The sequence below is a fragment of the Salinactinospora qingdaonensis genome, from assembly GCF_039539445.1.
Lineage (GTDB): Bacteria > Actinomycetota > Actinomycetes > Streptosporangiales > Streptosporangiaceae > Salinactinospora > Salinactinospora qingdaonensis.
Window position 1 is genome coordinate 1 of sequence record NZ_BAABDD010000023.1, and the last position, 57,671, is coordinate 57,671.

Consider the following 57,671-nt stretch of genomic DNA (forward strand, 5'->3'; position numbering starts at 1 on the left):
TATCTACCGCTGGTCATGGACCCCATCTACGGCTACCAGGCCCTCAACGTCGAAGCCCAACGCGACAACCCCGGCTCGTTGCTGAACTGGATGCGCAAGATGATCCAGATCCGCAAACGCCACCCGGCGTTCGGCACCGGCGACTTCCGGGAGCTAGAGGCATCCAACCCGAGCGTGCTGGCCTACGTCCGCCGCCACACTGACGTGACCGGCGCCAGAGACACCGTTGTCTGCGTACACAACTTCTCCCGTTTTCCGCAGCCCGTAGACGTACGAATCCCGGCCCGGCCAGAGGACGCCCTCATCGAGCTTACGGGCGGCGTCCCGTTCCCGTCAGTTGAGCAGGAACAGCAGCCTTACCGGCTGACCCTTCCCGGTCACGGCTTCTATTGGATCGCGGTACACCCCGAGGAGGGACGGTCATGACGTCGACATCAGTTTCCGCCCTCTTGCCTCCCCGGCTGGAGACCGCCCTGGCCATGTGGCTACCGTGGCAGCGCTGGTTCGCTAGCAAAGGGCGGGCTGTATCAGGGGTCACCGTCGCACAGCAGAGCCTCATAGCCGATCATTCGCTAGAGGAGGGCCCTGTTGGCTTGCTTCTTGTCGTGCGCGTAGATTTCGTTGACGGTGGCGAACGCGAGTATTACCAGGTTCCCATCGGCATCCGCACTGCGGTGCCCAGGGAGCTGGAACCCGCGGTCATCGCTGGGCTGAACGGGGCCATCCTCTACGACGCTCTGAGCGACCATGAGTTGGTTGCTGCCCTGGTGCGGCGCGTCACAGACGACGCCGAACAGGAGCCGTTGCCCGACGCCACGGATTCCGCTTCGGTCGTCAGTAGGATGCTGGGCGGCGAGCAGAGCAACAGCTCTGTGGTCGTCGACGAGCGGCTGCTGCTGAAGGTCTTTCGTCGGTTGCGCAGCGGTATCAATCCTGACGTGGAGTTGCAGGAATCCCTCACACGTGTCGGAAGTCTCCGGGTGCCGCGTGTGCTAGGCAGCATGACGGGCCATCTGCAAGGCGAGGCGACCACTTACGCCATGCTCCAGGAATTCCTGCCGGCCGCTGCGGATGGGTGGCGAATGGCTCTCGCCAGCGTCCGGGACCTGCTAGCTAACGGCTGGTCGCCGGCGGCTGCGGGCGGGGATTTCGCCTCGGAGTCATGGCGGCTCGGGGTCGCGGTGGCCGAGGTACATGCCCAACTCGTCGAGGCGCTCGGTCACCGCAGCCTTACCCGGGAAGACATGCGCCGTCTCTCTGCTGAGATGAGTGCGCAATTCGATCGGGCCCTTCGTGTTGTCCCCGCGTTGTCCCGTACCGAAGAGGCAACCCGCAGTGTTTTCGCCGCCGTCGCTGAACTGCCGGGTGGGGGAACAGCCCAGCGGATCCACGGCGATCTCCATCTTGGCCAGGCCGTGCGGACGCCAGATAGGTGGGTACTGATCGACTTCGAAGGGGAGCCGGCAGCCCCTCTTCAGCAGCGCCGGGCACTGCAATCCCCACTGCGTGACGTCGCTGGAATGATGCGTTCCTTCGATTACGCCGCACACCATCAGTTTCTCCAGCCCGAACAGAATATCCACTTTGGCTCGACAGTTGAGATTCAGGCAAAGGAATGGGCACAGCGTAACCAGCGTGCCTTCTGCGAGGGGTACGCCTCTGTAGAAGGAACCGATCCCCGTGAACATACCGTCCTGCTTCGGGCATTGACGCTTCACAAAGCTGCATACGAGACAGTCTATGAAGCTTACCACCGGCCGAGTTGGTCAGTGATTCCCCAGCGTGCGTTCCGTGATCTTTCCATGGGGTCATCCCTCTGGTGAACAGATGTACCGCAGATAGCGGAAAATTGGAACATTCATCGATGGCCACTTTCGGACACGGCCTCCGGAGGCTTTGCTGGGCTCCTCATATAGCCAGACACGAAACTATTACAAATAAATTTATATATATTACGTTAAGTATGCACTGTATTAGGTGAGTACCTTTCGGGCAAAATGCGTCATGAGTCCAGGGATGGATGAGATACAGGGGGCCGAGATGTCTACGTATGCTCCGGATAGAGCCGTGGGCTATCCTACGCCAGCCGTGAAAGGGGTAGATGAATTTACCAAAGAGATTTTCGGTAAACTTTTACGTGCAGACCAAAGGCGCTGGGCAGAGGTGTACCTGAAAGGGTTGCTTTCTGTTAGGGGAAAGAAGAGCGTTCGTAATATCGCCAGGTGCGTATGCCAGTCGGATCAGTCCGCAGCGACTCAGTCCATCCAGCAGTTTATCAATCAGAGTCCGTGGGATTGGACTCCAGTTCGAGGGCTTCTCGCGCGATACATAAGCGAGCGTAGTCAGGTGAAAGCCTGGGTAGTGAAGAACGTTATCATCCCCAAGCGAGGTAGGCACTCGGTAGGTGTGGCGAAAAGGTTTATTCCGGAGATTGGCAGAACCATCAACTGCCAGGTCGGGATAGGGATGTTCCTGGCCACCGAGGTAGGAACGCTACCGGTGGATTGGCGCCTTCTGATGTCTGATGCCTGGCTACAAGACAGCGAGCGGCAAAAGCGAGCCAGAATTCCCTCGGATGAGACCGGAAAGACTGTCTGGCAACACATCGTCGATATGGCGGGTACGCTGTCTGAACGCTGGGATGTTCCTCCGGCGCCTGTACTCACCGATCTGTATACAACCTCGGATGTGCTTCCGATCGTCCGTAATCTCGCTCACGACGGTGGGGAATTTTTTGTCGAGGTCAACGGATCGATGAAGGTTGTCGATACCCCTCATTTGACCCCTGTGCGCCCGGGAGGCGATATAAACAAGGTCTCTGTCGCTTCGACAGGCGGAACCACGGTGCGGGATTGTGTCCGCCGTGAGATGTTTAGAGGGCCAAGTGTAACCATGGGAAAGCGCACGCCGACCTTACCAGGTTCTCACCAAATACTGAGTACTCTAGTGCGGCTTCCTACCGGCGGTGGTGATTTCCGGGGACGTGCTTCACAGCTCCACCGCTTGTTCGCATTATGGCCCAGTGACAGGGAGCATGAGCCCCAGTACTGGATAACAAACATAACACAGTATAAAACTGACAAGATACTTCCGCTGGCCGGCATCAGCGCTGAGAGCAGGAGTCATCTCCGTGCCTTGCAGTCGGATTTCGGGCTACAGGACTTCGAGGGGCGGTCTTTCCCCGGCTGGCACCACCATATGACGTTGATCTCCGCCGCCTACGCCTATGACCGGCTCAAAGGACTTTAGGTGGTTTGGTGATCATTGCCGCTGGTCGGGGGGCATGTGTCCCGAAGGGACACATGCCCCCCGACCAGGCGCAAGGCCGGCACGCCGTTCAGAGGGTCTTCAGTTCAGGCTTCGAGAGTTGGGGGGTCGGTGTCACTGGTCAAGCGGTTGTTGCGTCCGCGCGAAGCTTGGCCAAGGCGCTTCGTCAACGTCGCCTCGGCCTACGCCAGGCCCCTAGTCGAAAAGGCCGCAGTCAGCCGCTTTAGCGCGGCAGAACCAGCCGGATGCCGCACGTAACCGCAAAGGCCAGTAACCATTCGCAACAGCGCGGCGGTATCAGGCGTGCTCTGAAGGGACCCCGATAGGCCCACCGTTGCGTTCCACCACATAAGCCGTTGTCTGGGCGAGCGCTGTGATGCGAGCTGTCTCGCCTTGGGCGCGCCATACCAAGGCGACCTCTGTGTGCGGGGCATCGGGTAGCGGGATGAAAGTGATCTCAGGGCGCCCGTAGTAGCGGGGGACGGACGCGGCTACCGGTGAGATGCCCTGGCCGGCCGCGATCAGTGCGAGGAGTTCCTGGAAAGTCGCAACAGCCGGACCCCGCTTGATGGGCCGCCCGCTGGGCGTGGTTGGAGGAACGTGGAAGTCCCACCAGTATCCAGGTGCGGGAGAGGCCACGGCGAACACGGTGTCGCGAGCAAGATCTTCCAGAGACACCTCGCTGCGTCGACTGAAGGGGTGGCCGGCAGGCACTGCGAGGACACGCGGCTCGCGGACCACGATAGGGCCGACAACCAGATCTGGTTCCTCTACGGGCAGGCGAGTGAACAGGACGTCAACTTCACCACGCCGCAGCGGCCCGATCGGATCAGCGAAATGCGTTTCGATCATCGAAATCTCACAGTCCGGATGGCGCTTCCGGAATGTGCTGAAGATCTGCGGAGTGAGTTCGTTGGCAGCGGCTCCCAGAAACCCCACGCGCAGCGTGCCGTCGATACCGCGAGCGGCGTGCTTTGCTTTATCGATCCCCTCGTGTAGTTGATGGTAGGCCGGCTCGATATCGGCTCGCAACTGTTCACCCAGGGGGGTCAAGTCCACCTGGCGGCTCGATCGGACGAACAATGGCGCACCAATACGGCGCTCTAACAGCTTGACGATCTGGCTAGTGCGTGGCTGGGAGATCTGCAAGCGCTCGGCAGCACGACCGAAGTGCAACTCGTCAGCGACCGCGAGAAACGCCTCGATCTCTCGCAGATCCAGCATCTTACCCCCATGTATTGCTCAGGCTTATTGATGATGTCGCGACTCATCATTGTTCCGCATGTTCGGCTGGTTCAAGGTTAGGGGCCCAGGTTGTATGTATACGTACCGCTGTCAGGAGGTTACTCTCGTGGGATATGCGCGTCTGGATTGTGCCGTTTTCTCCGTTTTTGGGGAAGATGCTGAGGGCTCTTGGCGGCAGGAGTCAACAGAGACCAAAGAGCTCCGAAACGCTGCTTGCCTTACTGAGGACACCGCATACCTGGCATTAGAAGGGAAGGGCCGTGTGGAGACCTCGGAAATGAGTGCCGACCCCACCTGTGTGTCGCATTGCACAGCCGTCATCCGTCTTTCCGAAGCCGAATATGCTTTCGTCGCCGAGCTTCCCGACATGGAAATGTGGTGGGCCGATCTCCCCGACATCACATGCTGTGACCAGGACGAGCCGAAGTCCAGCCCTTCGGAGTGCGCGAAAGCCCTGGACGTGCGGACGGTGAGTTGCTGCCTCCAGCAGGGGCACCAGGGTGAGCACGCCGCTCTGGTTGGCCGTACCCCTTGCGACGGTGATCAGGACGCCTATGTCTTCTGGAGCGAAGACGCTCCGGAAGCGCGAGAAATCCGACAGCCTCAGGGATGCGAAAAAACTGAGAACAGTGATGCTTCTCACTATCTCGAAGTGCGTTGCCTCCTATTCAAGAACCATCCTGGCCCCTGTCGGTTTTGATGTAGCTACCCAGGCATGCCGCGCGCCGTCGCACTGCCTTCCCTCATGCTAAGCGAAATATGTTCGCTGCGCGTCGGTGTCTCCCCCAGGCTTATTGACTTGGCTTATCGAGCGTTTCGGGATTTGTCGTTGTTCCTTCTGTCATTACATCCGAGGGTGGAGGTGATCCCAACGCTTCCTGTCCAAAGGAGAGGTTTGCCGTGACAGAATCCGATCCGGCGGCGACGACGGTGGCACCACCGTCTGAGGCCAAGGCTGAAGACCGCCGCTCAGCCGACACGGGTAAGCTCGATTCGCGTCAGCGATGGATGCTGTTGGTGGCCATGGTCGGCACCTTCATCGCGATCATGGACTCTTTCATCGTCAACGTGGCTGTGCCCTCCATTCGTGAGGACCTGAACGCGAGCTTTGCCCAAGCCGAACTCACCATCAGCGGCTATGTCCTGGTCTACGGGCTGCTGCTGATCACCGGTGGCCGTCTCGGCGACATCCACGGGTACAAGAAACTCTTTCTCGTGGGGGTCGGGCTCTTCACACTGGCATCACTGCTGTGTGGAATCGCCCCCACTCCCGCGACCCTGATCGGCTTCCGCGTCCTACAGGCCGTCGGCGCTGCCCTGTTCTACCCCCAGGTCCTGTCGATCCTACAGACTGCCTTCACGGGTAAGGCCCAGGCTCGCGCCTTCGCACTGTTCGGCGTCACCATCGGTTTGGCTTCTATCGCCGGTCAGTTGTTCGGCGGCCTGCTCACATCCTGGGACGTGTTCGGTCTTTCCTGGCGACTGATCTTCCTGGTGAACATACCTATCGGCCTGCTGACCATGATCGGTGCCGCGAGGACGCTGCCCACTCTCCGTGGCACCCAGCGCCCAACCTTGGACATGCGCGGCGTGCTGCTGCTCAGTGTCGCGTTGCTGCTGCTCTCGATTCCGCTCGTTGAGGGCCAAAACGCCGGGTGGCCACCCTGGATTCTGGGTATGCTGCTCCTTTTCGTGCCAGCTTTCATCGCTTTCACGTTCTGGGAGCGGCGTCTGGCGGTACAAGGAGGGGACCCGCTGGTCAACCCGGTGCTGTTTCGGCGCCCGACTTTCGCGGGTGGCAACACCCTCGCCTTGGCTTTCTTCGCGGGCAATACAGGACTGTTTTTCATCCTGACTCTTCAGCTTCAGGAGGGGCTCGGCTACTCTCCGCTGGCTGCCGGGTTGACCTTCACCCCGCTGGCTGTCACCTTTGTCGCTGCTTCGCTTGTCGCTCCCCGACTGCAACCGCGCCTAGGTATGCACGTGCTGACCCTCGGCTACGGGATCAACGCAGCGGGCACGCTCGCGCTGCTGATGACTGCGTTCGTGACAGGGACAGAGATGAACGCATGGGTGCTGGTTCCCGCGCTGGCCGTCATCGGATTCGGCGAAGGGCTCGGTGTCAGCCCATTGTTCGGAGCGGTCCTCAACCGCATCCCCGAGAAGGAGTCCGGTTCTGCCTCGGGCGTTCTGGAGACGATGACACAGTTCGGCAACTCCTTTGGCGTGATGATTCTGGGCCTGGTCTTCTTCGCCGTAGTCGGGACGGGCGGGACTGTCGCCGACTACTCCGGAGCCTTCATCGCCGGACTGGTCGTGAACCTGGCACTTGCCCTGCTGACGCTATTGCTGCTGCCGCTGCTGCTGCGCAAACCCAAGTTTGAGGACGCCTAGGTGTCCTGAGCACAGATGGTCGGGAATAGCTTGGCGGTGATTTGCCAGTATTCGCCCGTGGTGTTTGGGGGCCCGCCAAACACCACGGCGGCGGCCGGCACCCGCAGCGGGCGCCGGCCGCCAAGCCGGTCAGCTCGCGCTGTGGGCGATGTCGATGACCACCTCGCGCACACTGCCGTCGAGGTGGCTGAAGGCGCGGAACGGCAGTTCTTCGCGGGCTCCAAGAGCGAAGGTGGTCTGGCCTTCGAACGAGCCGGCGTTGCGCACCGAGCGCAGCGCGCCCCAGCCGGACAGGTCGCTTTCCGGGATGAAGTGTTCCCCTTGGGTGGCCAGCGGCTCCGTGGTGCCGGTGCCGGGGTAGCCCTGGGCGGGGGAGCGCACGATCACCCGTAGCGCCGCGGCGCCGGCCACCGGCACCGGGGTGCCCGAGCCCGGCGCCAGCACCTGGCTCTGGTACGCCACGTCGAACCCGGTCTCGGCGGTGCCGTCGACCTCGATGACCACGCGGTCGAAGCAGTTGTGGCGGCCTGCCCGCACCTCCCGGATAGGATCGCCGGAGTTGCCGTCTTTGACATCGGGGTGCAGCGTCCAGCCTTCGGTCACCTGGCACGAGGCGGAACCGGCGTCGTCGCTGCCGCCACCTCCGCTGCCTCCGTTCCCGTCGTCACCGCTGTTTTCTCCGCTTCCCTCGGGCGTGGTGTCGGCAGGAGTCGTCGTAGTCTGCGTATCGGTGGCCGACGGCGAGCCTCCCGCGCCGCCGGCCGTATCGGTCCCTTCCCCCGCCCCCGGGGGGTCGGCATTAGAGCACGACGTCAACAGCAGCGCGCCTGCGGCGAGCCAGACAATGGCGGCCTTTCGCATCGGGGGTCACCTTTCGCTCTTGGGGCAGGGCCTTGCTCGGCGGGTACCCGGCGAGGCCGGGCCGCTTTCCCGTCAAGGCCGGATACACCGCGTATCGCGGAACCGGGCGGAAGCGCCGTCCGCAGGCCGGGGCACCTTCCGAGGGTGACACATGGCACCTGTCGTCGAGACAACGATCTGGTGAAAGAGATATCCGCGAGCAGGCTGTGGTGTCGCGCCGCTCGCGGTGCGTCTCGGCCTTTTCACAGGGCGCTTCGCCCCGGGAGTCCGGTCGGCCGGGAGGGGGCTCCTCAGTGTGACAGGTGGGGAATTAGATACCATCGCTATGACAGAGCCCACTTTTTGATAGGGGGTGAAGCATTGCGGAGCCTGCTGTTTTCTGGGTTCAGCGGTCTCTTTCAGTGAATCCCGACGGCAGTGAGGGTTTGGTGGGAAAACCGATGGGTATCCCGCTGTGACCGGGGATCACAGGGGGGCAGTGTTGACCAGCCTGATAGCTCCTCAGTATCCTATCGGGCGCAGGACGAGAGGCGCTGCAACGGGCTTAAGGCCCGCCACGCTCGTCCTGTGTTTTTCTGTAACAAGGGCGCCTCCCGGAAAAGTTGTTTTTATTTAGGGAGGTGTTCGTAAATGAACAGCCATACTGAAAATACAAAAGCGAACGGAAATGGTGGGAATAATTCCCCTTCCGTTCGTGGGGCGGATGACAAGAAAAAGGCCCTGGCAAGCCTTCTCGAAAACCGCATCGCGGTGCTCGACGGCGGGTGGGGAACGATGCTCCAAGGAGCCGACCTCACCCCGGAGGACTACCGCGGCGAGCGGTTCCAGGACCACCCCTGTGACGTCACCGGGGACCCCGACCTGCTGAACCTGACCCGTCCGGACGTCGTACGCGACATCCACCGCCAGTACCTGGCGGCCGGTGCGGACCTCACCACGACGAACACGTTCACCGCGACGAGCATCGGGCAAGCGGACTACCAGATGGAACCGCTGGTGCGGGAGATGAACCTGCGCGCCGCCGAACTCGCCCGCGAGGTGGCCGACGAGTTCGAGGGGCGCTTCGTCGCCGGTTCGATCGGCCCGCTCAACGTGACGCTCTCCCTGTCCCCCGACGTGGAAAACCCGGCCACGCGGGCTGTGACGTTCGACCAGGTGTATGACGCTTACGCCGAGCAGATTCAGGCCCTCGCCGAAGGCGGCGTCGACCTGCTCCTCATCGAGACGATCTTCGACACGCTCAACGCCAAGGCCGCGATCGCGGCGGCGCGGGAGGTCGCCCCCGAGCTGCCGCTGTGCATCTCGGTGACGATCGTCGACCTCAGCGGGCGTACTCTGTCGGGCCAGACCGTCGAGGCGTTCTGGAATTCCGTCGCGCACGCCGAGCCCTTGATCGTGGGCTTGAACTGCTCGCTGGGGGCCGAGGAGATCCGTCCGCACATCGCCGAGCTCTCCCGGATCTCCGACGCCTACACCTCCTGCTATCCCAACGCTGGTCTGCCCAACGCTTTCGGGGGCTACGACCAGACGCCGGAGGAGACCGCGCGGCTGCTCGGAGAGTTCGCCGAATCGGGCATCGTCAACCTCGTCGGCGGGTGCTGCGGGACCACCCCCGACCACATCGAGCACATCGCCTCGACCGTGGCCAACTACCAGCCGCGCACCGTCCCCGAGCTGCCTGAACGCACCCGGTACAGCGGTCTCGAGCCCTTCGAGATCGACGACGACACCGGCTTCGTCATGATCGGTGAGCGCACCAACGTCACCGGCTCCAAGCGCTTCCGGCGGATGATCGAGGCCGAGGACTATCAAAGCGCCGTCGACGTCGCGCTGGAGCAGGTGCGCGGGGGTGCCAACCTTCTCGACGTCAACATGGACGCCGACCTGCTCGACGGCGAGCAGGCGATGACCACGTTTTTGAACATGCTCGCGACCGAGCCGGAGGCGGCGCGGCTGCCCATCATGGTCGACAGCTCGCGCTGGAGCGTGCTCGAAGCCGGGCTCAAATGCGTGCAGGGCAAGGGGATCGTCAACTCGATCAGCCTCAAGGAGGGCGAGGAGGTATTCCTCGACCAGGCCCGCAAGATCCTCTCCTACGGCGCAGGGGTGGTCGTGATGGCCTTCGACGAGGAGGGCCAAGCCGACACCGCCGACCGCAAGGTGGAGATCTGCGCCCGCGCCTACGACCTCCTCACCCAGCGGATCGGCTTCCCCTCTGAAGACATCGTCTTCGACCCCAACGTGCTCGCTGTCGCCACCGGCATCGAGGAGCACAACGGCTACGCCAAGGCGTTCCTTGACGCGCTGCCGCGCATCAAGGAGCGATGCCCCGGAGTGCGCATCAGCGGCGGCATCTCCAACCTGTCCTTCTCCTTCCGGGGCAACGAGGTCGTGCGGGAGGCGATGCACTCGGCCTTCCTGTTCCACGCCATGCGCGCCGGTCTGGACATGGCCATCGTCAACGCCGGACAGCTCGCCGTGTACGAGGACATCCCCGCGGATCTGCTCGAACACGTGGAGGATGTGCTCTTCGACCGGCGCCCCGACGCCACCGACCGCCTTGTCACCTTCGCCGAAGGGGTGAACACGGGGGGCACCCGGCGCACGGTGGACCTTTCCTGGCGTGAGGCTTCCGTGGAGAAGCGGCTGGACCACGCGCTGGTCCACGGCATCGTGGACTTCGTCGAGGAGGACACCGAAGAGGCCCGCCAGAGCCTGGGCCGCCCCATCGACGTGATCGAGGGGCCGCTCATGGACGGTATGAAGACCGTGGGCGACCTGTTCGGGGCCGGCAAGATGTTCCTGCCGCAGGTGGTCAAGAGCGCCCGCGTGATGAAGCGCGCCGTGGCCTACCTTGAGCCCTACATGGACGCCGAGAAGGAGCGGGCGCGCCAGGCCGGGGGCGGCGAGGAGCAGCGCGGCAACGGCAAGGTCGTGCTGGCGACCGTCAAAGGCGACGTCCACGACATCGGCAAAAACATCGTGGGCGTGGTGCTGGGCTGCAACAACTACGAGGTCATCGACCTTGGGGTGATGGTTCCGGCCGCGAAGATCCTCGACACCGCGATCTCCGAAGGCGCCGACGTGGTGGGGCTGTCCGGGCTGATCACGCCCTCGCTGGACGAGATGGTCAACGTCGGCGAGGAGATGCAGCGCCGGGGGATGGAGCTGCCCCTGCTGATCGGTGGCGCCACGACGTCGCGGCAGCACACGGCGGTACGGATCGCCCCCGCCTACAACGGCCCCACGGTTCACGTGCTCGACGCCTCCCGGGTCGTCGGTGTGGTCTCCAACCTGCTCGACTCCGAGCGGGTCGGCGAGATGGTCGAGAGCAACGAAGCCGAGCAGGAGCGCCTGCGCGAGCAGCACGCCGACCGCAAGCAGCGCCCCTTGCTGTCGCTCGAAGCCGCCCGCGCCAACCGCGAGGAGGTCACCTTCGACGAGGTGCCGGTGCCCGAGTTCACGGGAACCCGCGTCATCCGTCCCGATCTGACCGCCCTACGCGAGATGATCGACTGGCAGTTCTTCTTCCTGGCCTGGGAGATGAAGGGCAAGTACCCCAAGATTCTCGAACAGCCGGCGGCCCGGGAACTCTTCGACGAGGGCAACGCCCTTCTCGACCAGATCATCGCCGATGGTCACTTCCAGGCCCACGGCGTCTACGGTTTCTGGCCCGCGCACGCGGAGGGCGACGACATCCTGCTCGGCGGCCCCGCCGCGGGGGCGGCCGATCTGCGCATGCCGATGCTACGCCAGCAGACCGCCAAACCCGAAGGGCAGCCCAACCGGTGCCTCTCGGACTACGTCCGCTCGGAAGGAGACCACCTGGGCGGGTTCGCCGTGGCCATCCACGGCGCGGAACGTCTCGCCGCCACGTTCGAAGAGCAAAACGACGACTACAAGTCCATCATGGTCAAGGCCCTGGCCGACCGCCTCGCCGAGGCGTTCGCCGAGTACATCCACCTTGAGGCGCGCCGTGCCTGGTTCGAGCCGGATGCGGCGCCGGCCCTGGAGGACCTGCACGCCGAACGGTTCCGCGGCATCCGCCCCGCCTTCGGCTACCCGGGCAGTCCGGACCACAGCCTGAAGCGGGAACTGTTCGACGTGCTCGGCGCCGACGAGGTCGGCATGGACCTCACCGAGTCGTTCGCCATGACCCCCGCGGCCAGTGTCAGCGGGCTGATGTTCGCCCACCCCGCCTCGCGGTACTTCACGGTGGGGCGACTGGGCAAGGATCAGGTCGAGGACTATGCGAAGCGGCGGGGCGTCAGCGTCTCCGAGGTTGAGCACTGGCTGCGTCCCAACCTTGACTACGACCCGCGGTGATCGGCTGACCGGCTTTCTAGCGGCGCGGCCCCTCGGCTTCAGCCGTGGGGGAGGAGGTCAATCGCTGGTATGCGCCCTCAGTGCTCGGCACCGCGGTGCCGAGCACTGGTGCGGTGGCCGACGCCCCGCGGGGCGTCGGCCACCGAAGTAGCTAGTTGATGCTGCTCTGGTTGTAGGCGATGTCGACGATCACCTTGTGGATACCGCTGTTTTGGTCGTGCCAGATGAAGGCGCGGAACGGCAGTTCTTCGCGCACCCCGATGGCGAAGGTGGTCTGGCCTTCGAACGAGCCGGCGTAGCGCACCGAGCGCAGCGCCCCCCAGTCGGCGAGTGCGCTTTCGGGGAAGAAGTGCTCTCCCTGGGTGGCTAGCGGCTCCGTGGTGCCGGTGCCGGGGTAGCCCTGGGCGGGGGAACGCACGATCACTCGGAGTGCGGCGTCGCCGGCCACCGGCACTGGGGTGCCCGAGCCCGGAGCCAGTACCTGCGACTGGTACGACACGTCGAATCCGGTGTCGGCACTGCCGTGGACGTCGAAGACCAGGCGGTCGAAGCAGTCGTGGCGGCCCGCGCGCACGTCCCGGATCGGATCACCGGAGCTGCCCGGGTCGGTGTCGGCGCCCACGGTCCAGTAATCGGTGAACACGCATGATGGGGTCGCGTTGGCTGTCCCGAGGCCGAGACTGAGGCCCGAGGTCAGCAGCATCGCGACCGTGGTCAGCCAGACCACGGCGACCTTGCGCATGGGGGAATCACCCTTTCGTTTTTGGTCTCGGGGGGTTTCCGAGGTATACCGCCACTGTTCCACAATCCCGACATGGCGGACATCGTGTGCTGGCGGCCATCTGTGGCCACGGTCTCCCGTACACCGCGGGGCCGGTTTACGCGTCATGACTGCTGTGAGTGGCGCGGTGGGGCGGTTTTCGTCACCGAGAATCGGCTGCCGAGAATTGCCGAAAATCGTCTGGTGACAATTCTCGTCGTGGTTACCTCGCCGTTGACGACCGGCATTTACACTCGGCTAGCCCCCCGTTTCGCAGCGGAGCGCGGCAGGTGGGCCTCGACGCCGCCGACGTTTCAGTCGCAGCCTGGCGGACAGACGCAGCCGTCGTGGTGGCGTTCCAGTAGGACGGTGTCGCGCCAGGTCCCGTGGTGGCAGGCGATGCGCTCGCGCACGCCCACCGTGCGAAAGCCCGCGCTGTGGTGCAGGGCGAGGCTGGGTTTGTTCTCGGGGAAGATCGACGCCTCCAGGGTCCACAGCCCGTCGGTGTCGGCCTCGGTGACCTGCCGGTGCAGTAGTGCCTTGCCGACCCCGCGTCCGCGGGCGGTCTCGGCGACGTAGACCGAGGTCTCGGCGACTCCGGCGTAGGCCGGACGCTCTGAGGCGGGGGTGAGCGCGGCCCAGCCCACCACCTCGCCATTGATCTCGGCCACCCAGCGGTGATCTCTGAGCCATTTCCCTTCCAGCACGGCTTCCTGGGGAACCTCAGTGTCGAAGGTGGCGTCGCCGGTGGCGATTCCCTCGGCGTAGACGCGGCGCACGTCGGCCATGTCCCCGGCGCGCATCGCTCGCACCACCACGTCCTCGGGCAGGTCGCTCGGGCAGCAGGGGCGGTTGGTGAGCAGGCCCATCACCGCGTCGGCGGCGTGGGGCAGCCCGGTGCAACAGGACTGGTTGATGGCCACACGCGTCGCGGTGCCCTGCTTGGTGAGGGTGACGAAACCGACTTCGGCGAGTTTGCGCAGGTGGTGGGAGACGGTGGGTTGGCCGATGCCCAGCGTGTCGGCGAGGTCGCCGACTTTGACGCTGCCGGCGTGGGTGGCGATGGCGTGCAGTAGGCGAACCCGAGTGGGGTCGCCGAGGCAGGCGAACCAGGAGGCGTAGGTGGCGGCCTCGGCCGTGGCGAGCTGCGGCGGAGCGGGAGCGGGTGGCGGCAGGGTCATGTCCCCATTATCGATCCCAGTCGATGGTTGCGTCTATCGATGGTTGTCGATAGATTCGCTTTAGATCGACAGACATCGATGAAAGGGTGTGGCATGGCAGACGAGCTTCCCGTCGTGGTCATCGGCGCCGGTCCGACCGGCTTGGCCGCGGCAGCGCAGTTGGAGCGGCGGCGGTTGCCGGTGGTGGTCCTGGAAAAGGGGACGGCCGCGGGCGCCACCGTCCGTGAGTGGGGCCACGTCCGGCTGTTCTCGATGTGGCGCGACCTGGTGGACCCGGCCGCGGAGAAGCTGCTCGTGGCCACCGGTTGGCAGCGCCCGGCCGACGACGTCTGCCCCACCGGACGCGAGTGGACGCTGTCCTACCTGGAGCCGCTGGCCGCCGCCCTGGGCGATCGGGTGCGGTTCGGCGCCGAGGTCACCGGGGTGAGCCGGCGCGGACGCGACCGCGTCGTCGACACCGGCCGCGACGAGCAGCCTTTCACCGTCGTCGTGCGCCACGCCGACGGCTCGCACGAGCGCCTGTTGGCACGTGCCGTCATCGACGCCTCGGGAACCTGGACCACCCCCAACCCGCTGGGCGGCGACGGCCTGCCCGCGCTGGGAGAGGACACCGTCGCCGACCGGATCTCCTACCGCATCCCCGACCTGGCCGCCGATGAGGACCGCGCGCGCTACGCGGGGCGGCGCACCGCCGTGGTGGGGCGCGGCCACTCGGCGCTGACGACCCTGGTCGCCCTGGCCCAGGTGGCCGAGGAGGAGCCCGCCACCCGCGCCGTGTGGGTGCTGCGGCGCGGCGAGGTTGGCGACACCTTCGGCGGTGGTGCCGCCGACCAGCTCGCGGCGCGCGGCGCCTTGGGCGAGCGCGCCCGCGCCGCCGTGGAGTCCGGCGCGATCGAGGTCGTCACCGGGTTCCGCACCGCCGAGGTCCGTGCCGGCGAGGCCGGACTCGTGCTCGTCGACGACGAGGGCCGCACGCTCGACCCGGTCGAGGAGATCGTCGCGCTGACCGGCTTCCGTCCCGACCTGTCACCGCTGTCGGAGGTGCGCCTGGGGCTGGACGCCACCCTGCAAGCGCCGGTGGAACTGGCGCCGCTGATCGACCCCAACGTGCACTCCTGCGGCACCGTCTACCCCCACGGCGAGCGGGAGCTGTCCCACCCCGAGCCGGGGTTCTACCTGGCCGGCATGAAGTCCTACGGCCGCGCCCCCACCTTCCTGGCGCTCACCGGCTTCGAGCAGGTCCGCAGCATCGCCGCGCACCTGGCCGGCGACCACGCCTCGGCCCGGCGCGTGGAGCTGACCCTGCCCGAGACCGGCGTGTGCGGCGGCTCGGGTCTCTTCGACGCCCCGCAGGCCCAAGACGAGGGCGGCTGCTGCGGCCCCGCCCCCGAACCGGTCGAGTTGACCCTGCCGAGCGCCTCGACCTGAGGCGCGCTCCGAGGCGCCTTCTGGGGGAGCGGCAGCGGCGTGTCCGAGTCCGGGGTCATGAGGCGTCACTGCGGCGAGGTGTGCCCGTTCGGCGATCCTGGCCGCGAGGCTCGCCGAGCGGGCATCCTCGCGGCGATCACGACGCCCAAACCACCTCGGCCACCGCCGGCCCTCACCCCCTTCCCAAAACAGCACGTAGGCACCCCGAGCGACGCCTCGCCCGGGGTGCCCATGGCGAGCCACCCCTCTCGCGAGCGCTCCGGGCGCTGGTGAGGCCGCCCGTGTCCCGTCTCCGGCGGCGGCACGCGATCGCCGGCAACGGCGCGTGCGGGCGGGTTCCCGGCGCGCCGGGCGCAGTCACCCTGGCGCCGGGCCGGTGGAGTCGCGGATGACCAGGTGGGAGGGGAGAACCACGCGGCGGGGGGAGTCCTGGACACCGGTAGGGGAGCCCTTGGTCAGCAGGATCTCCACGGCGGCGCGGCCGGCCTCCTCCTGCGGGCCCGCCAGCGTGGTCAGCGCGGGGGCGCAGAAGTCGGCGCCGAAGATGTCGTCATAGCCGACCACGCTGATCTCCCCGGGCACGTCCACGCCGCGTTCGGCCAGCCGTCGCAGGATGCCGATCGCCAGGAGGTCGTTGTGGGCGACGATGGCGCTGGCACCCGAGACCAGCGCGGCGTCGGCTGCCGCGCCCCCGCCGGCGACCTGCGGCGGGAACGGCCCCAGGCGCCGTGCCCCCATGCCGCGCTGGGCCGCCCCGGCGTGCAGCGCGCGCCAGCGTTGCCCCGCCAGCCACGAGTGGTGCGGCCCTGACAGGTACACCAGTGAGCGGTGGCCCAGGGAGGCGAGGTGGTCCACGATCTGGTGACTGCCCGAAGCGTTGTCGATGACGGCGCTGGGCAACCCGTCGATCTCCCGGTTGACCAGGGCGAGATTGTGCTCGCTGGCGAGATCGACGGTCGTGGCCTCGGGCATCCGGCTCGATGCCAGCACGAACCCGTCCACCGAGCGGGCCAGGCGCTCGATCTGGTTGCGTTCGGTGTCGGCCGATTCCTCGGTGAACCCGAGGATGAAGGTGATGCCCGCGGCGCTGGCCCGGCGCTCCGCGCCGCGGATCGTGCCGAAGAAGTGGGGGTTGGCGATGTCGGGGACGAGCATCGCCAGGGTCGCCGTGTGCCCCGACTGTAGCGCGCTCGCCAGTGGGTTGGGGCGGTAGCCGAGGCGTTCGGCCACCTCCAGGACGTGTTGGCGGGTAGTGGCGTTGACCCGGCGGGGGTTGCTGAAGGCGCGGGAGACCGTGGAGGCGGCAACGCCGGCCTCGCGGGCGACGTCGTAGACGGTCGTGCGTTTGGGGGTACTCATGATGGCTTCTGTTCTACGTGCGATGACAACATTTGGCAATCGCTTGCCATCATCTTTGGCGGAAACCTAGTGTTCACACAATCGTTCGTCAGGGCGGCCCCACACCGCCCTGAGCAGCCAATACCCCTTGTCCTCGTTGAGCGGAGCCTCGGATGACCGACACTCCCGAAACATCCGGCGGTGGGCCGCCGCGGCCCCGTCCGGCGGTGGTGCGCTGGCTGGAGACCGCGGAGCTGACCGCAGGCGCCGCGCTGCTGACCGTGATCTTCGCGCTGATGCTGACCCAGGCCCTCCAGCGCCACCTGCCCGTGGCCGGGTGGGTCTGGACCGGCGAACTCGCCCGGCTGGGCCTGGTGTGGCTGACGTTCTCGCTGGCCGGCTACCTGCTGGGCCGCGACGCACACATCACCCTCAAGCTGATCGATTTCGCGCCACAAGCCTGGATTCGGCGCACGGTATGGATCGTGGCCAACCTCGTCGTGGCCGCCGTGTGCCTCGCCTTCACCGCTGAGGCGGTCGAGCTGGTCTTCGGCGGCTCACCACAGTCCACACCCGCCCTCGGAATCCCCATGACCTGGGTTTATGTGATCCCGATGGTGGGGTTGGCGCTGGCTGTGCTGCGCGCCGCCACCAACGCCCTGCTGCCCGGCCCTGCCAACCCCGAGACGCGGCCCGCCGGGACCGACGCGCAGGAGGCCCACCGGTGAGCGCCGCACTGGTCGTGCTGGGAATCCTGCTGCTGCTGGCGCTGCGGGTCCCCATCGCCTTCGCGATCCTCGGCCCCTGCATCACCTACATGGCGGTCACCGACCAGTCCACCGGGCTGAGCCTGCGCACCGCCGCCCAAGAGGTCGACAGCTTCCCGCTGCTGGCGGTGCCGCTGTTCATCCTCGTCGGCGTCACCGCCAACCGCACCGGCATCGCCGACCGCATCTTCGCCTTCGCCCAAGTGATGTTCGGCCGGGTCCGCGCCGGCCTCGGCTACGTCAACATCGGCGTGAGCGTGGGCTTCTCCTGGATGAGCGGCGCCGCCCTGGCCGACGTCGCCGGACTAGGCAAGATGACGGTCCCCGCCATGACCTCCCGCGGCTACTCCCGCCGTTTCTCCCTGGGACTTTCAGCGGCCTCCAGCCTGATCGGCCCGGTCATGCCACCCAGCATCCCCGCGATCGTCTACGCCTCGGTGGCGGCGGTCTCCACCGCCGCGCTGTTCGCCGCCGCCGTGGTGCCGGCACTGCTCATCGCCGGCGGGCTCGCCCTGGCCGTCTACCTGTGGGGCCGCCGCCAACCCCACCTCGCCGGCCGGCGCGCCGAACCCGGCGAAGCCCGCAGCGCCACGCTGCGCGTGCTCGGGCCGCTGGGCGCCCCGATCCTACTGCTCGGCGGTATCCTCAGCGGGCTGTTCACCCCCACCGAGGCCGCCGCGGTCGGCGCCGCCTACGTCCTCGTCCTCGGGTTCTGCTACCGCGAACTCACGCCGCGCGGGCTGTGGCGGATCGTGGTGGAGACCGCGACGACCGCCGCCGCCATCGCGATCATCCTCGCCGCCTCCGGACTGCTCGGCTGGATTCTCGCCCGCGAGCAGGTGCCTCAGGACATCGCCTCGTTCCTGCTCGGCTTCACCGACAGCCCGGTGGTGTTCCTGCTGCTGGTCAACCTCGCGCTGATCCTCATCGGCACGATCCTGGAACCCATCGCCGCGCTGGTGATCACCGTGCCGGTTCTGCTGCCCATCGCGGTGCAGTTCGGCGTCGACCCGGTCCACTTCGGCGTCATCACGATCATCAACCTCATGATCGGCCTGCTCACACCGCCGATCGGCGGCGTCCTCTTCGTCCTCGGCTCGGCCACGAAGACACCGATGCACGAGGTCTTCCGCGGCACCGCACCGTTCCTCGTCCCGCTGCTGGCCGTCCTCGCGCTGCTGACCGTGGCGCCCGACCTCGTCCTGTTCCTGCCCACCTACCTGGGCCTCTAAGGACCGACCACCCATCCCGCACCGCCGCCCCACGCGGCAACCCCATCCCCGTAAGGAGAACACCCCATGCGCACCACCCTTCGCTGGGCGGCACTGCTGCCCCTGGCCGCCCTGACCCTCGCCGCCTGCGGAAACGACACCGGCAACGAGTCGGGAGGCGACTCCGGCGGCTCCGGCGAGGCCGGGCTCACCCTCTCCTTCGCCAACAGCTACACCGAGGACCACCCGCACACCCGCTGCGGCATCGACCTCGTCGCCGAGAAGGTCGCCGACGCCGACGCCGGCATGACCGTCGAAACCTTCCCCAACAGCCAACTGGGCGGCAACACCGAGACCTTCGCCTCGGTCATGTCGGGCGACATCGACATGGACGTCCAAGGCTCGGCCGCCCTGGGCTCGACCTACGAGCCCATCGGCGTCTTCGACGCCGCCTACGCCTTCGACGACGCCGACCACCTCTTCGGCTTCTTCGACTCCGACGCCTCCGACCCGCTCAAGGACGGCTTCGAGGAGGCCACCGACACCAAGATCCTGGACGTGTGGTACTTCGGCGACCGCCACTTCACCGCCAACCAGCCCATCCGCGAACCCGCCGACCTCGACGGCCTGCGGATGCGCTTCCCCGACTCCCCGATCTATCTGTCCAACGCCGAGGCCCTGGGCGCCGACGCGACCGCGGTCGCCTTCGAGGAGGTCTACCTCGCCCTACAGCAGGGCACCGTCGACGGCCAGGAGAACCCCATCCCCACCATCCACAGCGACAACTTCGACGAAGTGCAGAGCCACATCAGCCTCAGCAGCCACCAGATCGGTTCGCAGATGATCGTCGTCTCCGGCCAGACCTGGGACAAGCTCTCCACCGAACAGCAGGAGGTCCTCCAGCGGGCGGTCAGCGAGACCCGCGCGGAAAACCGCGCCTGCATCGAGGAGGCCGAAGCCGAGATCCTCGACGAGTGGGCGGCCGAGGGCACCATCGAGGTCGTCGACGACGTCGACGTCGAAGCATTCCGCACCCAGGCCCGCGCGTACTTCCGAGAGAACCTCGACGGCCGGTCCCTGGAGTTCTACGAGTCCTTCCAGCAGGCCCAGTAGACCGCCACACCACGACAGCTCACCACGGAGCGGAGCACTCCCATGCGGCGCAGTATCGCCACCGTATCGCTCAGCGGCACTCTGGAGGAGAAGCTGCACGCGGCAGCGGCAGCCGGATTCGACGGCGTCGAGATCTTCGAAAACGACCTCGTCGCCTCGCCCCTGCCACCGCGCGAGATCCGCGCGCTCGCCGACGACCTCGGCCTGGGCATCGACCTCTACCAGCCCTTCCGCGACTTCGAGGGCGTCGACGACGACCTCCTCGAAGCCAATCTGCGCCGCGCCGAGGCCAAGTTCGCGCTCATGCTCGAACTCGGCGTCGACACGCTGCTCGTGTGCTCCACCACCGCGCAGGCGGCCAGCGGCGACGACGCCCGCGCCGCGGCGCACCTGCACCGCCTCGCCGAGACGGCCGCCCCCTACGGCGTGCGCATCGCCTACGAGGCGCTCGCCTGGGGGCGCCACGTCAACGACTACCAACACTCCTGGCGCATCGTCGCCGACGCCGACCACCCCTCACTCGGAGTGTGCCTGGACAGTTTCCACATCCTGTCCCGGCGCAGCGACCCGGCCGGCATCGGCGACATCCCCGGCGAGAAGATCTTCTACCTGCAACTGGCCGACGCCCCCTACATGGCGATGGACCTGCTCCAGTGGAGCCGCCACTACCGGTGCTTCCCCGGCCAGGGCGGGTTCGACCTGACCGCGTTCACCCGCCACGTGCTCGCGGCCGGCTACACCGGCCCGCTGTCCCTGGAGGTCTTCAACGACGTCTTCCGCGCCGCCGACCCGCACCGCACCGCCGCCGACGCGCTGCGGTCGCTGTCGGTGCTGGAAGACGCGCTCAGCCGGGAACACCAACCGGGGGTGACCGCGGGGCCGCAGCGTCCCGCGGTCACCCTCACCCGCCTGCCCGAACCCGCCCACCCCGCCGGCTACGCCTTCGTCGAGGTCGCCGCCCGGCCCAGCACCGCCACGTGGGTGCGCACCGTCCTGGCCGGGCTCGGCTTCGCCCACACGCGCGACCACCGCTCCAAACCCGTCGAACTGTGGGCGCACGGCCACACCCGCATCCTGCTCAGCTCCACCGATCCGCGGCTGGGCCACACCTGGAGCGACGACACCGCCGTCACCGCGCTGGGCGTCGAGGTCGCCGACCCCGACCGCGCCGCCCAGCGCGCCGAGCATCTGCTGGCCCCCGCCTTACCGCGGCGCCGCGACCCCGCCGAGACCCGGCTGAACGCGGTCGCCGCCCCCGACGGCACCGCCCTGTTCTTCTGCCCCGCCCCCACCGACCGCGAAGAGACCTGGCTGGCCGACTTCACCGCCGCACCCGTGCACACCCCCACCCACGGCGGCGCCACCCCGCTGACCGGGATCGACCACGTGGGACTGTTCCAACCCTTCGACCACTTCGACGAGGCGGCGCTGTTCTACCGCTCCGTGCTCGGCCTCGCCCCCGCCGAAAGCCTCGAACTGGCCGCCCCCGACGGGCTCGTGCGCAGCCGAGCCCTCACCGGCCCAGGCGGGGGGCCACGCATCGCCCTCAGCGTCTCGGTGCTGGGGCGCGGCGCCCAGGCCGACGCCGCCGGCGGTGCGCAACACATCGCCCTGGCCTGCGACGACATCTTCGCCGCGGCCCAGGCGTTGCGCGAGGGCGGCCTCGCGCCGCTTACCATCCCCGACAACTACTACGCTGACCTTGCCGCGCGCACCGACCTGCCGCCGGCCCTGCGCGAACGCATGCGCGCCGACGGCGTCCTCTACGACCGCGCCGGCTCGGGGGAGTTCTTCCACTTCTACACCCCGCTGCTCGACAGCCGCCTCTTCTTCGAGGTGGTCCAGCGCACCGGCGGCTACGACGGCTACGGCGCCGCCAACACTCCCGTGCGCATGGCCGCCCACCGAGCGGAGCACACCCAGTGACCGGCACTATCGGCAACGGGGAAGCGGTGCCGGCAGCAACGGAAGGCGCGCGACGCGAAGCGGGCCGCTCCTTCCTGGTGGGCCTCATCGGCGCGGGTGTCGGGCCGTCGCTGACCCCGCCCATGCACGAGCGCGAGGCCGCCCAGGCGGGGCGACGGCTGCTCTACCGCACCATCGACATCACCGACCTCGGTCTACCGCCGGAGTCCGTGGGCGACCTGGTACAGGCGGCGCGCCACCTCGGGTTCGACGGCCTCAACATCACCCACCCCTGCAAGCAGCTCGTCCTGCCCGCCCTCGACGGGCTCAGCCCCGAGGCCGCCGCCATCGGCGCCGTCAACACCGTGGTCTTCGACGGCGGGGCCGCCGTCGGCCACAACACCGACTGGTCGGGCTTTGCCGGGTCGCTGCGGCGCGGGCTGCCCGACGCGGCCCGCGACCGCGTGGTCCTGCTGGGCGCCGGCGGCGCCGGAGCCGCCGTCGCCCACGCCCTCATGACCTGCGGCGTGCGCGAGCTGGTCATCGCCGACCTGTCCGTGGAGCGCGCCGCGACCCTGGCCGAACGACTCCAGGCGCGTTTCCCCGAGGCACGGTGCCGACCCGCCGACACCGCGAGGCCCGAACGCCTCCTCGCCGACGCCGACGGCCTGGTGCACGCCACCCCGGTCGGCATGGCCCACCATCCGGGTGTCCCGGTGCCGCCCGAGCTGCTGCGCCCCCCGCTGTGGGTGGCTGACGTGGTCTACCGCCCGCTGCGCACCGAACTCCTCCACCACGCCGAACAGCGCGGCTGCGCCACCCTCGACGGCGGCGGCATGGCCGTCTTCCAAGCCGGCGACGCCTTCGAACTCATCACCGGCCTCACCCCCGACCGCGACCGCATGCTCACCCACTTCACCCAGCTACTCCAACACGAGTGACCCGGCCGCGCCGGCGCTAAGGCCGGTGCGGAGCGGCGGTCACAGCTCGCCGACGCGGGCAGCGGTGAGGAAGGCGTCCCACTCCGCGGCGGGAAAGGCGAGGTGCCCGGCGTCGGGATGCTTCGAGTCCCGCACAGCAGCCCCAGAACGGAGATCGGCGACCTCGACGCAGTCCACTCCTTGGCCGCTGTAGCTGCTCTTGCGGAAGGAGGAGGGGAGGTAGGCGATATCCACGCAATCTTGATGCTGTCCGCTGTAGCTGCTCTTGTAGAAGAAGGGGATGTGGGCGACTTGGACACAGTCACCGTTGACACCGCTGTAGCTGCTGGCTCGCCACATCAACTGGAGGGACACGGGGCTCACTCTTCTAGCTCTTCGAGGACATCGCGTATGAATGTGACGGACTGCGCTGGTGACAGTGAGCAACCTTGAGCGCTGCCGAACATGTCGTTGAAGATCCTGATTTGGTGTTCTTCTTCCAAGTACAGGCTACTCACGGGTGTTTCTAGATAGGCAATGCTGGGGTCCCGAGGGTCGGGAAAATCCATGACAACGAAGCTTCCCTCGGTCGCGGGGTGTGCTCCGGCGTCGAAGGGTAAGACGTAGATGTTGATGTTGTGGCGGGCGGCCATGTGTGTGAGGTGGAGCAGTTGTTCTTGCATCACCTTTAGAGAGCCGACGTTACGTCGCAAGGCTCCCTCATCGATGATGGCCGCGTAGGAGGGCGGGTTTACGCGGTTAAGGATTTCCTGGCGTTTCATCCTGCTCGCAACACGCTGCGCGATCTCGTCGTCTTCCCTGACCTGGTTGGCGCGAAATACCGCATCGGCGTACCCGGGTGTCTGTAGCAGCCCAGGTATGACCTGTGCCTGGTAAGTCCGGAAGGCGCAGGCTTCGGCCTCGAAGTCGGCGAGCATTTCGGGCATCAGGTCTTTGTACTGCGACCACCAGCCTCGCTCACCGGCCAGCCGGGACAGTTCGTGCAACGCTGCCCGAACCTCTGGGTCCTCCACCTGGTACAGATCCAGCAGCCCATCCAGCGTCTTCGCCGGGACGTGCTTCGACTCCGCCTGCTCGATCTTGCTCAGGTTCGACTTGCCGGTCCCGGACTGCTTCGCGGCCTCCACCAGCGTCAGACCCGCTTCGGTGCGCAGACGCTTGAGCTCGGTGGACAGGCGACGTCGGCGGATGCTGGGACTGTAAGGAGCGGGCATACGAGGAGTCTAGAGAGAGGCGCAAGAAAAAGTAAAGTGGAATCCATCATAAGGCTGTTGGCTATGGTGGAATCCATTGCAAGTCTTGGTGTGGTCGGTCACCACCGCATCACCCTGAGTGGTTGGTGGTCACGCTACTGAACGCCCGCCGCTGTGTCCGGTGAACGGGCCGAAACCACGGGCGTCACTGACCCTCTCGGCTGCAACGTCCTCCCACGCACTCGCTGGCTCGCATATAAGGAGTCTTCATGTCCGTTCAGGCTGCTCTTGATCAACTACCCCCGGTGGCGATTCCGCTCGGTTTGGTCATCCCCTGGCAGAAAAAGTACTACTTCGCCCCCGATGGCGAGCCGGTGCCCTTCAAGTGCCGGGCATTTACCTTCCGGGGTGACGTGGCCCTGTTCCCGCTGGTCCACGCCTTCCTGCAGGGCTGTGCCGCCCACAAGGGCGGCGAGTACCGTTACCTGTTCGACCTGCTGGGCAGCGAACTGGCCGGCAACGCCATCCGCCACACCCGCTCCGGCGCGCCCGGCGGCAGCTACACCCTGCGTGTGGACCGCTGGGCAACGGGGCTGACCCTGACCTGCCGCGACGACGAACCGTGGAGCCCGGTAGGGGAGCCGTCCGCAGCGAGCGCGTCTACCTGGACCCCGATCCGGACGGGCTGGACCCCTCGCCGATGCCGGGCGCGGCCTGGCCCTCGTGGATGCCTTGGCCACCGCGTGGGGCGACAACGGCTTCCCCGACCACCGCCACGTGTGGTTCCACCTGGCCTACGACCTCATCGACAGCGCCTGGAACACCGCCTGACCAGACGCGAACAACCTTCTCCGGGGCCGAACGGCCCTTCACACGCTCGGGGCGGTGTTGGCGCACCGCCCCGAGCCCAGATTCCGCCCCTCGTAAGCCATAGAACGGAAGGGAATCCAATGCCCGAGACTACCCTGACCACCACCGCCACACCGGCACCCACCGACACCGCGACCCGCGTCGCCCTCCAGAACGCCGTGTCCCCCACACGGCCAGACCACCGCCCCCGCCCCGCTGCCGCACAGCCGCACCAGTGCCCCCAGACAGCACCGGTGGGGGAGCGGCCTGTCGCCTGTCGCGCCTGCGCCCACCCGCCGTGCCGCGCCCAGCGTGCCGCCGGCCAGTCGCGTCAGCGTGGCCGCACCGCCGAGTTCGCCGTCGAGCACCATACGGTCGCCACTCTCCAGGCCCGCTATCCCCATCTGGTGATCTGGTTCGGCGAAGCCACCCAGTCCTACTGGGCCGCCACCTCCACCGGCCTCGTCGAAGCCGCCAACCCCGACGCCCTCCTACTGACCCTCTGGCCCTCCGCCTCGCATTCACGCCATGGTGAACTTGGCGGGCTTGGTCAGGAGTAGCCGGCCGAACCGTCAGAGGAGAGACAACCGAGCATTTTCTTCTTCCTCACAGCAAACATCGACCTCCATACGAAAGAGACAAGGCCCATGGCAAGCTGAACAGGAAGGAGACGCTTTTGTGGTTCAGTCGTTCCAGCCGCGCCAGAACGGTGTACTGTTTTCGCCGGCGTCCACCAAGGCATTTTTCAGCGCACCAGGTCGTACCTCGGCGTCGGCGAGCTGGTCAAGCGGCAGCCAGTGAAACTCCAGGTGGTCTTCCTGGCTTGTCGGCTCGGCGGTATCGATGGAGACCTCGAAGATGAGATTGAGTTCGTGGTGGGTGTTGCCATCTTCGACGTAGCCGTGCTCGACAGCACCGAGGAAACCCGCGATCGTGGCCTTCGTGCCGAGTTCTTCGGCGAGTTCGCGAACGAGGGCGGACTCTACTCGTTCGCCCGGTTCGACATGGCCGCCGGGCAGGAACGACCACGACTTGGTGCGCTGACGCACCAGCAGAAGCCGCCCCTCGCGGCGGACGACAGCCCTGGCGATGATCTCGGTGGTAGCGGCGCTCATGCGGGAACCGTGGGAGGCGGCAGGGGCGCGATCTCGCGCTGGAAGAAGTCCAGCAGCGGCTCGCCGGCCGCGAACAGCTCCGACAGTTCGGCGCAGCACTGCGCGATCGCGTCGCGGTCGTCTGCCCGCCACGCGCCGCAGGCGTTGCCGGCGGCGTCGTAACGGACCAGGTACGCTATCCGCCCACCGAGGATCACGATCTCCGGCAGTGGTCGTTCCCGTTCCAGGTGCGCCACCTGAGGTGCCGTAAGCACCCGCAACGACTGGCCCGCTTCCGCCAGGAGACGCAGGAACTGCATCTCCCACTGCACGTAGGGGCTGACCGGCCATTCCACGACGCGGATACGCCGAGTCTCGATACCGACGTCCCGGTCCTTCGCCGCCATGGCCTCGGCATCGGAGCGGTCGGCCTCGTTCAGCTCCAGTGCTCGGTCCCAGTCCCCGGCCGCGAACGCCTCCCAACTGGCATCGCCCGGCTCCTGAAACGTCTGGCCGCGTTCCAACTTCCAGAACACCCCGCCCTGCTCGTATGCGCGCCAATACTCGGCGAGGTAATCCTCCCGTTCGAGGGGCGTGACCGCGAGGTCGTCGATGCGTTCAAGCATCGGGGATCTCCCGCTTGGCCGCGGTCAACGTGCCGCGAGGGATCATTACGAGCCGTTCCTGGCTTCGGACGGAGGAGGATCGGTGCTGAGGAGATCGAGCGCCGAGTCCAGGCTGGCGGTCGCATCGTCCTTGAGCGGCATCCACCGCCGCAGGACGTCGGCGATATCTTCCAGAGCTTCGCTGGGCAGACCGGCGTCGGCGAGAGCCCGCGCGGTGTCGTCGAGTTCTGGGTGCCACCGCCAAGCGCGCGCGGCTACGCTCGGCAGCTGCTGCGGATTCGCAGCTGGATGCGGCGAGGCGGCGGCGAGTGCCGTCAGGTGTTCGTCGACGTCGTGCTTGGTGGCGAAGGCGTGAGCGAGTGCTCCCAGCGTGCGTGTCGCCTTCTGCGCGACGGTGTGCGACAGCTTCAGTGCCGAGGCGCCCCCTGGTACATCGTCGAGCTCGGTGATCTCCACGGCGTTCCCGAGGATCTCGGCCGCCGTGTGGCGGGAGTTCGGTGCACCGGACAGGAACATGTGGGGGCGGGCGTCGTCGCGGGGTGGCGGGCCGATGATGCAGGCGTCGATCGTTTCGATCCCGACGCCAGCTAAGTCATCGGCCAAGGTCTGTGCCCGCTCGGGGCGGATCGCGTTGGCGTCGATGTACAGCCCGTCGCGGAAACCCGCGGCTGTAACTGCGGCGGCGACGTCCTCGGCGGCGGAAGGAGCCACGACGGACAGGATGACGTCGCACTTGGCCAGATCGGCCATCGGCGCCGCGCGTAGCGCGGCCAGGTCGGCGCGCTCGTGGGTGCTCTCGCTGCGCCCCTCGGGGCACCAGAGCACGTCGGCGTTCAGGCGAGCGGCAATGGCCGCACCCATCTGGCCGGGGTGGAGGAGTCCGATGCGGGTACGCATCACTGCTCGCCTGCGGCTACAGTCGCCGGAAGGGAGACCAGCGTGTCGTGAACCTGCTCGCGCACTGCGCTTACCAGCGGCTGAGTGCGCAGCTGGGGCCGCTCCAGCAGCGCTTCGAACAACCTGAGCCGTCGCATCACGCTTTCGATGCGGCGTCGGTGCATGCTGTCCAGGACAGGCGAGACCTGCTCGGCTATTCCGTCGAGGGCGCCGGTCAGAAGTCGGGAGGTCACGAGGTCCAGCCGAGCGTGGCAGAGTTCTCCGAAGCGTCGGGCCGGTTCCGGTGCCTGAGTGTAGAGTCCGACGGCGGCTTCGGCAGCTTCCGCGGCTGCGGCCGCCCGCTCCGCCTCTCCAGTGCCGACGAGGGCGCTGGCCTGCCAGTAATGCTGCTTGGCCACCGGGAAGGCCAGCAGCCCCGGCATCGTCTCGTCGCCTGCGCGGTCCCGTAGCTCGTCGGTCAAATGCAGGGCTTCCTCCATTTCCCGGGTGCGTCCCATCAGGGCCAGACCGCGGGCCTTCATACTGGCGGCGCGGATGCGTGCTGTGCCTCGCCGTTCGGGAAAGTCCAGCGCCCGTTGAGCGTAGTCGACGCAGTCGACGGGGCGTGCGTCCCAATAGGTGATGAGCGCTTGCAGGCCTGCGACCCAGCACCGCAGCTCGTGGTCGTCATTCAAGTCGCCGTGCAGGTCCGCGACACGCGCGTGGGTCTGGGCGGCCCAGAGGTCCCCAAGGTCGAAGCTGGCGTTGGCCAGAACGGCGCACAGCCAGCCGGCGATGCGCTGCAATTCGGCCAACTGGGTGGTGCGCTTGCATCGATCGCGCAGTTCCCAGGCCCGGTTGCGGAGCTCGCGGGCGCGCAGGGTCGATTGGATGACGGGGGTGTGTGGGTAGGCACGGGCGAGGTCGAGCAGTCCGCTTTCCAACTCCTCTACTGTGTAGGCGCCGATTGGTGTGTCCAGATGTGCACCGTACTGACTGGCCTCCTGGGCGCAGACGGTCAGCAGTTCCTCGGGTGAAAGGCAAGGGACAGTCATGGCTGGCTCCGTTGCCGACTCCGGACGGGGGAGGGCGGGAGAGTAGTCGGCGACGAATCCCAACCGCACCACATTGGTGGAGAAAAAACGCGATAGCAGGTCCGCGTAGTGTGCGCCGGGACGACCTCCCGCCTCCCAGTTCTGCCAACTGCGGGGGTCCATACCCGACCGTGAGAATCCCTGGTCGGAAGTCCATCTGTGGAATGCCGCGACCGCGTCCTCGGCTCGACGATAGCCGGCCGCGATCCGATACGCCTTGAACTGCGTGTGTCCGCAGTGGGCACGAATGTGCTCGGCCAGAGCGTGCAGGTCCATACTCTCGCCCTGCTCCGCGCGCCACTCCTCGCGCTGCTCCAGGCCACACCGCACCTCATGGGGCTCAGCCATCGTCTTTCACCTTCTCAACTCGCGCTACGACCACGGTAGTCGTTTTCCCTTCCAAGCGTCGCCCGCTGCTTCTGAAGAAACGTTTCTTCGCCTCACCGAAGCCTCTTTTCAGTGCAATCGGAGACCGGCGGCGAATTCATGAAAGCAACTCCCACTAGAAAAACCGCGTTGGCGTCGCTCATTCTGGTCTCCGGCGCTCGTGCCCTTGGAAGTGGGCGCCGGAATTTGGAGGTTGCTATGACGTAACGACCCGCGTACCACGACGGTCGCGCTCGACTTCGGCCGCCGGCGGCTCAACTCGGATCTGCTGCTGGCGCTGTTCGGTACGCCGGGACAGTCACAGCTCGGCTTCCTGTGGGTCGACCTGCCGCGTGGCGCGATCGTCCTCGTCCACCCCCGCGACATCGCGGGCGCCGAGCACGCCCTCAGTGCGATCGAGGTGGCCGGTGTTCCGTTTGTGGTCACGCTCAACGACGTCGTCGCGGTAGAGATCCCGAGCGCAGAGCAGGTATGCGAGGAGCTGTGTGTGGCACCCTGCGGCGCCGCCGAATCGAGTCAGATCCGTCAACAGTCCCGGCAATGGCCCTTCCTCGTAGAACGCGACACCACCGTGGCCGCACCCGATCGTGCCGACACCGGTCGACTTCAGTGGCCCCTGGGCTTTGGCGGCTCCGCCCAGGTTGTCGACGACTTGGCGCCGGGACTGCACACGCCACTGGACATCCGGTTCGACGGCGACGAGGAGATCTCCTGCGGGCAGCGTCAACGCATCGCCGCCGCCCGCGACCTCTACCTTCAAATCGCCCTCGTCATCGCCGAGGAACCCGCTGAACTGGACACCTGCGCTGAAGAACGCCCGTTCGTCACCTTCCAGACCGCCTTTGAGAGGGCCGCGGTGCTGCTGATCACCCATTCGGCCGGTCGGCGCCCGCAGAGCCGACCGGATCTACACGCTCGACTACGGCCGCGTCGTCGAGCAGGGCACCCACATCGACCTGATGAATCAGGGCGGCCTCCACGCCGAGCTGTACGGCATCTGAGCCCCGAGGAAGCGTCGTGACCAGCACCCGGTAAGAGTTCGGCGCCGACCCGACCGATACATCCAGTTCCAGAAAGGGGGCAGACATGCGCTACGACCATTGATACCGAACCGGCGGCCAGGCTCAACCCGATGCGTGCCCGGCCGCCGCCCTACCTTTCCCTCCCGGACAGCGCAAAGGTCAGGTTCCTCATGCCACCCCCCGACTACGACCCCCTGGCCCCGGTTAACCTCCGCGATCCATATCCGACCTATGCGCTCATGCGTGAACACGCCCCGGTGCTCTGGCATGACCGCATGCAGTGCTGGGTGGTCTCCCGCTATGCCGACTGCGTCGCTGTTCTGCGGGATCACGACACATTCGCGCGCGATCCGCGGCGCGTAGGCGAGGCGCTCTCCGAGCCCAGTCTCAGTGTGCAGTCCCTCGATCCCCCCGAACTGGGGCCGCTGCGTCGCCTTCTGATGAACGCCGTACATGCCCACGACCTGGACGGCTTCGCCCAACGCGGCCGTGAGCGAGCCGCCGACCTGCTATCGGTTCTCGCCGAGAAAGAAACCTTCGACGTCGTGGCGGACTTCGCCTCACCTTTCTCGCTGGAGAGTGTCTGCGACCTGCTGGGGGTGGATCGGCCGGAGCCGGGCTCCTTCGTCGCAGCCTCCGACGCGATCATGCGCAGCATGGACGCCGGCCTGCGCCCGGAGACCGCAGAACCGGGGCGCCTCGCCCGCCACCAACTCAGTGCGCTTGTGGCTTCCTGGTTCGCGGATTCGGGAAAGCCCGGTCTGTTGGCGGATATGCGGCGCGGTGCCCCAACGGTCGGAGTCCCCGAGACGTATGTGCGCAACACTGCGCGAGTGCTGTTCCAAGGGGGCTACAGCACCATGGTCGCCGCCATCGGAAACGTGGTCGCCCTACTCATGGAACGCCCAGGACTCCTGGAGCGACTGGGCGCTTCCGAATTCCGCCACTGCGGTATCGACGAGATGATCCGCTACGACGGGCCCGTGCAGGGCACCAGTCGTACCGCGACCTGCGCGGCGACCATCGGCAGTACCCGAATCGCGGCCGGGCAGACGGTCCTGGTGCTGTATGCGGCCGCCAACCACGACCCCGAACAGTTCGCCCGGCCCGACGAACTCCTCCTCGACCGATCCCCCAATCCCCACCTCGGGTTCGGCTGGGGCCCCCATGCCTGCGCGGGCACGATCCTGGCCCAAACCGTCCTACACGCCGTGGTCGACGCCCTGGCCGAGCACCCCGATCGCCTCTGCCCATCCGGATCCTTCGCGCGGCGTCGCACCGCGACCATGCGCGGTTGGGAACGCCTGCCCGCCGCCTTCGCCCCTGTTACCCGCACTACTTCGACAGAGGAGAGCCCGTGAGACTCCTCATCGGCAACCACATCGACGACTCGATCCGGCTGCGGCCGGAGACACGCGCCTGGACCCAGCGCATCCTCTGGTTCGCCCGCGACGGCGACCTGATCGTGCTTCCTGACCAACCCGACACCAGGTTCGTGAACTATGTGACCGCCCTTACCGGCGTCAACCCTGCCACACTGCGCTTCCACACCCCCTCGGGCGGCCGCTACGGTCACCACAGCCTGGATCCGCTCAGCCTCACGTCCCCCGAGTTCGTCGCAGCTTTGGCCGGCGATCTCGGTGACGTCGAGGAGGTATTCGCCCTGTGGCCCTCAGCGCAGGTCTCCCGCTTGAGCGAAGCGCTTGGTGTCGCCGACCGCTTCCCCGGATCGAACTTCTTCGCCCAAGGCGGCGGAGAAGTGGCCAACAACAAGGCGGTCTTCCGAGCGCTGGCCGCCGGCTGCGGCGTCGCCGTCGCGCCCGGAGCAGTGTGTCGCAGCAGGGCCGAGGCGGCAGCGGCGACGCGGACGCTACTGGAGACAGCGGACGCAGTGATGGTCAAGCAAGCCCACAACGGCGCCGGTGTGGGAAACCAGATCGTCGTGCGCGACCCTGCAATGGCGACCGGCCATGCCGGGGCTCGACACCACCACGAATTACCACCCGGCCCCGGATCCGTGGACGCCTTCTGGGAACAGCGTTGGTCGTGGGCCTCAGTCGAGGGCCACTTCCCCGTCGTCGTTGAGGAGTTCCAACCCAGCGCCACCTCGATCTATGCCGAGTTCCACGTCAGCGGCACCGGAGTCCACCCGACCGAAGCCGGAACGCTCCACTACGCCGATGGGCGACTGAGCCACCAGATCGTCCCCCTGCGTTCCGGAAACCGCCGACAGTTGGTGGGGGACGCGACGCGACTCGCGCAGGCTTATCAAGCACTGGGCTACCGGGGCTACCTCAGCACCGATGCGCTCCTGCAGAACGACGGACGCATCATTTTCACCGAGGTGAATGCGCAAGTCTCCGGATCGCTACACATCTACCAGGTGATCGCCCACAGCATCGTATGGGCCGACGCCGCACCGCAGCGTCTTGTCGTGGAGTACCACGTACCGCCGCACTGGAGTGTTCCGAGCTTCGACGTGTTCCTGCAGGCCATCGACGACCTGGGTGTGGCCTATGACCCGCGCTCCCGCAGGGGAGTGATCGTATCGATGCCAATCATCGCGTTGGAGCCGGATCGGGCCCGGTTCGTGTTCTGCATCGCCTACGACACTGATGAACACCGCCGACACGTCTATGCGCTCTTGGACGAGCGTTTCACCACCAACCCCGCGTCGCAGACGATCGCGCCCGTACACGTGACGGCGCCCTCGTCATCGAGGGCGTGGCTTGGAAGGAGCGTCGATGCCCCCTCCGTCTCGACATGGCCGGCGCCGGCGACACGGCTGCGTCCCACGTTCGAGCCCGCCCTGCTTGCTGGTGATCTGTCCCGGCTAACCGGCCATGACTGGGCCAAGCAACGCATCCACAGCACTTCCGGGGTTGGTGCTGAGGCGCAAGTCGACTGGCGGGTGCTCCCACTGCGTAGCACGGGCGGCGACCCGGAACGCACCGATCCCGGCGGTCCCGGGGCGGAACCTTTCGCGCCAACCCCGTGGGCAGAACAAGCTCCCTACATCGCCGAAATCGTCGACTCCATCCCCGCACCCGTAAACGCCGCCCGCCTCATGGCACTCGCACCAGGTGCGTTATCGGCCGAACACTGCGACCCCAAGTACGCCCTGACACGCGGGCTGGTGCGTATCCACCTTCCGCTGTCCACCAACCCCGGCGCGATCCTCGTGCTGGACGGAACCGCCTACCGCTGGCAGCCGGGCCAACTGTGGTTCGGCGAGTTCGCCCGCCCCCACCTGGTCCGCAACAACGGCGCCGCCACCCGCATCCACCTGGTCATCGACGCTCTGCTGACCGTCGAACTCGCCGACTGGTTCCCCAACGACTGGGCGGAGGCTATGCACGCGGGCGCAGCCCTGATCAATCGGCCCACCGCTGCCCCGCCGTCATCCCCCGCAACTGTGGTTCGCCTCCCCGAATCCTTCCTCGACTTCTCCCTTACCGACGGGCGGGACCACATACCGACACGCAGCGAGCCAACGGTTGAGGCGCGCGTGGAAGCGGTGGCCGAGCAGTGGCGGCTGACCGTGCCCGACGGCCGCACTTTCGCTCTGGTCCACCTCGGCGACCGAGAGTTCCGTTTCTGCGGTTGGAGCGAGCAGCGCACCCTCCAACTCCGCGGCTCCGACGCTCTGCTGCGTGCCCGCACCCCCACCTCCGTCCACTCGCTCCCCGTTCCTGCACGTCTCGCCACGCAGTGAAAGGCCCACAATGCGACTCAACAGCCACAACGAATGGGCACCGTTGAAGGAGATCGTCGTCGGCTCGGCCCAGAACTACACCTCCCATGACCGGGAGGTCTCCTTCAACCTGTTTCACCACGAGAACCTGTTCCGCTCCGACTGGGCCTATCCCCGACTCAGCTCGGCGCACAGCCCGGTCGAGGGGCGGCAATGGCGCGTCAAGCAGCGCTACGTCGACGAACTCCATGAGGACGTGGAGGACCTCGCCCAGCTACTGGTCAGCCTCGGGATCACCGTCCACCGGCCCATACCGCTGCCGCCCGATGCCGCAACCATCGCTGGACTGAGCTGGCAGGCCCCGCCCACCCCCGCCCTCAACATCCGCGACAACACGCTCGTCCTCGGCGACGAGATCATCGAAACGCCGCCGGCGATCCGCTCGCGCTACCTGGAGACCCGCCTACTCACACCGGTGTTCCAGCACTACTATGACCGCGGTGCCACCTGGACGACCATGCCGAGGCCGCTGTTGACCGACGCCTCCTTCGACCTGTCGTATGCGCGCGATACGAGCACCACCCTGGGCGGCCCAACCGAACCCATCGAGGAGCCCGTGACCTCGCCTTACGATGTCGGCTTCGAGATGCTGCTCGACGGCGCCCAATGTCTGCGCCTGGGCCGCGACCTGCTGGTCAACATCGCCACCGACAACCACCGCAGCGGCTGCGACTGGTTGGAACGCCACCTCCAGGGCCGCTACCGGATCCATCGCATCGACCGCATGGCCGACAACCACATCGACTCCATGCTGCTCGCACTGCGTCCCGGCGTCTTCCTGGCCCGCCACGCCGGCCTGCGTGACCTGCTACCCGCACCGTTCAACACGTGGAAGATGATCGTCCCTCCCGAACCCGCCGAGGGCAACTTCCCTGTCTACGATGACGGCGACCTGCTGTTGACCAGCCCTTACATCGACCTGAACGTCCTGTCCATCGCCCCCGACACCGTCCTGGTCAATGCTGACTGCCCCGAACTGGCTACGACGCTGGACAAGGAAGGCTTCACCGCTATCCCGGTTCGCCACCGCCACCGCCGCCTCTTCGGCGGCGGCTTCCACTGCTTCACCCTCGACACTGTGCGCGAGGGCGACCTGGAGGACTACCAGCAGTGACCCGCATCCTGCTCCTAGAGGCCGCCGGCCCCGAATCGGGCGCTCTGGCACGAACGGCAGCGTGCCGCGGAATCAGCGTCTACGCCGCCACTCACCCCGCGCTCCACACCGGCTATCCGCCCTGGTTGCGTGACCTACTGGCCGGTTGGCTCGCCATAGACTTCACCGCCCCGGAGCGGGCTCTGGAAAACATCATCACTTTCGCCCGCAGTAACCGGATCGACGCCGTCCTGACCGCCAACGAATATCTCACACCGCTGGTCGCTCAAGCGTGCTCAGCCCTCGGGCTCCTATCCAACGATCCCGACATTGCCGCAGCAACGCGTAACAAAGTGGCCATGTCTACCCGATTTCGCCACTACGGTGTCGATGCTCCACTCACATCGGTGCCCGAGACCACCGACGAAGCCGCAGCCTTCGCTCGCCGCTCCGGCGCGCTGCCGTGTGTCGTCAAACCCGCCGAACAGGCCGGCTCGCAGGGCGTCACCATCGCTTACGACACCGACCAGGTTGTTGACGGCTACGAACGCGCTCGCCGCCAGTACCGGGAACGCACCTACGGTCTGCCGCTGGATACGCGGGTCCTCATGCAGCCGCTCATTGTCGGCACCGAATACAGTGTCGAATCCGTCACCGCCAACGGCTGCAGCCGCCACGTGTGCATCACCCGTAAGTGCACCGACGCCACCGGAGTTGAAACCGGACACGACCTACCTGCTGTACTGCCGCAGCAGACCCGGCGCCGGATCCTCGCTGAAACCGACAAGGCCTTGGCCGCACTCGGCGTCCACAACTCCGCTTCCCACACCGAGGTGATCGTGGAACCCTCCGGGCGCTGCCGCATCATCGAGATCGCTGCCCGGTCCGCCGCTGGCCGTATCGGTTTCCTGATCGATTACGCGCTGGGCATCGACTGGTGGAAGGCCTGTATCGACGCCAGCCTCGGTCTGCACGTGGATGTTTCGCCCACCCGTAGCCGCTACGCTGCCGTCCGATTCCTCACCAGTCCGCAACACGGCACTCTGCAGCGGCTGGACAACCTGCCCACCACCGAGCCCGACGTGCCCGAGCTCCACATCCGCGCAGCCTTCGGCGACCCGGTCGGACCAGGCAACGGCAACAGCGGCCGCCTCGGCTGCTTCATCACTGTCGGCACCGCCCCTGCCGCGGTTTCCCAACGCGCCGACGACCTCTTGGCCGACGTTCGCGTCAACCTCGCACCCGAGAGGCCCTCATCAATTCCGGGGACGGGGGCACAGCACGCATGAGCACACCCGCTCACACCGCCGGCGGGGGCACCGCAGAAAGCTTCGACATGCTCTTTCTCGGAGACCAGCTCCAAACGGGCTTCGCGCGCATCGCGTGCCTGGTCGACCCGAGGTTACCGCCGACGACCGCACCCTGCTCGTTCCTGACAGCTGATCTGCTGGAACATATCGCCAATGCCCTGGACCTGCGTCCTGGGCACGTCTTAGCCGATCTGGGGTGCGGCAGCGGCGGTCCTGGCCTGTGGCTGGCCGACCGCGCCGACGTCGACTTGATCGGAATCGACTTCTCCGCAGCTGCTCTGACACAGGCGAAACAACGTGCGGGGACCTTCGCCAGAGGCCATCGCGCCCGCTTCACCCTGGCTGATCTGACTGCCACCACCCTCTCCAGCAGCAGCGTCGACGCTGCGGTATCCATCGACGCGCTCCAGTACCCCCTCAATCGACGCGCCGCCGCAGCAGAAGCCCACCGCATTCTGTGCCCTGGGGGCCGACTCGTCCTGACGGGCTGGCACCCCCACCAGCCCCGCGACACACGGCTACCGCCGCGCCACCGTGACACCGACTGGCCCAGCGTCCTGCGCCATATCGGCTTTACCCGTATCGAGGTGGTGGCTCAGCCTTCCTGGAACAGTGCATACCAGGCCATCTACCGCTTGGCCTTACAGCATGGCGAAGCTGGAGACGACACTGCCCTCGCTGGCTTGCAAGACGAGGCTCGACGGCGCCTGCCCACCGCCCACCTCCTGCAGCGTGTCGCTGTGACCGCGACCGCTCGATGACGAGCGCTGTAGACGGACGAGGAGCTCAGCCCATGGCGTCGAGGACCTCTCGCATGTGGGCATAGGTCTGGCCCACATCGCCCTGCCCGGTGCGGTGGCGCTCCAGCCGGATCGCGCTGATGTGACGCGCGGTGTAGACAAGCTGCCGCCACTGGGCCGCGGGCGTGTCCGCCAGCTTCCCATAGGTCTGCCAGAAGGCCTCGCGCTCCCCGCCACGGCGGCGCGTGGCCATATAGATCGTCCAGTCGGCGGCCGGGTCGCCCCACATGGTGCGGTCGCAGTCGAACACTCCGGTGATCTGCGGTTCCTTCGCATCGGGGTCAAGCATGACGTTGACGGTCCACAGGTCGCCGTGGAGCAGGCGGGCCTGAGTCACCTCGTCGAGCATCGCGCGGTTCTTGTCGATCGCGGTGATGACCTGGCGCAGGTCGGCCGAGTCGAGACCGACGTCGTCGATATCGGCGGCGGCGTCTTCCATTGCTGCAAGGAGCGCCTCGCCCCACGTACTGAACAGCGGGCCTCCCACCGGTCCGAAGCGTTCTCCACGGACGTCGTGGACGCGGCGCGCGATCTCGCCCATCTGCGCGAAGAGATTCGACCAGGCCTCACGCGGATACGTCCCCAGGTGATCAGGGGCCGGGACTCCGGGGAGCACGGTCTGTACCAGGTAGTCGCGGGCCACGATCTCGTGGGTGAAATCCGCGGCGAGCACCTGCGGCATCAAGTGCGCGATCGGCGCCAGGAACGGCACACTGGCGTATTCGTTGCGCATCAGTCGCCGCTCGCTGCGGTTCTGGCGCGCCGGTTCCGGTGCCAGCCGCAGGATCACCGGCGGAGCCTGGTCCAGTTCGATTCGGTAGGTCGTGTTGTACATCCCGCCGCCTAGCTCGACGACGGCGCCCAACTGGGCTTCCTCACCGAACACCCGGTGCGCGATGGCGCGGGTCTGCTGTGCTGTCACGGGCTGTTGGAAGGCGGAGGCATCGCGTTCGCGAAGCTGAAACTCCATCCCTCGTCCTCTCCTTCACCGAGGCGGCCGCGCCATAATCCACCTGACGAGGGTAACGGCGGTCGGCGTGTCCCGGAGGCGATCGGCCTCGCCCCGGAGAATCCGGTTCCACATCCAGTCCCGCAGCGCTTTGCGGATGCTCAGCCGATTGCTCTGCCGGCCTGCGGATCGCCGGTTTTGGATCGGATTCGCGATACAGCCGCACCGCGCTCTCGCAGCCCATCCCGGTATTTCCTTCCTCGGTCTGCGCACGAGCGGACCAGAAGTCTATGGAAAAACGGGGAATCTCACTCCCCGGTGAGGAATCAGGAGAGGTCACGTCCTGAAATCTCTCCGCCCAATGACAACCACCTTCGCTTCCCGAGCGGGTGGCGTTCCTCCTTTTCGTCGCGGGCTGTCTCGTTCGCATCGCGCGGGTATGGGGAGCATGACCAGGATCGTCCTTATGGCGCTACAGGACACCACTGCGGCTCACATGTCCAGGGAGAGCATTTCGACGACTCTCTTCAGGCCACCGACCGAAGCTTCGCCGGTTCACAGCCCGGCACCGAGACCTCAGTCGCGCGCCGCGGGCGCCCACTCGTTGGCTGTGGCTTCCATCTGCTTGATGACGGACTTGATCGCCTCTTTCTCCTGGTCGGGCGGGTAGTCGAACTTGGCCAGCAGGCGGCGCACCCGGTTGCGCAGCTTGGCCCGCACCGGTTCCCGGGACAGCCAGTCCACACTGAGGTTCTTTTTGATGTCCTTGAACAGGGCGCGGGCGATCTCGGCGAGCACCTCGTCGCCCATCAACTCCTGGGCCGAGCCGTGTTGGGACAACGCGTCGTAGAAGGCCAGCTCGGTGTCGCTCAACGGCGGGTCGAACCGCTCACCCCGCCGGGCTTCGGCCATGACTTCCTCAGCCATGGCGAACAGCGCGGCCAACGCCTCGGCGCTGCTGATCTGCTCGCGCATGTAGCGCAGCATGAGGTTCTCCAGCCGTTCGGTGAAGCGTTCCCGGCTGATGATGTTGTGCTTGGTCACGTCGCGCAGTTTGCTTTCCACCAGCCGCCGCAGCGCCTCGGTGGCCAGGTGCGGGGTCTCCGACTCCTGTAGGCGGCGCAGTTGTGTCTCGTTGAGCCGGGTGAGGTCCAACTGTCCCAGCCCCGACTCGGCGTAGAGGTCGGTGATCTCCTCGGCGTCCACCGCGGAGGCCGCCAGTTGGGACAGGTACAGGTTGATCTCGGCCGACAGCGGCTCGCCGCGGGCTTCGCGGTCGGCCGCCTCACGCTTGACCACCCAGGCGCGCACCTCGATGAAGAAGGAGATGTCGTCGCGCCAGTCCCGCAGGTCGGTGAACCGTTCGGAGATCTCGCTGCTCATCGAGCACAGTTGGTAGAAGCGCTCCAGACGGGTGGCGCTCTCCCGGAAACGCTCCGAGAGCGACGACTCCCCGTCCTCGTCTGAGCCTTCCGCCCGGTTGGCGCTCGGCGCGATCAGGTAGTTCGACACCAGGTGGCGGGCGCGCACGCGGGCCTTACCGTCGCCTGCGGCCAGCAGCTTCCGCCAGTCGATCCCCGACAGCAGCCCGCAGATGGCGTCGTACTCGTTGCGCACCTCGGTGATGGCCCGGTCGATGTCCACACCCAGCGTCTGCCGCTGGTCCTCGCCGGTCGTGTACTCGCGCAGCGCGGCGTTGAGGTTCTCGGTCAACGGCGCGTACCCCACCAGCAGGCCGTCCTGCTTGTTGCGGAACCGCCGGTTGACGCGGGCCAGCGCCTGCATCAGGTTGGCGCCGCGCATCGGCCGGTCCATGTACATGGTGTGGATCGGCGGCGCGTCATAGCCGGTGAGCAGCATCGAGTGCACGATGAGCAGTTGCAGCTCGTCGTCGGGGTCCTTGGCGCGGGCCTGCACCGTCTTGTGCTCGGAGGGGCGCAGCGCGTGCTCGCGCAGCTCCGGCGGGTCTTTCGGATCGCTGTGGAAGACGACCTTCATCACGCCTCGGTCGGGACCCTCGCCGACCCACTCCGGCCGCAGTTTCGCGAGGGCGTCGAACATCCGCACGCACACTTCGCGGCTGACGCACACCAGCATGGCCTTGCCGGGACCACCGAGGTAGGGCCGCACCAGCCGGGACCGCTCCTCCCAGTGCTCGACCAGGTCCTCGGCCAACCGGCGTATCCGGTCGGGCGCACCGTAGACGTTGTTCATCTGGACGGCCGCCCGCATCGCGCGCCGGTGCTGAGCGTCGTCCAGGTTCGCGGTCAGCGCGTCGGCCTGCTCGTCGATGGTCTCGGGATCGACCCCCTCGGGCAGCGAGACCGGGATGAGGCGCGGCTCGTGGTACACGCGCACCGTCGCCCCGTCGTCCACCGCGCGTTTGAAGTCGTAGACGTCGATGTAGCCCTTGCCGGCGCCGAACACCTCGCGGGTGTCGGCGTCGGCTTTGGACAGCGGGGTCCCGGTGAAGGCGAGGAGGGTGGCGTGGGGCAGGGCGTCGCGCAGGTGGCGGGCGTAGCCGTCGAGACTGTCGTAGTGGCTGCGGTGCGCCTCGTCGACGATGAGCAGGATGTTGCGCCGCTCCGACAGCAGCGGGTGGCCGGTTCCGGAGTCGCGCTCGTCCTGGGTACGCCCGAACTTCTGCAGCGTGGTGAAGACGACGCCGCCGGTGTTGGTGGTGGTCAACACCGTGCGCAGCTCGTCCCTGGTCTCCACCTGGCGGGGATCGGCGCCCAGCAGTCCTTTGCTGGCGCGGAAAGTGTCGAGGAGCTGGTCGTCGAGGTCGTTGCGGTCGGTGACGACCACGACGGTGGGGTTGTTCAGCGCCGGCTCTCGGGCCACCAGGCCGCTCAGGCACACCATCTCCTCGGATTTGCCCGAGCCCTGGGTGTGCCAGACCACGCCGGCCTGCCCGTTGCTGCGCGACGCCTCCAGGACGGCGTCGAGCGCGGCACGCACCGCGAAGTACTGGTGTGCCTTGGCCAGGCGCTTGCCGTCGGGGGTGAAGTTCACGAAGTTGCGGGTCAGGTCCAGGAAGCGGGCCTGGTCGAACAGCCCGTACAGCGCCAACGTCAGCGCCTCGGGGCCGTCGTAGTCGGGGGCGGTCGTGTCGACGGGCTCGCCCTCGTCGTCCACGTTCCAGGGGGCGAAGTGCTCGTAGGGCGTGAACACGGTCCCGTATTTGGCGGTGATCCCGTCGGAGACCAGGCACAGCACGTTGTAGCGGAACGCGGTGGGGAATTCTTCGGCGTAGGTGCGCAGTTGGGCGTGCGCGTTCTCGATCGTGGCGCGCTCGTCGGAGGCGTTCTTGAGTTCGATCACCGCGACCGGCAGCCCGTTGACGTAGAGCACGATGTCGAACCGGCGCTCGCGCTCGCCCTCGATCACCCGTACCTGGCTGACCGCCCGGAACGTGTTCGCCGCCGGGTCGCGGAAGTCCATCAGCCGCACGGTGGGGGAGTGCTCGGCCCCGAACTCGTCGGCGTAGGTGAGCCGGATGCCGGACACCAGATGGCCGTGGGCGGTCCGGTTCTCCGGCAGCGCCTCGCGCGACTGGGGCGTGACGGTCGTGTTCAGAGCCTGGTCAACGGCCGAGGCGGGCAGTTCGGGGTTGAGCCGCTCCACAGCGTCACGCAGCTCGTCGTGCAGGATCAGATCGTCCCACTCCTTGCGCTTGCCCGAGTTGGGGGCGACCGCCGTACCGGAGGTGGGCTCCCACCCGAGTTCGCCGAGCTCCTCAAGAGCGATGGCTTCCCACTCGGCCTCGTTCATGCGACCTGAGGCGGTGGAGGCAGCGGGGGCGTCTCTGTTTGCGCTAGGGGCGGTCATGTCGCGTCCTCCACAATGCTCTCCGCGTCTTTGACCCGGAGCTTTCCGGACATGAGCTGAGGGAGAAGGGTGTCCCGGAGCTCGGCGAGGGTGCGGGATTCGCTCTGAACCCTGGCAGCCTTTTCGTCAAGCAGACGGAGTTTGATCGAGATCTCATTCTCGGGGCTGTTGGGAACTCGTATTTCGAATTTTGAGATGAGGTCAGTGGAGAGACGGCCGGCGCCGATAGCGGTCTCGTCCACCATATCGAGGATTTCCGATCTCCGGCTTCGAATAGCGTGAAAGAGCGTGTGAGGGTCAATGTTTTCATTGGCCACGAGTGCTTTGCAGTCCTGTCCGAATGCGACGCTTCGCTGCGTGACGCCGATGCGGAATTCGTTTTTCAGGCTGGATCCGCGTACGACGAAGATCACCGTTCCCTTGTCGACAACGCGACTTCCTGATTGGGCGCCAAGTTCAGTGATATTCCGGTCAGAGTTGCTGATGAAGGGGGATTTTAGGCTTTTGGCTGAGATCCAGGGTATATCGCCGTCCCAGAAATCTTGTTCGTTTGTTTTTGGGGTTCCCCCGGAAAGCCATTTCGCTGCGGATTCTAGGGTGATTGCTTTAAACTCTGGAGTGTAGGAGTGTTTTAAATATATCTGCTCGGCTAGATTTAGAGATGTATCAACGATCTGTTCATTCACTGCGATCTTGTCGTCCAGTGCTCCGAGCGTGTCGCTGATGTTTTTCTGTCTTGAAGTTGAAGGGAGGTTGGGGATTTCTAATTCTCGTACTTGAGTTACCCTTAGATGGGGAGTCGTTGATCCTGACGCTTTGGCGTATAGTGATTGCTGGATTTTTTTGCTTTTTAGTAAAAATTCAAAAAAACGATTGTCGATTTTGTTTTTGTCTGTCCGGATTAGCATGGTTCGTTGGCCGAGGCATATCCGCATTCCTTCCTTGATCATGGCGACTCTGCCTACCGGCGCCTCACGCGTGAGGATGATGTCTCCTGGTTGTGGAATGGCGCGAGATGTCCAGGTAGAGAAGGTTTCTTCAGTGACAGGTCGTGCCGTGCTGAGGTCGATACGGCCATCGACAATATGTGGTGTTCCGACTGCGAACGCAGTTCCCTCTCCTGGAGGGGCTTCCGGGGGGGTTCGGTTTTTGCAATCAACGATAATTTGGCAAAAGCTTTCCAAGGTTTGCTTGTTCATTCAATATCTCCAATTTTCTTGCGGATTGTTTCTTCGAGGTGTGCTGACTCATCGAAGTGTTCAAAGAGCTCCTTAGTCAGCCGCGCGATTTTTTCATCCACCGGTTCGGCGTCCGGATCTTCTTCTACTTCTGGGGCGCCGACGTAACGCCCCGGGGTGAGCACGTAGTCGTGCTTCTCGATCTCCTGGAGCTTCGCCGAGTGGGCGAAGCCCGGCACGTCCTCGTAGGTCAGCCCCTTGTCTTTGGCGGATTCGGTGCCGCGCCAGGCGTGGAAGGTGTCGGCGATCTTGGTGATGTCCGCTTCGGAGAAGACCCGTTCGGTGCGGTTGATCATCTCGCCCATTTCTCGGGCGTCGATGAACAGCACCTCGCCGCGTCGGTCCGTCAGCGCTTTCGCCCCCTGCGGACCTTTGTCTTTGGCCAGGAACCACAGGCAGGCCGGGATCGCGGTGGTGCGGAACAGGTTGCCCGGCAGCGCCACCATGCAGGCCACCAGGTCGGCGTTGACGATGGCCTGGCGGATCTCGCCCTCGCCCGACTGCTGCGACGACATCGACCCGTTGGCCAGGACCACGCCGGCGGTGCCGCGCTCGCCCAGCTTGGCGATGATGTGCTGCAACCAGGCGTAGTTGGCGTTTCCGGCCGGGGGCACGCCGAACTTCCACCGCCTGTCGTCGGTGCGCCGTTCCCACGGGTGCAGGTTGAACGGCGGGTTGGCCATCACGAAGTCGGCCTTGAGGTCGGGCTGCTTGTCGTCGGCGAAGGTGTCGGCCCACCGCGGCCCCACCCCGTCGGGGTCCATGCCGTGGATGGCCAGGTTCATCTTGGCCAGGCGCCAGGTGCGCTCGTTGGACTCCTGGCCGTAGACCGCGATGTCGTGGGTGCGGTCGCGTCCCGCGTGGGCCTCGATGAAGTTGTTGGCCTGCACGAACATGCCGCCGGAGCCGCAGCACGGGTCGTAGACCCGGCCCTTGAACGGTTCCAGGATCTCCACGAGCAGTTGCACCACGCTCTTGGGCGTGTAGAACTCGCCGGCCTTCTTGCCCTCGGCGCGGGCGAACTGCTCCAGGAAGTACTCGTAGGTCTCGCCGAGCACGTCTTGGGCGGTGCGGTCGCCGTGGCCGGTGAACCGGGCGTCGCTGATGAGGTCCACCAGGCCCTTCAACCGGTTCTGGTCGACGTTGTCGCGGTTGAAGATCTGCGGCAGGACGCCGGTGAGCGCCTTGTTCGACGCCATCACCGCGCCCATGGCGTCGTCGATGAGCTTGCCGACGCCGTCGGGGGCGCTGGCGGCGTTGTCGGCGATGTAGCCCCACCGGGCCTGTTCGGGGACCCAGAAGACGTTCTCCTCGATGTAGGAGTCCCGGTCCTCCAGGAAGGCGGCTCTGCGGTGCTCGGGGACGCTGTCCTCTTCGAGTTCGGCGAGGATCTCGTTGCGGCGCTCCTCGAAGGCGTCGGAGACGTACTTGAGGAAGACCAGGCCGAGCACGAACTCCTTGTACTGGGCGGCGTCCATGGAGCCGCGCAGCTGGTCGGCGGCCTTCCACAGGATCGCCTGGATCTCCTTGGGGCTGGAGACCTCGAAGAGCTGTTCGGGCTGTCGGGTGGAACGTTTGCGTGGCGGCATGTGTGTGTCTCGGATTCCTTCTCGCGTGTTCGGGGGCAGAAGATGACGGGAGTCTGTCAGGTGCCGGGGACGGTCAGCGTGCCGTCGGACAAACCGGCCCCGGCCAGGCCGAGGATCTCGTCGAGTTCGGCGTACTGGGCGTCCAGGAGGGCGCGCCTGCGCTCGATCTCGGCCAGCAGGGCGTCGAGGCGTCTCACCTCGGCGGGGGGAAGTTCGGGCAGCGGGGTGTCCTCGACGCTTCGAGCGGCGCGCACCGCGCTGGGGGACCTGCCGCCTCCGGGGGCGGTCGCCAGCAGCAGCGCCAGCACGCGGGGAGTCAGCGGGCGTCTGGCGTCGGGGACCGGTCGCAGCGCACGGGCGGGGAAGGCCACGACGGAGCCTCCCTCGTCGTCGACCACGGTGCCGAACTCCGGGCTGGTCGTGTACACCACGTCGCCGGGCTCGGTGAGACTCGCGTGGGGGTACTCGGCGGCCAGGAGCACCCGGTCGACGCGGCGGGAACCGCGGGGCGCCCGTCCCAGGATCTCCTCGGGGCCGAGGACGGCGATCCCGCCGCGCCGGTCGAGGTGTTCCGGAGAGATCCGGTGCCCTCGCACCTGGGCGAGGCGCCGCTGGGAGACGAGCGCGCCGACCGTGGTCCTCGCGGGCGCGTCGGCGACGCGGCGCATCAGGCCGCTGCGGAAAGAGCCGTGCGTGGCGGTGTGGGTACGGCACCTTTCCGCGGCCTCGGAGAGGCGGGTCTCGGCCTCGGCGATGAGCGCCGGACGGTCGTCGGCCGTCCGGGAGAGCCGTCGGGCCTCTGAGGGGCCGGGCGGCACGAGGGGCGCGCCGAACCGCTCCTGGAGTTCTTTGACGGGGACGGCGCGGCCGTAACGGGCGGCGTGCCCGCCCGACGAGGCGCCTTCGGCGCGCCACAGCAGGATGTCCTCGGCCAGCCGTGCGCGGACGTCGCCGTCCAGTTCCTCGCCGCTGACGTCGCAGAGCAGGACGTAGCCGCGCGCCTTGTCCACGGGCTCGCGGGTGAGGGTCCACAGGGCGCAGTCGTAGCCGGGCCGGTAGGGGTCGGCGCCGCCGGGCAGTCTGACGACGGACTCCACCAGACCGCTGCCCAGCAGACGCGATCGGACCTCGACTGTGGCAGGGGAGGTCAGTTCGTCGACCAGGGCGTCGGCGGGGCCGACGATCACCGCTGTGCGGCCGGGGCCGAGCAGGTCGCCGATGGCCTCGACCTCTTCGAGAACCTCAAGACTGGAGCGGGTCTCGCCGGCCCGGTAGGGCAGGGCGGTCACGACGAGGTCGGGATCGGTGATCCTCTCCTCCAGTTCGACACCGATTCGGACGTCCAGGTCGAGTTCCTCGACCCCCGTCAACAGGAGCCTGCGGCGGACGAGGCGGGCGAGCCCTTCGCGGCGTTCGGCGGCCAGAACGCCGACGGCGGAGGGGGCGTCCACGGCCGTCACGATGTCGTTGAGCAGGTCGCCGCAGCAGGCGTGGGGATCGGCGACGGTGAGGTCCCCGCGGTCGAGGGCACGCTGTGCGGGATCGGCCACGTGAACGATCAACCTGCGTACCTCCGTGGCGAGGGGAGCGGTGGACGGGCCGGCCAGTCCCAGGCGGTGCCTGCTCGCCATGAGCTGCTCGTGGGCGCCGGCAGGGGTGTATGCGGCTTCGACGAGTTCTTCGGCCAGCGGGGCGATCCGCGCGGCCGTCTCGGGGGCGTCGCGTAGCTCGCGCAGGACGAACTCGTCGTCGAAGTCCATACGCTCGGCCCGATCGAGCAGACTGTCGGCGGTGGTCTCCGCCAGGGGCTTGTCGTCCAGTTGCCGCAGGCACAGCAGCGAGCCCAGGAGAGAGACGAGCCGTTCGGCGCCGATCTCGCCGGCGTGGTGGATGAGGCCGTGCAGCGCGAGCTCGGCGCGGAGGTCGTCGTCGGGGGTGTTGCCCAGCCCCGTCGCGGTGAGCCAGGCGGTCACCTCACGGCCGTCGAACCAGGCGCGGTTGCCCTCCGCGGCGACGGGACGCGGGAAGTCCGGGTACCGGCGGCGCCAGGTGGAGACGACCGGCCGCTGGACCCGAGCCAGGGCCGCGATGTCGGAGAGGGAGAGCAGCGCGGGTGTCTGGGGCATCCGGGACTCCTTGCTCGCTGCGGCGGGGGCGGAATCACCGTAGAAGAACAACGAAGATAAGTAAAACAGAAAAATGACAACGGGGGTTATCAATAAAAATCATGGCTTTATGGTCATGGCGGATGCATGCTGGTTCTCGGTTCGCCGCGCAGTTGTAGAGCCGTAGCGCGGCGGCCGGCACCGGAGGCGCGTTCCGGATTCCCTGCCCCGTCCCTCGAAGCCGCCCCCCCGGTGAAGGCGTGAGTGTCCCAGATGACACCGCACGACACACGTGTCCTGCACGCCGCCTCGCGGTGCGAGGCGGCGGTATCGACCGCGCCCTTGCCCCGTCCCGACCAACGGCGGGCAGGACGCCTCCCCACCGACTGCGGGCCGGCCGAAAACCAGGCGGGACCGCGCAACGATCACGAAGAAGGAGCCCCCTATGCACGGACAGCAACCTCCCCACGCACCTCACTCGCCCCAGGGGCCTTACTCGCCTCAGCCCGGTGCTCCACAGAAGAAGAACTGGTGGCTGTGGGGCTGCCTGGGGTGCGGCGGGTTCCTTTTCCTGCTCTTCCTGGGCGTGGGCTGCATGGCCCTCGTCGGCGGCAGCGGCGACGAGCCGGGCGGCTCGTCTTCCGGGACATCCTCGTCCGAGACGACCGCGAGTGGTTCCGACACCGACTCCGGGGACGGCGGAAGCGGCGACGACGCGGACGACAGCCAGGAGGAAGCGGCGGCCGGTATCGGCGACACCGTCGAGTCCGGGGCGTTCGCCTTCACCGTCACCGAGGTCGAGACCGGCGTCCAGGAGGTCGGCGACAACCCGTACCTGAGCGAGACCCCGCAGGGCCAGTACGTCATCGTGCACGTCACCGTCGAGAACATCGGCGACGAGGCCGGCACTTTCGACTCCTCCAGCCAGACGCTGCTGGACGGCGAGGGCAAGGAGTACAGCACCGACACCTCAGCCGAGTTGGCGCTGGACTCCGACAGCTTCCTCAACGAGATCAACCCCGGAAACAAGGTCGAGGGCAAGCTCGTCTACGACGTGCCCGCCGGCGTGGAGCCGACCGAGATCGAGCTTCGGGACTGGCTGTCCCTGGACTCCTCGGCGGTGGTGAGCCTGTCATGACGGCGCGGCGCATCCTCCTGCTCATCGGACTCGGCTGCTTCGTCGCAGCGGCGGCCGGCGGCCTGGTGCCGCTCTCGGCCGAGGGTTCCTCCTGCGGGACCGCGTTCGTCCCCTCCGACGAGGCCGCCGTGGACGACTGGACCACGGCGCTCACGGAAGGCAGGGGCGGCGCCGCGGAAGCGGCCTGCGCATCCCTGCGTTCGGTGGTCGCGGTTCCGATCGCCATGCTCGCCGCGGTCGGCTGCGTCCCCCTCGTCGCGGCGTGGTCGCTGTCGCGTCCCCCCGAGAGCCGGTCGACGAGCACACAGCATCCCCCGTCCGATTGACACCCACGAGTGCGGGCCGTCGGCCCTCGGCCTGCGGCCCGCACTCTCGCGTAACCGACGAAATTCCGTGGCAGTCAGCGAGAACCGGAAGGAGAACGTGAGCACTCTATGAGTGGCGACAGTAGATCCAACTCCCGCACCCGTAAGTCCACGCTGCATCGATTGCGAGTCCCCGGCGGCACCCGCGTGGAACTCCGCGAGTTCGTGCGCGACCGCTACCTGCATCGTGACGACTACCAGGTCAGAGCCTTCGTTCGAGACGGTATCGAAGGTCTTTTGGTGACAGGAGGCATCCCTCGAGACCGCGCCGACTGGTGCGCTGCGGTCGAAGCGATTAGCGGGCTCGACGTCAACGAGCGCAGTCACGCGGCGGCTGGGCTCGTCTTGATGCGTACGAAGCAAGGTATTTATGCGCTCAGCTACGGCGTGGGGTACCACATGCTCGACCCCTACTATCGGGACGATCGATTCGGTATCGAGTTCGCTACCCGCTGTCTCGACGAGGACGGCGTCATCAAGGTGCGCAACCAGATTATGGACGGCCGTGGACGTGTCGACGAGTACTCGGTCGCCAGGGGTGAGCGTATAGACGGCTTCGGCCTCGACCGTTTCAGCGCGATCGTCCGGCGCATCTGCGGAACTGTCAGCGGCATCGAACTGACGTCCCTGCGGTCCGGGAAATCCGAAAGAGTGAAGGTCGAGTGCGCCGAGTCGACCATCAAGCTCCCCCTTGCGACCACACCGGAGGATTTCCTTGACGATCTGCGTGCTATCGAGGAGGTGTGTGCCCGCGAGGAGCCGCTGCCGGAGCTGGGGGGTCTCGCCCGGATTCGCACGCTGGAGCCTCGTGGCCGCAAAGTCACCGAGGCACGAGCCGCCTTGGAAACCTTGCTTGCGAATCCGGAAAGCCCTCGACTGACGTTGGGAGTTCCGGAGTCCTGCCAAGAGGCGTTCGCCTCCGCCCAAGCGTTCCGAATCTCGCGGGGAACCCGCAGCGAAGAGCTGGCGGACCTCGACCTGCCCACACTCTTGTCATTTGTCCAAGACGAACCGGAGGGCGAGCGACTGCGGGCCTTGGGAAAGGTGCGCATCGTGCCGTATAGCGACGATGACCTGAAGACGCCGGCCAGTGGCACCACACGGGGCCACGAGTGGCTCATCGCCGACATCCCTGTCGAGACCGACCGCCTCTTCTACGGACAGGGTGAGTGGTTCGAGGTCGGCGCGGACTTCCTGCGGACTCTGGAGGAAGAGTTGCAGCGGCTCCTAGCGGAGGAGCCGACCGTAACTCTTCCATCATGGCCGAAAGGGGAGATCGGCAAGGATCGAAAGGACTCTCACGACGAGGGCTGGTACAACAAGCAAATTGCCGCGCAACCCGGCTACCTGCATTTTGACAAGGAGACCGTCGTCACCGAGAAGTTCAAGGGTGGCGGGCTGGAGATCTGCGATGTGCTCGGCCCGGACAACCAGTTGATATGCGTCAAAAAAGCGCTCTCGAAGAGCGCGCCGCTCAGCCACCTCTTCGCTCAGGGAGTGACAGCAGTGGAAGTACTGCGCGGCGATAGCGAGGTTCGTCAGCGGTTCCTCGAACAGGTGCGAGCTCACACCCCGAACCACCGTCTGCTGCAAGACTTCGGTAGTCTGCGTGTCGTCTTCGGGATTCTTCTCAAGAAGGGTGAGGGCATCACCGTTGACTCCCTCTTCGCCTTCGCCCAGGTCTCTCTCCTGGAATCGGTCCGCCGCCTCCGTGCCATGAACGCAGAGGTCGAGATCGTCCCGATCTACCGCTGAGAGCGGAACCCGAGCCGAGGTGCGTCACCACAGCGTCCAAACGCGGCCTCGTTACGGACAGCTTCGAGTTGGGACCCATGCACCTGAGGAACCGGCACGACACTATTCGCTCCTTATTTCGGATTACAGAGCGTGGGTGCCTGAATTTCTGGTTCGGTGAGTTCTGGGATACCGGCTGTGGTGAGCCTCCGTGACGTTGTGGCCGATGACGACGATGTCCCCGTTGTTCAGGTCCCAGATGTCTGGGCATTCTGGCCCCGCTTTGGTGACTCCCAGGCTCGTGGGCGGCCTTCCGAGGCGGTGCCTGAACCCCGCGCGCGGGTCAGTTTCCTCGGGGCTGCTTACGGACGATTCCTCACACAGAGAAGACGGGACAGGGCAAACGTCATTCCCTGGCTCTGCGTAGCAAAACCCTCTCGTTTCGCCGTTCCACGTGCTGCGTGCCGGCTGGGCGCCACCCCTTGTGGTGCGATGGTGGGGTGGCGCATCGCTGCGAGCACCTAGCGCACCGGGCGGTAGGTCGCGATGAGGGTGCCGCTGGTGGTCTGTTGGGAGCTGACCAGTTCGAGGCGTTTGAATGGGGTGTCGTCGGCGAAGAGTTTCTTGCGGCCCTGGCCGGCGATCACGGGGTGGATCATTAGCATCAGTTCGTCGAGGAGGTCCTGATCCAACAGGGACCGGACCAGGGTGGGGCTGCCGGAGATCGAGATGTTCTGGCCCTCGGTGGCCTTGAGTTGGTTGACCGCGGTGGCCAGATCGCCCTTGATCAGGGTGCTGTTGGGCCACTCCTCGACGCTGTCCAGCGTGGTTGAGGCGACGTACTTGGGCGTGTTGTTGATCCAGTTCGCGAAGCCCACATCCTCGCCGCTGGTCACCTTGGGCCAGTACCCGACCCACTCGCTGTAAGTCACCCGCCCGAGCAGAACCGTGTCGGCGGCCTCCAGCGCCGCGTTCATCGCCGCGCCCATCTCCTCATCGAAGGCGAACTGCCACCGCTCCGGCGACTCCACCACCCCGTCGACCGACATGAACAGACCCGAAACGACCTTGCGCACGATGACACCCTCCCTGATTCCAGGCCGGCGCGTTCCCCCGACTTCCCACGACAGCGCCTGACGGTGTCTGGGTGCGGCCGGCCTCGCTGCTTGCCCTTGGAAGATTAGGGGAGCAGCCGATTTAGGTCTTGTACAGAAGCGACAACGGCTCCGCCGGATTTCGGTCGTTTACCCGTGTGGCGCTGCGCCCGATGTAGCGGGTCAACGATCGCGCCAGGTGGGGCTGGTCAAAGTAGCCGAGCCCGTGCACCACGTCGGGGATCGGCGCGCCCTCGCGAAGTAGCGCCGCCGCCTGCCTGGCCCGATCGATCTGGCGCACGGTGCCTTGGGTGAGCCCCGTGGCTGCCACGAAACGCCGCTGCACGGTGCGTTCGGACACCTCCGGGGCGGCGCCGTCAAGCACCGCGGCGACGAGCGGATCACGGACCAGCACCCCGGCGCGCACCAGCCGCGCCACGAACACCTCGGCGTTGTCGTAGTCGGGAAGGTGCCAGACGGAGCCCCGCAGCCACAAGGATCGGCCCGTGGTGTCCGGGATCTCGACAGCGTCGTCGACAAGTTGGCCGACCGGAAGATGGGGCATCGACGTGCCCAGCGAGAAGACGATCCCGAAAAACGTGGCGTCATGGGGAACCGGCGCCGAGCCCGCCACCGTCTCCGGTCCGCGCACCGTCACCCTGACCTGGCCGTGCTGCTGCCACACGACCAGCTCGCAGTGCGGTATCGCGATCGAGGTCATCTGGGCGACGTCGTAGCTGCGGCTGTGCCACACCCGCTCGATGTAGGGCGACTCCGACGGTCGACTCTCCAGTTCCAGGCCCATGGCGGCCATTCTTGCCCACCCCGGTGACAGGCGGCCCTGACGTCATCGGAGTGGACCGTGTGGCGCACACGACGGTCCGAGCCCCGGCGGCGCCGCCGTCTTTCCTGGCCCTGGCGCCCTCCAGCCCCGGCAGGCCGTCGAGAGTCATCGCACCCGTTCCGGTTGGGCGGGCACCAAGGACACGAAAACAGCGCCGGAGGGGGATCTTCCCCCCGTGGGAGCCTTGCCGGCAGCGCGGCCCTCTCGACACGCTGCCGGCGGGCGGTTCAGTACGGCGCGTACGGGGAGAGCGGGCCAAGAGCCATGGCGTACCAACCGCTGCCGAGCAGGGCCAGCAGCACGAGTCCGCTGCCGATCCGTCTCGCCCCTCCCGCCCCGCGATGAATGTCGTCGACGAGGACCAACGTGGCGGGCAGGATCGCGAACAGGCCGGCCAGTTGGAGAAACTTCAGCAGCCACACCACCGCCGAGGGGGCCTCGCCGGAGAACATGGTCAAATAGAGAGCCGCCCACCACCCGAGCAAAGCCACTACGCTCGCGGACACACCGATCCGGGTCAGGAGGCGGGGCCACCACCCGGCCCGGTCGCGCTGGGGCCGGGACAGCCACCAGCGCACGAGAGCGCCGATCGGCCAGGAGAGCATCGCCCCCACGAGCACCACCACGGAGGCGAGCACCACCGGCAGTGACAGCATTGCCGCCGGTCCCGGGTCGCTGAGCAGCGGGGGAAGCGCCGAAGCGACACCGAGCGCCTCGACGCGGTCGACGCCCCCGGACAGCACGGTCCCCTGCGGCTGGCGGCCGGTGGTCCGCTCGTGCCCGCCGCTATTGAGGGGTACGAAGATCCCGGTGCCCTCGGCGGGGGCGACCGGCTGTGGCCCGCCCCCGCTCGGCCCGGTGCCGGAGTAGGCGTGGCCGCGGGCGGTGAGCGGTTCGCCGTCGTGGACGACGCTCACGGCCGCGCCCGCGATACCGGCGTCTTCGAGGGCGGCGGGCATGAGTCCGTCGAGCCAGGTGTTGACGTCCTGCGCGGAGAGGGAGGCGGTGGTGGCGGGGGTGGGGATCGCGGGCGCGGGAGCCGGCGGGGATGCGGCGGCCCCGCAGCCGCCGGCGAGCGCGGCGACGGCCCCTGCGGCGGCCAGTGCCGCGGCGGGGGAGCGGCGTCTTCGCGGTGCGTGCCCTGCCGCGGAGGGACGGGGGGTCTCATCAGTGGTGGTCACGGACTCACTCCTGGTTGTCGAAAGCAGCGGGCGTCCGCGCCGTGTCGGCCTATGTCGCCCGATATCGCACAACCCAGCGTGTCGGATACACATACGCCGCGTCATCGGTCGAGAAGGCATCCGTCGTACGACCTGAGGAGGACGTCCCGTCGACGCGCGCACCTGGGCGCTGCTTTCCACGCGGCGGTTTCGCGGCGTTTCCCAAACAGGGGAGTGGCGACCGCCGAGGCCGGTTCAAGGTTGCGGCGACGGCGGCGCTGGAAGGGGGCTTCGCCTGGCCTGGAGGCCCGGCGGTCGCCGGCTCAGCGCCGACCGGAGCGTGCGGGCGGGGGAGACTCAGCCGTCGCCCTGAATCATGGCGAGGGCGGTGACGTCCTTGAGGAGAGCCATAGTGGTGGGGCGGTCCTGGTCGCCGTAGATCTCGGCGTACAGGTCGGTGGTGCGGTCGACGATGCGTTCCCTCTCCGCTGCGGGCCGAAAGCCGGCGGGCGCCGTGAAATTCGCGAAAGACATGAGCGCTCCTCCTTGGTTTTCGGTGGTTCCGCTCGCGGATCGGTGGCGGCACGCCACAACGCACTCGGCTGGGTTCTGTTTTTCGAACGGCTGGAGGTGGGGCCGTGGGGGTGTTCTTCGTTCGCTCGTGCCTCGATCGCGGCGCGATCTCGGCAGCCTCAAGGGGGTCAGCCTCAAGATGAGGTGGTGGTGCTGTTTCGTGGCGTTGTCCCTTTACTCAGCGCTGTCCTTTTGCTTTGTCCCCCTTAAAGCGCCGAGGTTGTGGGGTGGGGGTGTTTGTATATCGCCTCTTTTTGAGGTGTTGAGGTTGTGGGGTGAGGAGAGGCATGTATACCGCCCTTCAAGCTGCCGAGATCGCGTAGCGATCGAGGCACGAGCGGACGACACCACTTCCCACACTGTCGACCACCACCGGCCCTGCCTGGGTAGGGCCCGGGGGGCGGCTCGGTTGCCCGCTCGGAATCGATACTGTCCCCGCGCATGCGGGGAGTCGCCGCAGGAGGGCGGAGCCGTTCGCCAGGGCGCTATGACACCGCAGCCGCCGGTGAACGCGACACGGCCTCCGCGGCGGCGAGCACCGCGGAGGCCGGGGGCTTGTGAGGAGGCGATACATCCGGTCACACCGTTCGCGCCCCGTGTGGTCCCCCAGTGGTCAGACCACGTCCAATCCCCCCGGATTTCGGTGTCCGACCAGGTCAGGCGCTTGTTTCGGTCTGCGAAGCGGGCGGGTCCGGCCGCAAGCTAGCCCTTGCGGGCCACACCGCCGTACTCGGAGACCGGCTGGATCTGGTCGACCTCGGTCGTCTCCGGGCGCCATAGCGAACACGAGACCACGCCTGGCTCCAGCAGTTCCAGACCGTCGAAGAGCGCCTCGATCCCCGCGGCAGAACGCACCGTGAGCTTGGGGGTGCCCCGTTCGTTCCACGCTGCGGCCACCTGGTGCGCGCGCTCGGGGTCGAGATCGTCGGTGGGGTGGGAGATCACCAGGTAGCTACCTGGAGCCAGTGCCTCCAGCAGCCGGTCCAGCACCGAGCGTACTTCCGTGTCGTCGCTCACGAAGTTGACCACGCCCAGCAGCATTAGGGCCACCGGTTCCGACAGGTCCAGGGTTGTGCGGGCCGCCTCCAGGATCGTCTCCGGGGAACGCAGGTCGGCGTCGACGTAGTCGGTGGCGCCCTGCTCGGTACTGGCGAGCAGGTCACGAGCGTGTGCGAGCACAAGCGGATCGTTGTCCACATACACCACGCGCGCCTCGGGAGCCAGAGACTGGGCGACCTCGTGGGTGTTGTTGCCGGTCGGTAGCCCTGTGCCGATGTCGAGGAACTGCCGTATGCCCTCGTTTTGTACCAGGTGGGTGACGGTGCGTCGCAGGAACTCGCGGTCGGCTAGCGCGTTGTCGACGATCTCGGGGAAGAACGAGCGGATCTGCTCGCCCATCTCCCGGTCGACGGGGTAGTTGTCTGTGCCGCCCAGCCAGTAGTTCCAGATACGGGCGTTGTGCGGGATCGAGGTGTCGATGGTGGGCTCAGGAGTCTCAGCGGACACGTTCCTGCTTTCTACAGTGGCGCTTCAGGGGCGCAAACGGGTGGTACCCGACCATTCAATGCCCCTGTCGAATCCGTGGGCAAGTACCCGGGGGAGTGGGCCGGCCGTTGCTCGAAGCGATGCGGGAGAGCCGTGGCGACCGGAAAACGGCGGTACCGGCGCAGCCTTCAGCGCCGGGCGAGGAGACGACCCGCCTGGATGCGGCCATGGCGATGGCAGGCGGGGGGCGTCGGAGCGTCGGTGGGCGCGGTCGTCGTCGAACACCCCTCAACCGCCGCGGGGTGCGTACATGATCACCGCGACTCCGGCCAGGCAGATCAAAGCGCCGAGGATGTCGAAGCGGTCGGGGCGGAAGCCGTCGACGATCATGCCCCAGGCTAGCGAGCCGGCGACGAACACTCCGCCGTAGGCGGCCAGGATGCGCCCGAAGTGGGCCTCGGGCTGTAGCGTTGCCACGAATCCGTAGAGCCCTAGGGCGATGACCCCGGCGCCGACCCAGATCAGCCCCCGGTGCTCGCGCACCCCCTGCCACACCAGCCAGGCGCCGCCGATCTCGAACAAGGCGGCCACGGCGAACAGCACCACGGAACGCAGGATCAGCACGCGGTCTCCTCCGGCTCGGTCGGGGGCGGCTTCCTCATGCTCTCATCGAGCGGACCGTGGGGCGGGGGCGAGTGCGCGCACCTGGGGGTGGTCTGGGCGGCGTGATCGCTGCGAGTGGCCGTTGGGCGATCCTGGGCGGCACGAATCGTCGGGCGGACATCCCCACGTCACGATCATGGTGGACGTACCCCGCTTGGCCTCCCCTGCGAGGGCGGCCGGCGACCGCCCCGGTCGCCCCACCTTCGCCGCCCCGTTGCCGACAGCCCCCCGACCCCCGCGAACCCGCCATCCACACGCCAGCCGTTCAGAAAACGAAACCTTGCCCGGGGGAGTCAGCGCACTGTTTGAAGCAGTTTGTTGGGTGTGGTCTCGGTCGGCACGCCGGCGAGTACGCCGACCACGGCTGAGCCGGCCAGCGCCTTGTGCACCTCGTCGGGGGTGGCCTCCGGGTGTTGGCTGAGATACAGCGCCGCCACGCCGGCGGCATGCGCCGCGGCGACCGAGGTACCCGACATGGTGGAGGTCCCTCCGTCCAGCCAGGCGGAGGTGATGTCCACACCGGGGGCGTAGAGGTCCAGCCCCGCGCCGTGGTTGCTGAACGAGGCGACCCGGTCGTCACGGTCGGAGGCGCCCACGGTGATGCCTTCGGCCACGCGCGCCGGGGAGGCGTTGCTGACATCCTCGGAGTCGGCGCTGGCCTCCAGCGAGTACGTGATCCCGGAGGCGATGGACCTGCGGATCGCATCGTCGAGAACGTCAGTGGGCGGGAGACCGATGACGAAATTGACGACCGAGGGGCCTGAAGCGTTCTTGGTGATCCAGTCGATCCCCTCCAACAGCCCCTCGATGCTGCCGCCGCCCTCGGCGTTGACGACCTTCACCGAGATCAGGTTCGCCTCCTTGGCGATCCCGAACTCGGCACCGCCGATGATCCCGGCCGTGTGGGTCCCGTTGCCGTTGTCGTCGCTGCCGTCCCCGCCGAAGGCGTCAAAACCCGGTTTCGCACGCCCCCGCAGGTCGGGGTGGTCATAGTCGATACCGGTGTCGACGATGTAGACGTCCACGCCGGCCCCGGCGGCCGACGGGTAGGTGTAGGAGTGGTCGAGCGGAAGCTCGGGCTGATCGATTCGGTCCAGTCCCCAGGATGGCGGGGCCGACTGCGTCACATGAGGCGGATTCGTACGTCGAATGGTTGACAAAGCTGCTCGCAGTTTTCCTCGTCGTGGTGAAGGCTCGTGTTGCCCGCATGACGGGCCCACCCGATTCGGGCGAGCGAAGTCAGCAGGCCGCAGTTGTCCGGGGCTATCCGCCGATATCCCCGACCGTGTTCAGTCCTCGGCGCATCCTGCTGCGCACGCGCCGGAGGCGGGCGGCCGCGCCGGTCGAGAATCCCGGTCGCGGCACGCCCGACACGCGGTAGGTACCCGCTTCCCGGTGCGCCCGGGCCGCGACGCCACCGACGGAATCCGTGCGAGATCTCCGATGCGCGGCGGCGCGGCCCGAGGGCCTACGGGGGTTACTTCGCAAGCGCCTCGTCGAGCGCCACCAGGTGGCCGGTCCCGCTCAGCGACGCCAGGTCGATGTCGGCCACGCAGCGAACCTTCACGTAGTTCAGCGTCAGCGTCCCCTCGAGATGCACGCTCCCGCTGGCATTGGTGAAGTCCGCTTTGCCCAGGTCGGTGGCGGTCTCGTCGACGCGCACGCCCAGGTCGGTTCCTCCCTGCGAATCAGGGAATTTGATGAAGACATAGCCCAGCTCGGAGATGCGCCGCCGCAGCTCCTCCGCCGAGGGCGACGGGCCGCCGACAACGACGTTGTGCCCCTCAACGCAGAGACGTTCGACGAGTTCGTCCATGAATAGCTCCTCTAGAACTGCTACACGCTTTTTGCCGAGTGATCGTTTGCGATGTCTCACTCGACAGATCCGGTGACTCGCCGACGGCATGGGTTCTGTTTTTCGGACGGCTGGGGGCCGTGGGGGTGTTCTTCGTTCGCTCGTGCCTCGATCGCTGCGCGATCTCGGCAGTCTGCGGGGGCGCTCACCCTCTTTTACCCACCGCCCGTCCTCGCCGCCCTTTTCAAAAACAGAACCTAGCTCGCCGACTCC

The 57,671-nt window shown here is 66.8% G+C and carries 48 protein-coding genes and 1 riboswitch (1 of these 49 running past the window's edge); of the genes, 21 read left to right on the top strand and 27 right to left on the bottom strand.

Features of this window, described 5'->3' with window-relative positions:
* The 3 genes from ABD848_RS19030 to ABD848_RS19040 all read left to right on the top strand — a co-directional run.
* Positions 1-426, top strand: a 426-nt coding sequence (locus ABD848_RS19030; RefSeq protein WP_344974264.1) for an alpha-glucosidase C-terminal domain-containing protein, incomplete at its 5' end; no start/stop codon positions are given.
* A 53-nt stretch (positions 427-479) separates the two neighbouring features.
* Complete coding sequence (locus ABD848_RS19035; protein WP_344974431.1) at positions 480-1,823, top strand: maltokinase N-terminal cap-like domain-containing protein; 1,344 nt, start codon at positions 480-482, stop codon at positions 1,821-1,823.
* 193 nt (positions 1,824-2,016) lie between these two features.
* A complete protein-coding gene (locus ABD848_RS19040; protein ID WP_344974267.1) occupies positions 2,017-3,249 on the top strand; it encodes an IS701 family transposase in 1,233 nt (410 codons plus the stop codon).
* A 315-nt stretch (positions 3,250-3,564) separates the two neighbouring features.
* Here ABD848_RS19040 and ABD848_RS19045 read toward each other — a convergent pair whose 3' ends face one another.
* Positions 3,565-4,491 (bottom strand): LysR family transcriptional regulator, encoded by a 927-nt coding sequence (locus ABD848_RS19045; protein WP_344974271.1) that lies wholly within the window; start codon positions 4,489-4,491, stop codon positions 3,565-3,567.
* Between the two features lie 283 nt (positions 4,492-4,774).
* Between ABD848_RS19045 and ABD848_RS19050 the strand changes: the two genes are divergently transcribed.
* Both ABD848_RS19050 and ABD848_RS19055 read left to right on the top strand, forming a co-directional pair.
* Entirely contained in the window at positions 4,775-5,212 is a 438-nt protein-coding gene (locus tag ABD848_RS19050) for a hypothetical protein (RefSeq protein ID WP_344974274.1), read from the top strand.
* A gap of 200 nt (positions 5,213-5,412) precedes the next feature.
* Positions 5,413-6,906 (top strand): MFS transporter, encoded by a 1,494-nt coding sequence (locus ABD848_RS19055; protein WP_344974277.1) that lies wholly within the window; start codon positions 5,413-5,415, stop codon positions 6,904-6,906.
* 129 nt (positions 6,907-7,035) lie between these two features.
* Here the strand turns inward: ABD848_RS19055 and ABD848_RS19060 are convergent, their stop codons facing one another.
* On the bottom strand, positions 7,036-7,767 hold the full coding sequence (locus tag ABD848_RS19060) for an AMIN-like domain-containing (lipo)protein (protein ID WP_344974280.1): 732 nt from the start codon (positions 7,765-7,767) through the stop codon (positions 7,036-7,038).
* Between the two features lie 519 nt (positions 7,768-8,286).
* Positions 8,287-8,366: riboswitch (S-adenosyl-L-homocysteine riboswitch) on the top strand.
* A 31-nt stretch (positions 8,367-8,397) separates the two neighbouring features.
* Here ABD848_RS19060 and metH point away from each other — a divergent pair.
* Complete coding sequence (metH, locus tag ABD848_RS19065; protein ID WP_344974283.1) at positions 8,398-12,093, top strand: methionine synthase; 3,696 nt, start codon at positions 8,398-8,400, stop codon at positions 12,091-12,093.
* Positions 12,094-12,244: 151 nt separating this feature from the next.
* Here the strand turns inward: metH and ABD848_RS19070 are convergent, their stop codons facing one another.
* Positions 12,245-12,835 carry an AMIN-like domain-containing (lipo)protein gene (locus tag ABD848_RS19070; RefSeq protein ID WP_344974286.1) on the bottom strand — a complete coding sequence of 197 codons (591 nt, stop codon included), beginning with the start codon at positions 12,833-12,835 and terminating at the stop codon, positions 12,245-12,247.
* Positions 12,836-13,167: 332 nt separating this feature from the next.
* Positions 13,168-14,034 carry a helix-turn-helix domain-containing GNAT family N-acetyltransferase gene (locus ABD848_RS19075; protein ID WP_344974289.1) on the bottom strand — a complete coding sequence of 289 codons (867 nt, stop codon included), beginning with the start codon at positions 14,032-14,034 and terminating at the stop codon, positions 13,168-13,170.
* Between the two features lie 93 nt (positions 14,035-14,127).
* Here ABD848_RS19075 and ABD848_RS19080 point away from each other — a divergent pair, with 93 nt between their 5' ends.
* The gene (locus ABD848_RS19080) at positions 14,128-15,462 is read left to right on the top strand and encodes an FAD-dependent oxidoreductase (RefSeq protein WP_344974292.1); all 1,335 of its coding nucleotides are present in this window, start codon (positions 14,128-14,130) and stop codon (positions 15,460-15,462) included.
* A 357-nt stretch (positions 15,463-15,819) separates the two neighbouring features.
* On the opposite strand, the gene ABD848_RS19085 is transcribed toward ABD848_RS19080, so the two are convergent.
* Entirely contained in the window at positions 15,820-16,821 is a 1,002-nt protein-coding gene (locus ABD848_RS19085) for a LacI family DNA-binding transcriptional regulator (protein WP_344974295.1), read from the bottom strand.
* Positions 16,822-16,973: 152 nt separating this feature from the next.
* Between ABD848_RS19085 and ABD848_RS19090 the strand changes: the two genes are divergently transcribed.
* From ABD848_RS19090 to ABD848_RS19110, 5 genes are all read left to right on the top strand, one after another.
* Entirely contained in the window at positions 16,974-17,528 is a 555-nt protein-coding gene (locus ABD848_RS19090) for a TRAP transporter small permease (RefSeq protein WP_344974298.1), read from the top strand.
* Positions 17,525-18,799: a TRAP transporter large permease gene (locus ABD848_RS19095; protein ID WP_344974301.1), complete on the top strand. Its 1,275-nt coding sequence runs from the start codon at positions 17,525-17,527 to the stop codon at positions 18,797-18,799. Before ABD848_RS19090 ends, ABD848_RS19095 begins: the two co-directional genes overlap by 4 nt.
* A gap of 66 nt (positions 18,800-18,865) precedes the next feature.
* Positions 18,866-19,891 (top strand): DctP family TRAP transporter solute-binding subunit, encoded by a 1,026-nt coding sequence (locus tag ABD848_RS19100; protein ID WP_344974304.1) that lies wholly within the window; start codon positions 18,866-18,868, stop codon positions 19,889-19,891.
* Positions 19,892-19,933: 42 nt separating this feature from the next.
* Positions 19,934-21,817, top strand: a complete 1,884-nt coding sequence (locus tag ABD848_RS19105) for a bifunctional sugar phosphate isomerase/epimerase/4-hydroxyphenylpyruvate dioxygenase family protein (protein ID WP_344974307.1) — start codon at positions 19,934-19,936, stop codon at positions 21,815-21,817.
* Positions 21,814-22,737 (top strand): shikimate dehydrogenase, encoded by a 924-nt coding sequence (locus ABD848_RS19110; protein WP_425567614.1) that lies wholly within the window; start codon positions 21,814-21,816, stop codon positions 22,735-22,737. The genes ABD848_RS19105 and ABD848_RS19110 overlap by 4 nt, the downstream gene beginning before the upstream one ends.
* Positions 22,738-22,776: 39 nt before the next feature.
* Here ABD848_RS19110 and ABD848_RS19115 read toward each other — a convergent pair whose 3' ends face one another.
* Positions 22,777-23,091, bottom strand: coding sequence for a DUF397 domain-containing protein (locus tag ABD848_RS19115; RefSeq protein WP_344974310.1), 315 nt, complete (start codon positions 23,089-23,091; stop codon positions 22,777-22,779).
* A 5-nt stretch (positions 23,092-23,096) separates the two neighbouring features.
* Positions 23,097-23,951 (bottom strand): helix-turn-helix domain-containing protein, encoded by an 855-nt coding sequence (locus tag ABD848_RS19120; RefSeq protein WP_344974313.1) that lies wholly within the window; start codon positions 23,949-23,951, stop codon positions 23,097-23,099.
* A gap of 929 nt (positions 23,952-24,880) precedes the next feature.
* Between ABD848_RS19120 and ABD848_RS19125 the strand changes: the two genes are divergently transcribed.
* Positions 24,881-25,339 carry a hypothetical protein gene (locus ABD848_RS19125; RefSeq protein ID WP_344974316.1) on the top strand — a complete coding sequence of 153 codons (459 nt, stop codon included), beginning with the start codon at positions 24,881-24,883 and terminating at the stop codon, positions 25,337-25,339.
* Between the two features lie 123 nt (positions 25,340-25,462).
* Here the strand turns inward: ABD848_RS19125 and ABD848_RS19130 are convergent, their stop codons facing one another.
* The 6 genes from ABD848_RS19130 to ABD848_RS19155 all read right to left on the bottom strand — a co-directional run bounded on the left by ABD848_RS19130 (position 25,463) and on the right by ABD848_RS19155 (position 29,944).
* Positions 25,463-25,894 carry an NUDIX domain-containing protein gene (locus ABD848_RS19130; protein WP_344974319.1) on the bottom strand — a complete coding sequence of 144 codons (432 nt, stop codon included), beginning with the start codon at positions 25,892-25,894 and terminating at the stop codon, positions 25,463-25,465.
* Entirely contained in the window at positions 25,891-26,499 is a 609-nt protein-coding gene (locus ABD848_RS19135; protein ID WP_344974322.1) for a DUF6879 family protein, read from the bottom strand. Before ABD848_RS19135 ends, ABD848_RS19130 begins: the two co-directional genes overlap by 4 nt.
* Before the next feature lie 45 nt (positions 26,500-26,544).
* Positions 26,545-27,396 (bottom strand): NAD(P)-dependent oxidoreductase, encoded by an 852-nt coding sequence (locus tag ABD848_RS19140; RefSeq protein WP_344974325.1) that lies wholly within the window; start codon positions 27,394-27,396, stop codon positions 26,545-26,547.
* On the bottom strand, positions 27,396-28,817 hold the full coding sequence (locus tag ABD848_RS19145) for a hypothetical protein (protein WP_344974328.1): 1,422 nt from the start codon (positions 28,815-28,817) through the stop codon (positions 27,396-27,398). Before ABD848_RS19145 ends, ABD848_RS19140 begins: the two co-directional genes overlap by 1 nt.
* 337 nt (positions 28,818-29,154) lie before the next feature.
* The gene (locus tag ABD848_RS19150; protein ID WP_344974331.1) at positions 29,155-29,730 is read right to left on the bottom strand and encodes a hypothetical protein; all 576 of its coding nucleotides are present in this window, start codon (positions 29,728-29,730) and stop codon (positions 29,155-29,157) included.
* Positions 29,723-29,944 (bottom strand): hypothetical protein, encoded by a 222-nt coding sequence (locus ABD848_RS19155; RefSeq protein WP_344974334.1) that lies wholly within the window; start codon positions 29,942-29,944, stop codon positions 29,723-29,725. The genes ABD848_RS19150 and ABD848_RS19155 overlap by 8 nt, the downstream gene beginning before the upstream one ends.
* 44 nt (positions 29,945-29,988) lie before the next feature.
* On the opposite strand from ABD848_RS19155, the gene ABD848_RS19160 reads away from it, so the two are divergent.
* Genes ABD848_RS19160 through ABD848_RS19180 form a run of 5 tightly spaced genes read left to right on the top strand, consistent with a single transcriptional unit; the run spans position 29,989 to position 36,796 of the window.
* Positions 29,989-31,239 (top strand): cytochrome P450, encoded by a 1,251-nt coding sequence (locus ABD848_RS19160; protein ID WP_344974337.1) that lies wholly within the window; start codon positions 29,989-29,991, stop codon positions 31,237-31,239.
* Positions 31,236-33,593 carry a preATP grasp domain-containing protein gene (locus ABD848_RS19165; RefSeq protein WP_344974340.1) on the top strand — a complete coding sequence of 786 codons (2,358 nt, stop codon included), beginning with the start codon at positions 31,236-31,238 and terminating at the stop codon, positions 33,591-33,593. Before ABD848_RS19160 ends, ABD848_RS19165 begins: the two co-directional genes overlap by 4 nt.
* A 10-nt stretch (positions 33,594-33,603) precedes the next feature.
* Positions 33,604-34,746, top strand: coding sequence for a glycine amidinotransferase (locus tag ABD848_RS19170; protein WP_344974343.1), 1,143 nt, complete (start codon positions 33,604-33,606; stop codon positions 34,744-34,746).
* The gene (locus tag ABD848_RS19175; RefSeq protein WP_344974346.1) at positions 34,743-36,014 is read left to right on the top strand and encodes an ATP-grasp domain-containing protein; all 1,272 of its coding nucleotides are present in this window, start codon (positions 34,743-34,745) and stop codon (positions 36,012-36,014) included. Before ABD848_RS19170 ends, ABD848_RS19175 begins: the two co-directional genes overlap by 4 nt.
* A complete protein-coding gene (locus ABD848_RS19180) occupies positions 36,011-36,796 on the top strand; it encodes an SAM-dependent methyltransferase (protein ID WP_344974349.1) in 786 nt (261 codons plus the stop codon). The genes ABD848_RS19175 and ABD848_RS19180 overlap by 4 nt, the downstream gene beginning before the upstream one ends.
* 25 nt (positions 36,797-36,821) lie before the next feature.
* Here the strand turns inward: ABD848_RS19180 and ABD848_RS19185 are convergent, their stop codons facing one another.
* The 5 genes from ABD848_RS19185 to ABD848_RS19205 all read right to left on the bottom strand — a co-directional run bounded on the left by ABD848_RS19185 (position 36,822) and on the right by ABD848_RS19205 (position 46,568).
* Positions 36,822-37,805: a phosphotransferase family protein gene (locus ABD848_RS19185; protein WP_344974352.1), complete on the bottom strand. Its 984-nt coding sequence runs from the start codon at positions 37,803-37,805 to the stop codon at positions 36,822-36,824.
* 555 nt (positions 37,806-38,360) lie between these two features.
* On the bottom strand, positions 38,361-41,615 hold the full coding sequence (locus ABD848_RS19190) for a type I restriction endonuclease subunit R (RefSeq protein ID WP_344974355.1): 3,255 nt from the start codon (positions 41,613-41,615) through the stop codon (positions 38,361-38,363).
* Positions 41,612-42,814, bottom strand: coding sequence for a restriction endonuclease subunit S (locus tag ABD848_RS19195; RefSeq protein WP_344974358.1), 1,203 nt, complete (start codon positions 42,812-42,814; stop codon positions 41,612-41,614). Before ABD848_RS19195 ends, ABD848_RS19190 begins: the two co-directional genes overlap by 4 nt.
* The gene (locus ABD848_RS19200; protein ID WP_344974360.1) at positions 42,811-44,442 is read right to left on the bottom strand and encodes a class I SAM-dependent DNA methyltransferase; all 1,632 of its coding nucleotides are present in this window, start codon (positions 44,440-44,442) and stop codon (positions 42,811-42,813) included. The genes ABD848_RS19195 and ABD848_RS19200 overlap by 4 nt, the downstream gene beginning before the upstream one ends.
* 56 nt (positions 44,443-44,498) lie before the next feature.
* Positions 44,499-46,568, bottom strand: coding sequence for a serine/threonine-protein kinase (locus ABD848_RS19205; protein WP_344974363.1), 2,070 nt, complete (start codon positions 46,566-46,568; stop codon positions 44,499-44,501).
* Positions 46,569-46,992: 424 nt separating this feature from the next.
* Between ABD848_RS19205 and ABD848_RS19210 the strand changes: the two genes are divergently transcribed.
* The 3 genes from ABD848_RS19210 (at position 46,993) to ABD848_RS19220 (ending at position 49,805) form a co-directional block, all read left to right on the top strand.
* Entirely contained in the window at positions 46,993-47,685 is a 693-nt protein-coding gene (locus tag ABD848_RS19210) for a DUF4352 domain-containing protein (RefSeq protein WP_344974366.1), read from the top strand.
* Positions 47,682-48,011 carry a hypothetical protein gene (locus ABD848_RS19215; RefSeq protein ID WP_344974369.1) on the top strand — a complete coding sequence of 110 codons (330 nt, stop codon included), beginning with the start codon at positions 47,682-47,684 and terminating at the stop codon, positions 48,009-48,011. Before ABD848_RS19210 ends, ABD848_RS19215 begins: the two co-directional genes overlap by 4 nt.
* A 108-nt stretch (positions 48,012-48,119) precedes the next feature.
* Complete coding sequence (locus ABD848_RS19220) at positions 48,120-49,805, top strand: DUF6119 family protein (protein WP_344974371.1); 1,686 nt, start codon at positions 48,120-48,122, stop codon at positions 49,803-49,805.
* A gap of 500 nt (positions 49,806-50,305) precedes the next feature.
* On the opposite strand, the gene ABD848_RS19225 is transcribed toward ABD848_RS19220, so the two are convergent.
* From ABD848_RS19225 to ABD848_RS19265, 9 genes are all read right to left on the bottom strand, one after another.
* Positions 50,306-50,860 carry a dihydrofolate reductase family protein gene (locus ABD848_RS19225; protein ID WP_344974375.1) on the bottom strand — a complete coding sequence of 185 codons (555 nt, stop codon included), beginning with the start codon at positions 50,858-50,860 and terminating at the stop codon, positions 50,306-50,308.
* Between the two features lie 121 nt (positions 50,861-50,981).
* Positions 50,982-51,692: a helix-turn-helix domain-containing protein gene (locus ABD848_RS19230; RefSeq protein ID WP_344974378.1), complete on the bottom strand. Its 711-nt coding sequence runs from the start codon at positions 51,690-51,692 to the stop codon at positions 50,982-50,984.
* 257 nt (positions 51,693-51,949) lie between these two features.
* Entirely contained in the window at positions 51,950-52,903 is a 954-nt protein-coding gene (locus tag ABD848_RS19235; protein WP_344974382.1) for a hypothetical protein, read from the bottom strand.
* Positions 52,904-53,239: 336 nt separating this feature from the next.
* Complete coding sequence (locus tag ABD848_RS19240; RefSeq protein ID WP_344974387.1) at positions 53,240-53,416, bottom strand: hypothetical protein; 177 nt, start codon at positions 53,414-53,416, stop codon at positions 53,240-53,242.
* Positions 53,417-54,157: 741 nt separating this feature from the next.
* The gene (locus ABD848_RS19245; RefSeq protein WP_344974391.1) at positions 54,158-54,961 is read right to left on the bottom strand and encodes an SAM-dependent methyltransferase; all 804 of its coding nucleotides are present in this window, start codon (positions 54,959-54,961) and stop codon (positions 54,158-54,160) included.
* A gap of 267 nt (positions 54,962-55,228) precedes the next feature.
* Positions 55,229-55,564, bottom strand: a complete 336-nt coding sequence (locus ABD848_RS19250) for a YnfA family protein (protein ID WP_344974394.1) — start codon at positions 55,562-55,564, stop codon at positions 55,229-55,231.
* 332 nt (positions 55,565-55,896) lie between these two features.
* Positions 55,897-56,730, bottom strand: a complete 834-nt coding sequence (locus ABD848_RS19255; RefSeq protein ID WP_344974401.1) for a S8 family peptidase — start codon at positions 56,728-56,730, stop codon at positions 55,897-55,899.
* Between the two features lie 350 nt (positions 56,731-57,080).
* Complete coding sequence (locus ABD848_RS19260; protein ID WP_344974404.1) at positions 57,081-57,419, bottom strand: uroporphyrinogen-III synthase; 339 nt, start codon at positions 57,417-57,419, stop codon at positions 57,081-57,083.
* A 236-nt stretch (positions 57,420-57,655) separates the two neighbouring features.
* Positions 57,656-57,671, bottom strand: partial view of an MbtH family protein gene (locus tag ABD848_RS19265; protein ID WP_344974407.1) — the final stretch only. The gene runs 185 nt beyond the window's last position; 16 of the gene's 201 nt are visible here — the last part of the coding sequence; its start codon lies beyond the right edge, outside the window; the stop codon is at positions 57,656-57,658.

Coding starts and splice junctions, on each gene's coding strand:
- ABD848_RS19155 (WP_344974334.1), bottom strand. CDS start 29,944: ATGTCTGCCCCCTTTCTGGAACTGGATGTATCGGTCGGGTCGGCGCCG.
- ABD848_RS19105 (WP_344974307.1), top strand. CDS start 19,934: ATGCGGCGCAGTATCGCCACCGTATCGCTCAGCGGCACTCTGGAGGAG.
- ABD848_RS19170 (WP_344974343.1), top strand. CDS start 33,604: ATGCGACTCAACAGCCACAACGAATGGGCACCGTTGAAGGAGATCGTC.
- ABD848_RS19160 (WP_344974337.1), top strand. CDS start 29,989: ATGCGTGCCCGGCCGCCGCCCTACCTTTCCCTCCCGGACAGCGCAAAG.
- ABD848_RS19145 (WP_344974328.1), bottom strand. CDS start 28,817: ATGGCTGAGCCCCATGAGGTGCGGTGTGGCCTGGAGCAGCGCGAGGAG.
- metH (WP_344974283.1), top strand. CDS start 8,398: ATGAACAGCCATACTGAAAATACAAAAGCGAACGGAAATGGTGGGAAT.
- ABD848_RS19045 (WP_344974271.1), bottom strand. CDS start 4,491: ATGCTGGATCTGCGAGAGATCGAGGCGTTTCTCGCGGTCGCTGACGAG.
- ABD848_RS19075 (WP_344974289.1), bottom strand. CDS start 14,034: ATGACCCTGCCGCCACCCGCTCCCGCTCCGCCGCAGCTCGCCACGGCC.
- ABD848_RS19130 (WP_344974319.1), bottom strand. CDS start 25,894: ATGAGCGCCGCTACCACCGAGATCATCGCCAGGGCTGTCGTCCGCCGC.
- ABD848_RS19040 (WP_344974267.1), top strand. CDS start 2,017: ATGGATGAGATACAGGGGGCCGAGATGTCTACGTATGCTCCGGATAGA.
- ABD848_RS19150 (WP_344974331.1), bottom strand. CDS start 29,730: ATGGGTGATCAGCAGCACCGCGGCCCTCTCAAAGGCGGTCTGGAAGGT.
- ABD848_RS19260 (WP_344974404.1), bottom strand. CDS start 57,419: ATGGACGAACTCGTCGAACGTCTCTGCGTTGAGGGGCACAACGTCGTT.
- ABD848_RS19125 (WP_344974316.1), top strand. CDS start 24,881: ATGCCCGAGACTACCCTGACCACCACCGCCACACCGGCACCCACCGAC.
- ABD848_RS19195 (WP_344974358.1), bottom strand. CDS start 42,814: ATGAACAAGCAAACCTTGGAAAGCTTTTGCCAAATTATCGTTGATTGC.
- ABD848_RS19100 (WP_344974304.1), top strand. CDS start 18,866: ATGCGCACCACCCTTCGCTGGGCGGCACTGCTGCCCCTGGCCGCCCTG.
- ABD848_RS19080 (WP_344974292.1), top strand. CDS start 14,128: ATGGCAGACGAGCTTCCCGTCGTGGTCATCGGCGCCGGTCCGACCGGC.
- ABD848_RS19185 (WP_344974352.1), bottom strand. CDS start 37,805: ATGGAGTTTCAGCTTCGCGAACGCGATGCCTCCGCCTTCCAACAGCCC.
- ABD848_RS19085 (WP_344974295.1), bottom strand. CDS start 16,821: ATGAGTACCCCCAAACGCACGACCGTCTACGACGTCGCCCGCGAGGCC.
- ABD848_RS19070 (WP_344974286.1), bottom strand. CDS start 12,835: ATGCGCAAGGTCGCCGTGGTCTGGCTGACCACGGTCGCGATGCTGCTG.
- ABD848_RS19190 (WP_344974355.1), bottom strand. CDS start 41,615: ATGACCGCCCCTAGCGCAAACAGAGACGCCCCCGCTGCCTCCACCGCC.
- ABD848_RS19220 (WP_344974371.1), top strand. CDS start 48,120: ATGAGTGGCGACAGTAGATCCAACTCCCGCACCCGTAAGTCCACGCTG.
- ABD848_RS19205 (WP_344974363.1), bottom strand. CDS start 46,568: ATGCCCCAGACACCCGCGCTGCTCTCCCTCTCCGACATCGCGGCCCTG.
- ABD848_RS19210 (WP_344974366.1), top strand. CDS start 46,993: ATGCACGGACAGCAACCTCCCCACGCACCTCACTCGCCCCAGGGGCCT.
- ABD848_RS19120 (WP_344974313.1), bottom strand. CDS start 23,951: ATGCCCGCTCCTTACAGTCCCAGCATCCGCCGACGTCGCCTGTCCACC.
- ABD848_RS19140 (WP_344974325.1), bottom strand. CDS start 27,396: ATGCGTACCCGCATCGGACTCCTCCACCCCGGCCAGATGGGTGCGGCC.
- ABD848_RS19180 (WP_344974349.1), top strand. CDS start 36,011: ATGAGCACACCCGCTCACACCGCCGGCGGGGGCACCGCAGAAAGCTTC.
- ABD848_RS19090 (WP_344974298.1), top strand. CDS start 16,974: ATGACCGACACTCCCGAAACATCCGGCGGTGGGCCGCCGCGGCCCCGT.
- ABD848_RS19200 (WP_344974360.1), bottom strand. CDS start 44,442: ATGCCGCCACGCAAACGTTCCACCCGACAGCCCGAACAGCTCTTCGAG.
- ABD848_RS19035 (WP_344974431.1), top strand. CDS start 480: ATGTGGCTACCGTGGCAGCGCTGGTTCGCTAGCAAAGGGCGGGCTGTA.
- ABD848_RS19230 (WP_344974378.1), bottom strand. CDS start 51,692: ATGGCCGCCATGGGCCTGGAACTGGAGAGTCGACCGTCGGAGTCGCCC.
- ABD848_RS19060 (WP_344974280.1), bottom strand. CDS start 7,767: ATGCGAAAGGCCGCCATTGTCTGGCTCGCCGCAGGCGCGCTGCTGTTG.
- ABD848_RS19240 (WP_344974387.1), bottom strand. CDS start 53,416: ATGTCTTTCGCGAATTTCACGGCGCCCGCCGGCTTTCGGCCCGCAGCG.
- ABD848_RS19135 (WP_344974322.1), bottom strand. CDS start 26,499: ATGCTTGAACGCATCGACGACCTCGCGGTCACGCCCCTCGAACGGGAG.
- ABD848_RS19215 (WP_344974369.1), top strand. CDS start 47,682: ATGACGGCGCGGCGCATCCTCCTGCTCATCGGACTCGGCTGCTTCGTC.